52 protein-coding genes are annotated in these 54,143 nt (G+C 73.5%); 32 read left to right on the top strand and 20 right to left on the bottom strand.

Annotation, left to right across the window (positions count from 1 at the left end; genetic code table 11):
* Positions 1-506: 506 nt before the first annotated feature.
* Positions 507-911 carry a PLD nuclease N-terminal domain-containing protein gene (locus ACZ5WK_RS34250; RefSeq protein WP_465553454.1) on the bottom strand — a complete coding sequence of 135 codons (405 nt, stop codon included), beginning with the start codon at positions 909-911 and terminating at the stop codon, positions 507-509.
* Positions 912-1,022: 111 nt separating this feature from the next.
* Here ACZ5WK_RS34250 and ACZ5WK_RS34245 point away from each other — a divergent pair, with 111 nt between their 5' ends.
* Complete coding sequence (locus ACZ5WK_RS34245; RefSeq protein ID WP_396326121.1) at positions 1,023-2,480, top strand: menaquinone biosynthesis decarboxylase; 1,458 nt, start codon at positions 1,023-1,025, stop codon at positions 2,478-2,480.
* The gene (gene mqnP, locus ACZ5WK_RS34240; RefSeq protein ID WP_396326120.1) at positions 2,477-3,382 is read left to right on the top strand and encodes a menaquinone biosynthesis prenyltransferase MqnP; all 906 of its coding nucleotides are present in this window, start codon (positions 2,477-2,479) and stop codon (positions 3,380-3,382) included. Before ACZ5WK_RS34245 ends, mqnP begins: the two co-directional genes overlap by 4 nt.
* 2 nt (positions 3,383-3,384) lie before the next feature.
* On the opposite strand, the gene ACZ5WK_RS34235 is transcribed toward mqnP, so the two are convergent.
* Together ACZ5WK_RS34235 and ACZ5WK_RS34230 are read right to left on the bottom strand one after the other, a co-directional pair.
* Positions 3,385-3,600 (bottom strand): DUF4287 domain-containing protein, encoded by a 216-nt coding sequence (locus tag ACZ5WK_RS34235; RefSeq protein WP_405360209.1) that lies wholly within the window; start codon positions 3,598-3,600, stop codon positions 3,385-3,387.
* A 44-nt stretch (positions 3,601-3,644) separates the two neighbouring features.
* Positions 3,645-4,283, bottom strand: coding sequence for a DUF998 domain-containing protein (locus ACZ5WK_RS34230; protein ID WP_465553451.1), 639 nt, complete (start codon positions 4,281-4,283; stop codon positions 3,645-3,647).
* 157 nt (positions 4,284-4,440) lie between these two features.
* On the opposite strand from ACZ5WK_RS34230, the gene ACZ5WK_RS34225 reads away from it, so the two are divergent.
* Entirely contained in the window at positions 4,441-4,923 is a 483-nt protein-coding gene (locus ACZ5WK_RS34225) for an HIT family protein (RefSeq protein ID WP_465553449.1), read from the top strand.
* Between the two features lie 148 nt (positions 4,924-5,071).
* Positions 5,072-5,692 carry a DJ-1/PfpI family protein gene (locus ACZ5WK_RS34220; protein WP_465553447.1) on the top strand — a complete coding sequence of 207 codons (621 nt, stop codon included), beginning with the start codon at positions 5,072-5,074 and terminating at the stop codon, positions 5,690-5,692.
* 5 nt (positions 5,693-5,697) lie between these two features.
* On the opposite strand, the gene ACZ5WK_RS34215 is transcribed toward ACZ5WK_RS34220, so the two are convergent.
* Positions 5,698-6,195: a GNAT family N-acetyltransferase gene (locus ACZ5WK_RS34215; protein WP_465553445.1), complete on the bottom strand. Its 498-nt coding sequence runs from the start codon at positions 6,193-6,195 to the stop codon at positions 5,698-5,700.
* 20 nt (positions 6,196-6,215) lie between these two features.
* Complete coding sequence (locus tag ACZ5WK_RS34210) at positions 6,216-6,527, bottom strand: hypothetical protein (protein ID WP_465553443.1); 312 nt, start codon at positions 6,525-6,527, stop codon at positions 6,216-6,218.
* Between ACZ5WK_RS34210 and ACZ5WK_RS34205 the strand changes: the two genes are divergently transcribed.
* Positions 6,513-6,800, top strand: a complete 288-nt coding sequence (locus ACZ5WK_RS34205) for a hypothetical protein (protein ID WP_465553441.1) — start codon at positions 6,513-6,515, stop codon at positions 6,798-6,800. The two genes, ACZ5WK_RS34210 and ACZ5WK_RS34205, sit on opposite strands and share 15 nt — an antisense overlap.
* On the opposite strand, the gene ACZ5WK_RS34200 is transcribed toward ACZ5WK_RS34205, so the two are convergent.
* Positions 6,797-7,438 carry an LbetaH domain-containing protein gene (locus ACZ5WK_RS34200; protein ID WP_465553439.1) on the bottom strand — a complete coding sequence of 214 codons (642 nt, stop codon included), beginning with the start codon at positions 7,436-7,438 and terminating at the stop codon, positions 6,797-6,799. The two genes, ACZ5WK_RS34205 and ACZ5WK_RS34200, sit on opposite strands and share 4 nt — an antisense overlap.
* A gap of 93 nt (positions 7,439-7,531) precedes the next feature.
* On the opposite strand from ACZ5WK_RS34200, the gene ACZ5WK_RS34195 reads away from it, so the two are divergent.
* Positions 7,532-7,903 (top strand): VOC family protein, encoded by a 372-nt coding sequence (locus tag ACZ5WK_RS34195; protein WP_465553437.1) that lies wholly within the window; start codon positions 7,532-7,534, stop codon positions 7,901-7,903.
* Between the two features lie 79 nt (positions 7,904-7,982).
* On the opposite strand, the gene ACZ5WK_RS34190 is transcribed toward ACZ5WK_RS34195, so the two are convergent.
* The 4 genes from ACZ5WK_RS34190 to ACZ5WK_RS34175 form a co-directional block, all read right to left on the bottom strand.
* On the bottom strand, positions 7,983-8,501 hold the full coding sequence (locus tag ACZ5WK_RS34190; protein WP_465553435.1) for an RICIN domain-containing protein: 519 nt from the start codon (positions 8,499-8,501) through the stop codon (positions 7,983-7,985).
* Between the two features lie 40 nt (positions 8,502-8,541).
* Positions 8,542-9,582, bottom strand: a complete 1,041-nt coding sequence (locus tag ACZ5WK_RS34185; RefSeq protein WP_465553433.1) for an AraC-like ligand-binding domain-containing protein — start codon at positions 9,580-9,582, stop codon at positions 8,542-8,544.
* A gap of 170 nt (positions 9,583-9,752) precedes the next feature.
* Positions 9,753-10,469 (bottom strand): MOSC domain-containing protein, encoded by a 717-nt coding sequence (locus ACZ5WK_RS34180; protein ID WP_465553431.1) that lies wholly within the window; start codon positions 10,467-10,469, stop codon positions 9,753-9,755.
* Positions 10,470-10,595: 126 nt separating this feature from the next.
* Complete coding sequence (locus ACZ5WK_RS34175; protein ID WP_465553429.1) at positions 10,596-11,339, bottom strand: cyclase family protein; 744 nt, start codon at positions 11,337-11,339, stop codon at positions 10,596-10,598.
* 68 nt (positions 11,340-11,407) lie between these two features.
* Between ACZ5WK_RS34175 and ACZ5WK_RS34170 the strand changes: the two genes are divergently transcribed.
* From ACZ5WK_RS34170 to ACZ5WK_RS34145, 6 genes are all read left to right on the top strand, one after another.
* A complete protein-coding gene (locus ACZ5WK_RS34170; RefSeq protein WP_465553427.1) occupies positions 11,408-12,079 on the top strand; it encodes a UbiX family flavin prenyltransferase in 672 nt (223 codons plus the stop codon).
* Between the two features lie 129 nt (positions 12,080-12,208).
* Entirely contained in the window at positions 12,209-12,670 is a 462-nt protein-coding gene (locus ACZ5WK_RS34165) for an Lrp/AsnC family transcriptional regulator (protein ID WP_209417486.1), read from the top strand.
* 4 nt (positions 12,671-12,674) lie between these two features.
* Positions 12,675-13,637, top strand: a complete 963-nt coding sequence (locus tag ACZ5WK_RS34160; protein ID WP_465553424.1) for a threonine ammonia-lyase — start codon at positions 12,675-12,677, stop codon at positions 13,635-13,637.
* A gap of 93 nt (positions 13,638-13,730) precedes the next feature.
* The gene (gene mqnE, locus ACZ5WK_RS34155; protein ID WP_465548801.1) at positions 13,731-14,894 is read left to right on the top strand and encodes an aminofutalosine synthase MqnE; all 1,164 of its coding nucleotides are present in this window, start codon (positions 13,731-13,733) and stop codon (positions 14,892-14,894) included.
* 168 nt (positions 14,895-15,062) lie between these two features.
* On the top strand, positions 15,063-16,406 hold the full coding sequence (locus tag ACZ5WK_RS34150; protein WP_465553422.1) for a L,D-transpeptidase family protein: 1,344 nt from the start codon (positions 15,063-15,065) through the stop codon (positions 16,404-16,406).
* Positions 16,407-16,536: 130 nt separating this feature from the next.
* On the top strand, positions 16,537-17,481 hold the full coding sequence (locus tag ACZ5WK_RS34145) for a beta-ketoacyl-ACP synthase III (RefSeq protein WP_465553420.1): 945 nt from the start codon (positions 16,537-16,539) through the stop codon (positions 17,479-17,481).
* 357 nt (positions 17,482-17,838) lie between these two features.
* Here ACZ5WK_RS34145 and ACZ5WK_RS34140 read toward each other — a convergent pair whose 3' ends face one another.
* Positions 17,839-18,486 carry a TetR family transcriptional regulator gene (locus ACZ5WK_RS34140; RefSeq protein WP_380313970.1) on the bottom strand — a complete coding sequence of 216 codons (648 nt, stop codon included), beginning with the start codon at positions 18,484-18,486 and terminating at the stop codon, positions 17,839-17,841.
* 425 nt (positions 18,487-18,911) lie between these two features.
* Here ACZ5WK_RS34140 and ACZ5WK_RS34135 point away from each other — a divergent pair, with 425 nt between their 5' ends.
* Positions 18,912-21,341: an outer membrane protein assembly factor BamB family protein gene (locus tag ACZ5WK_RS34135; protein WP_465553418.1), complete on the top strand. Its 2,430-nt coding sequence runs from the start codon at positions 18,912-18,914 to the stop codon at positions 21,339-21,341.
* A gap of 61 nt (positions 21,342-21,402) precedes the next feature.
* On the opposite strand, the gene galE is transcribed toward ACZ5WK_RS34135, so the two are convergent.
* The gene (gene galE / locus ACZ5WK_RS34130; RefSeq protein WP_465553416.1) at positions 21,403-22,389 is read right to left on the bottom strand and encodes a UDP-glucose 4-epimerase GalE; all 987 of its coding nucleotides are present in this window, start codon (positions 22,387-22,389) and stop codon (positions 21,403-21,405) included.
* A 225-nt stretch (positions 22,390-22,614) separates the two neighbouring features.
* Between galE and ACZ5WK_RS34125 the strand changes: the two genes are divergently transcribed.
* Complete coding sequence (locus ACZ5WK_RS34125) at positions 22,615-23,658, top strand: S1C family serine protease (protein ID WP_465553464.1); 1,044 nt, start codon at positions 22,615-22,617, stop codon at positions 23,656-23,658.
* Between the two features lie 138 nt (positions 23,659-23,796).
* Here ACZ5WK_RS34125 and ACZ5WK_RS34120 read toward each other — a convergent pair whose 3' ends face one another.
* Entirely contained in the window at positions 23,797-24,966 is a 1,170-nt protein-coding gene (locus ACZ5WK_RS34120) for a sensor histidine kinase (protein WP_465553462.1), read from the bottom strand.
* Between the two features lie 387 nt (positions 24,967-25,353).
* On the opposite strand from ACZ5WK_RS34120, the gene ACZ5WK_RS34115 reads away from it, so the two are divergent.
* From ACZ5WK_RS34115 to htpX, 11 genes are all read left to right on the top strand, one after another.
* Positions 25,354-25,770, top strand: a complete 417-nt coding sequence (locus ACZ5WK_RS34115; protein ID WP_396321532.1) for an NADH-quinone oxidoreductase subunit A — start codon at positions 25,354-25,356, stop codon at positions 25,768-25,770.
* Entirely contained in the window at positions 25,761-26,405 is a 645-nt protein-coding gene (locus ACZ5WK_RS34110) for an NADH-quinone oxidoreductase subunit B (protein WP_465553413.1), read from the top strand. Before ACZ5WK_RS34115 ends, ACZ5WK_RS34110 begins: the two co-directional genes overlap by 10 nt.
* The gene (locus ACZ5WK_RS34105) at positions 26,402-27,562 is read left to right on the top strand and encodes an NADH-quinone oxidoreductase subunit C (protein ID WP_465553411.1); all 1,161 of its coding nucleotides are present in this window, start codon (positions 26,402-26,404) and stop codon (positions 27,560-27,562) included. The genes ACZ5WK_RS34110 and ACZ5WK_RS34105 overlap by 4 nt, the downstream gene beginning before the upstream one ends.
* Positions 27,563-27,564: 2 nt before the next feature.
* Positions 27,565-28,518 (top strand): NADH-quinone oxidoreductase subunit NuoH, encoded by a 954-nt coding sequence (gene nuoH / locus ACZ5WK_RS34100; protein WP_465553460.1) that lies wholly within the window; start codon positions 27,565-27,567, stop codon positions 28,516-28,518.
* Positions 28,515-29,078 carry a NuoI/complex I 23 kDa subunit family protein gene (locus ACZ5WK_RS34095; protein WP_396321529.1) on the top strand — a complete coding sequence of 188 codons (564 nt, stop codon included), beginning with the start codon at positions 28,515-28,517 and terminating at the stop codon, positions 29,076-29,078. Before nuoH ends, ACZ5WK_RS34095 begins: the two co-directional genes overlap by 4 nt.
* Positions 29,075-29,809, top strand: coding sequence for an NADH-quinone oxidoreductase subunit J family protein (locus ACZ5WK_RS34090; protein ID WP_465553409.1), 735 nt, complete (start codon positions 29,075-29,077; stop codon positions 29,807-29,809). The genes ACZ5WK_RS34095 and ACZ5WK_RS34090 overlap by 4 nt, the downstream gene beginning before the upstream one ends.
* Positions 29,809-30,180 (top strand): NADH-quinone oxidoreductase subunit NuoK, encoded by a 372-nt coding sequence (gene nuoK / locus ACZ5WK_RS34085; RefSeq protein ID WP_465553407.1) that lies wholly within the window; start codon positions 29,809-29,811, stop codon positions 30,178-30,180. Before ACZ5WK_RS34090 ends, nuoK begins: the two co-directional genes overlap by 1 nt.
* Positions 30,177-32,216, top strand: a complete 2,040-nt coding sequence (locus ACZ5WK_RS34080; RefSeq protein ID WP_465553405.1) for an NADH-quinone oxidoreductase subunit 5 family protein — start codon at positions 30,177-30,179, stop codon at positions 32,214-32,216. Before nuoK ends, ACZ5WK_RS34080 begins: the two co-directional genes overlap by 4 nt.
* 84 nt (positions 32,217-32,300) lie before the next feature.
* Positions 32,301-33,854: a complex I subunit 4 family protein gene (locus ACZ5WK_RS34075; protein ID WP_465553403.1), complete on the top strand. Its 1,554-nt coding sequence runs from the start codon at positions 32,301-32,303 to the stop codon at positions 33,852-33,854.
* A 2-nt stretch (positions 33,855-33,856) separates the two neighbouring features.
* The gene (locus ACZ5WK_RS34070) at positions 33,857-35,533 is read left to right on the top strand and encodes an NADH-quinone oxidoreductase subunit N (protein ID WP_465553401.1); all 1,677 of its coding nucleotides are present in this window, start codon (positions 33,857-33,859) and stop codon (positions 35,531-35,533) included.
* Positions 35,534-35,741: 208 nt separating this feature from the next.
* A complete protein-coding gene (gene htpX / locus ACZ5WK_RS34065) occupies positions 35,742-36,605 on the top strand; it encodes a zinc metalloprotease HtpX (RefSeq protein ID WP_396321523.1) in 864 nt (287 codons plus the stop codon).
* 62 nt (positions 36,606-36,667) lie between these two features.
* Here htpX and ACZ5WK_RS34060 read toward each other — a convergent pair whose 3' ends face one another.
* Positions 36,668-38,128 (bottom strand): aminotransferase-like domain-containing protein, encoded by a 1,461-nt coding sequence (locus tag ACZ5WK_RS34060; protein WP_465553399.1) that lies wholly within the window; start codon positions 38,126-38,128, stop codon positions 36,668-36,670.
* Between ACZ5WK_RS34060 and ACZ5WK_RS34055 the strand changes: the two genes are divergently transcribed.
* The gene (locus ACZ5WK_RS34055; RefSeq protein ID WP_465553397.1) at positions 38,127-39,101 is read left to right on the top strand and encodes a DMT family transporter; all 975 of its coding nucleotides are present in this window, start codon (positions 38,127-38,129) and stop codon (positions 39,099-39,101) included. The two genes, ACZ5WK_RS34060 and ACZ5WK_RS34055, sit on opposite strands and share 2 nt — an antisense overlap.
* Positions 39,102-39,288: 187 nt before the next feature.
* Here ACZ5WK_RS34055 and ACZ5WK_RS34050 read toward each other — a convergent pair whose 3' ends face one another.
* Entirely contained in the window at positions 39,289-39,762 is a 474-nt protein-coding gene (locus tag ACZ5WK_RS34050) for a DUF7144 family membrane protein (RefSeq protein ID WP_465553395.1), read from the bottom strand.
* Between the two features lie 296 nt (positions 39,763-40,058).
* Between ACZ5WK_RS34050 and ctaD the strand changes: the two genes are divergently transcribed.
* From ctaD to ACZ5WK_RS34035, 3 genes are all read left to right on the top strand, one after another.
* Positions 40,059-41,717 (top strand): aa3-type cytochrome oxidase subunit I, encoded by a 1,659-nt coding sequence (gene ctaD / locus ACZ5WK_RS34045; protein ID WP_465553458.1) that lies wholly within the window; start codon positions 40,059-40,061, stop codon positions 41,715-41,717.
* Between the two features lie 223 nt (positions 41,718-41,940).
* On the top strand, positions 41,941-42,408 hold the full coding sequence (locus ACZ5WK_RS34040; RefSeq protein WP_465553393.1) for a BlaI/MecI/CopY family transcriptional regulator: 468 nt from the start codon (positions 41,941-41,943) through the stop codon (positions 42,406-42,408).
* Positions 42,409-42,411: 3 nt separating this feature from the next.
* On the top strand, positions 42,412-43,362 hold the full coding sequence (locus tag ACZ5WK_RS34035; protein ID WP_396321518.1) for a M56 family metallopeptidase: 951 nt from the start codon (positions 42,412-42,414) through the stop codon (positions 43,360-43,362).
* A gap of 32 nt (positions 43,363-43,394) precedes the next feature.
* On the opposite strand, the gene ACZ5WK_RS34030 is transcribed toward ACZ5WK_RS34035, so the two are convergent.
* The 3 genes from ACZ5WK_RS34030 to fxsT all read right to left on the bottom strand — a co-directional run bounded on the left by ACZ5WK_RS34030 (position 43,395) and on the right by fxsT (position 48,616).
* On the bottom strand, positions 43,395-44,630 hold the full coding sequence (locus tag ACZ5WK_RS34030) for a cytochrome P450 (RefSeq protein WP_465553391.1): 1,236 nt from the start codon (positions 44,628-44,630) through the stop codon (positions 43,395-43,397).
* A 94-nt stretch (positions 44,631-44,724) separates the two neighbouring features.
* Positions 44,725-45,645, bottom strand: a complete 921-nt coding sequence (locus tag ACZ5WK_RS34025; RefSeq protein ID WP_465553389.1) for an ATP-grasp domain-containing protein — start codon at positions 45,643-45,645, stop codon at positions 44,725-44,727.
* 202 nt (positions 45,646-45,847) lie between these two features.
* Positions 45,848-48,616: an FxSxx-COOH system tetratricopeptide repeat protein gene (fxsT, locus tag ACZ5WK_RS34020; protein ID WP_465553387.1), complete on the bottom strand. Its 2,769-nt coding sequence runs from the start codon at positions 48,614-48,616 to the stop codon at positions 45,848-45,850.
* A 479-nt stretch (positions 48,617-49,095) separates the two neighbouring features.
* Here fxsT and ACZ5WK_RS34015 point away from each other — a divergent pair, with 479 nt between their 5' ends.
* Together ACZ5WK_RS34015 and ACZ5WK_RS34010 are read left to right on the top strand one after the other, a co-directional pair.
* Positions 49,096-49,386 (top strand): hypothetical protein, encoded by a 291-nt coding sequence (locus ACZ5WK_RS34015; protein ID WP_465553385.1) that lies wholly within the window; start codon positions 49,096-49,098, stop codon positions 49,384-49,386.
* Between the two features lie 180 nt (positions 49,387-49,566).
* On the top strand, positions 49,567-49,968 hold the full coding sequence (locus ACZ5WK_RS34010; RefSeq protein WP_396321517.1) for a YccF domain-containing protein: 402 nt from the start codon (positions 49,567-49,569) through the stop codon (positions 49,966-49,968).
* A gap of 4 nt (positions 49,969-49,972) precedes the next feature.
* On the opposite strand, the gene ACZ5WK_RS34005 is transcribed toward ACZ5WK_RS34010, so the two are convergent.
* Positions 49,973-50,983, bottom strand: a complete 1,011-nt coding sequence (locus ACZ5WK_RS34005; RefSeq protein ID WP_465553382.1) for an NADP-dependent oxidoreductase — start codon at positions 50,981-50,983, stop codon at positions 49,973-49,975.
* Positions 50,984-51,130: 147 nt separating this feature from the next.
* Here ACZ5WK_RS34005 and ACZ5WK_RS34000 point away from each other — a divergent pair, with 147 nt between their 5' ends.
* Positions 51,131-52,036 carry a LysR family transcriptional regulator gene (locus ACZ5WK_RS34000; RefSeq protein WP_465553380.1) on the top strand — a complete coding sequence of 302 codons (906 nt, stop codon included), beginning with the start codon at positions 51,131-51,133 and terminating at the stop codon, positions 52,034-52,036.
* Between the two features lie 21 nt (positions 52,037-52,057).
* Here ACZ5WK_RS34000 and ACZ5WK_RS33995 read toward each other — a convergent pair whose 3' ends face one another.
* Positions 52,058-53,959, bottom strand: a complete 1,902-nt coding sequence (locus ACZ5WK_RS33995; protein ID WP_465553378.1) for an FtsX-like permease family protein — start codon at positions 53,957-53,959, stop codon at positions 52,058-52,060.
* Positions 53,960-54,143 lie beyond the last annotated feature (184 nt).

Below are 54,143 nucleotides of genomic sequence, written 5' to 3'. Positions count from 1 at the left end.
CGCCCGTGGGCGTCGGCCGGGACCTCGGGGATCTCGTCGCCGACCGGCGCCTCATGCACAACCGTCATCTCGAACCACTCCAAGGGTGAGGGAACTGTCCGACAGCCAACGTCTGCATTGCCCCCGGCTGCGAATCACTTCTTCACTTATGACTGTACGAGGGGCCCCGCGCTGGTTTCGGCGTCGATTCTGTACAAGGTCGCGTCCGTTTAGATGTCAGGGCTGCACAGAAACCGGCCCCGGATGCCGTGTGCGGACAGTGGCCGTTCGATTACCCGATGCTGTCCGCCGGGTCCCGTTCGGATGATCTGGACATGAGGAAACGTGCAGGTCAGGCCGGTTGCCCGGGGTCGTCGGCGGGCCGCCCGCGGAGCCGCTGCGGGCAGGCTCCGGCGGGGTCGGCCGGGCGGGAAGGGGTGGCTTCGGCGGCCGATCAGTCGTAGGGATACGCCAAAAACACCGAAGCCCACCCGGATGGTCCCGGGTGGGCTGTCCGAGGGACTGCGTCAGCTCTTGCGGCCGTCCTCCGGCTCGTCCTTGCCCCGCAGCTCCTCCTCGCGGCGGCGCAGGTCCGCCTCCCACTGCCTGAGCATGTCCTCGTGCCGGTTGTCGTCCTTCTTCAACGAGGCCAGGAACTCCGGGTCGTCGTCCGGCGCGAGCGGCCGGCCGCCACGCGGGCGCTCGTACCCGGGCCCGCCGGCGATGCGGCCCGCCGGCCGGGTCTCCAGGGCGCCGCGCTGCTTGCCGGCCACCAGCCAGGCGATCGAGCCGACCAGCGGGAAGAGCAGCACGATGATCACCCAGATCACCTTGGGCAGGTGCTTCACCTCCTCCTCGGGCGTGGTCAGGCAGTCGATGAACGCCCACACCCAGAGGGCGAGCGGAAGGACGAAGGTCAGGATCCTCAGCACGGCGGCGATCTCCCCCGGCGACGGCGGTGGTGGCGGGCGGCCTCGAAGCGGCGGCGGCTTCACGGGGGCCCTTGACCGAGCCAGGCTATCGGGTGGCGGATACTGACTGGCATGGCATACGACGATCTCCGCTCCTTTCTGCGGGCCCTCGACCGGGAGGGCGACCTCAAGCGCATCAAGGCCGAGGTGGACCCCCATCTGGAGATCGGCGAGATCGTCGACCGGGTCCAGAAGGCCAAGGGCCCTGCCCTGCTGTTCGAGAACGTCAAGGGCTCGTCGATGCCGCTGGCGATGAACGTCTTCGGCACCGAGCGCCGGCTCGCCAAGGCGCTCGGCCTCAAGGGTCCGGACGACATCTCCGAGAAGATCGCCGGCCTGCTGAAGCCGGAGCTGCCGCAGGGCTTCACCGGCTTCCGGGACGCCTTCGGCAAGCTCGCCTCGATGGCCCACGTGCCGCCCCGCAAGGTCAAGCAGGGCGAGGCCGCCGTCCAGGAGGTCGTGCTCACCGGTGACGACGTCAACCTGGACGAGCTGCCCGCCCTCTTCACCTGGCCGCTGGACGGCGGCTCCTTCTTCAACCTGGGCCTGACCCACACCAAGGACCCGGACACCGGCATCCGCAACCTCGGCCTCTACCGGCTCCAGCGGCACGACCGGCGCACCATCGGCATGCACTGGCAGATCCACAAGGACAGCCGCAACCACTACGCGGTGGCCGCCCGTCGCGGGGAGCGGCTGCCGGTCGCGATCGCCTTCGGCTGCCCGCCGGCTGTCACCTACGCCGCCACCGCGCCGCTGCCGGGTGACATCGACGAGTACCTGTTCGCCGGCTTCGTCGCCGGGGAGCGGGTCAAGATGGTCGACTGCAAGACCGTCCCGCTCCAGGTCCCGGCCGACGCCGAGGTCGTGCTGGAGGGCTGGCTGGAGCCCGGCGAGATGCTGCCCGAGGGCCCGTTCGGCGACCACACCGGCTTCTACACGCCGCAGGAGCCGTTCCCGGCACTGAAGATCGACTGCGTGACGATGCGCCGCCGCCCGATCCTGCAGTCCATCGTGGTCGGCCGCCCGCCGACGGAGGACGGCCCGCTGGGCAAGTTCACCGAGCGATTCTTCCTGCCGCTGCTGAAGATCATCATCCCGGACATCGTCGACTACGACCTGCCCGAGGCCGGCGGCTTCCACAACTGCGTGATCGTCTCGATCGACAAGAAGTACCCCAAGCACGCCCAGAAGACGATGCACGCCATCTGGGGCGCCCACATGATGTCGCTGACCAAGCTGATCATCGTGGTGGACTCCGACTGCGATGTGCACGACTACCAGGAAGTCGCCTGGCGCGCCTTCGGCAACGTGGACTACAGCCGCGACCTGACGGTGGTGGAGGGCCCGGTCGACCACCTCGACCACGCCTCCTACCAGCAGTTCTGGGGCGGCAAGGCGGGTATCGACGCGACCCGCAAGCTGCCCGAGGAGGGCTACACCCGGGACGGCGGCTGGCCCGAGATGGTCTCCTCCGACCCGGCCACGGCCGAGCTGGTGGACCGCCGCTGGAAGGAGTACGGGCTGTGAGCACCGCTGCGGCGCTTCCGGAGGTCCCGCCGGGCAAGGTGAAGGCGTTCCTGCGGCTGGTGATGATCGAGCACTCGGTCTTCGCCCTGCCCTTCGCCTACATCGCCGCGCTGACGGCGATGTTCCTCGCCGACGAGCGGGTGCACTGGGGCGAGCTGTTCATCGTCACGGTCTGCATGGTCGGCCTGCGCACCTTCGCCATGGCCGCCAACCGGATCATCGACCGCGAGATCGACGCCCGGAACCCGCGCACCGCCGGGCGTGAACTGGTCACCGGCGCCGTGTCGGTGAAGACCGCGTACACCGGCTCCGCGATCGCGCTGGTGGTCTTCCTCGGCGCGGCCGCGCTGCTGAACCCGCTCTGCCTCGCGCTGGCGCCGGTCGCCGTCGTCCCGATGGTGGTCTACCCGTACGGCAAGCGGTTCACGGACTTCCCGCAGGCGATCCTGGGCCTCGCCCAGGCCATGGGCCCGGTCGGCGCCTGGCTGGCCGTCACGGGCTCGTGGTCCTGGGACGCGGTCGTCCTGGGCGCGGCGGTGGGCATCTGGATCGGCGGCTTCGACCTGATCTACGCCTGCCAGGACGTCGCCTCCGACCGGGCGGGCGGCGTGCGCTCGGTGCCGGCCCGCTTCGGCATCCCGGCGGCGATCCGGGGCGCCCGCGTCTGCCACGTGCTCACCACGCTGCTGCTCGGCTGGTACGCGGTGCTGACCGACGCCGGGCCCGCGTTCTGGATCGGGCTGGCGGTCGTGGCCGGCGCCTTCGTCTACGAGCACACCATCGTGAAGCCGAACGACCTGTCGAAGCTGAACCGGGCGTTCTTCCAGACGAACGGGTTCGTCGGGATCTCGCTGTTCTTCTTCGCACTGGTCGACCTGGTCGTGCGCGGCCTCGGGATCTGACGTCAGCTCTTCCCGCCCTCGTCGAGCGTGTGCTTGACGAGGGCGTTGGCGTGTCCGTGGCCGAGACCGTGCTCGCTCTTGAGCCAGGCGACCAGCTCCATGTGCCTGGTCAGCGGGGAGGAGCGGATCAGTTCCTGCCAGTGCGAGACCGGCTCGCCGTACTTCTTCTCGATCGACGGGAAGTAGCTTGCGGGGCCCTTGGCGGGTTCGGTGCTCATGGTGGGGGTCTCCTGGTCGTGTGGTGATCCGGATCCGGTGGTTGTCACGCAGTCAGCTTGGCGGTGGTTGCAGTCAGCCAGCCCAGACCGAGGGCGGCCCCGGCGGTGAAGGCCAGGACGGTGGCTCCGGAGCCGGCGAATCCGGCCAGCACGCCGACCGGCACGATGCGGGAGGCGACGGCCCACGTGCGCTCGCCGGCGGCGGCGAAGTGCCGGGCGAGCACCAGGAAGGCGGCGCAGAGGGCGAGGAAGCCGACCGAGCCGCCGATCATGTGGACGGTGCCGTGCGGGCTGAGCTCGGCGACCCGGCCCTCCGGGGCGCCGACCGGGAACCCGGCGCCGGGGTCGGCCTTGAACACGGCGCTGACGAGGAGCGACGCGCCGAACACGCCGACCAGGCGAGGGGCCCAGGTGCCGCCGGGGCTGTTGCGCAGGGTCCGGCGGAGGCCGACGGCGCCCGCGATCGTCAGCACGCCGGTGACCAGGAAGCTCGCCACCTGGATGAAGCCGAGACCGCCGAGCGCGAGCTGACTGATGGCGTTGCGGCCGAAGCCGAAGCCCTCACGGGTGAGGCCCTGGGTGATGCCCACGGCCAGGAACAGCGGGCCCGCGGCGGCGCCGGCGGTCAGCAGGGTGCGGGTGCGGGTGGCGGGGGCGCTCAGCACTGCGGTGGTGTTCGTCATGCCCGGTAAGACCGGGAGCGTGAGCGGAACTCATCGGCATGCCCGGTGTGATCCGGATCACGGGGGGTGAAGTGGTGGTGCAGAGGGACGAACGTCCCGCCGGGACGGTCGTGCGGGCCGGGGGACGGTCGTGCGGGCCGGGACGTAGCATCTGCGCATGATCGACGAGACCACTCCAGGCTGGCGGGCCGACCGGATCGGCAGCGCGCTGCGCGGTGAGAACCCCACCGTCATAAGGCGGTTGGACGCCGGGTTCGCCGTCGTCGGCGACGTCCAGTTCCTGCCCGGATACTCGATCCTGCTCACCGACGAACCGGGTGTCGAGCGCCTCTCCGACCTGCCGCGCCCGCGCCGGCTCGCCTACCTCGCCGACATGGACCGCCTCGGCGAGGCCGTCGAACGGGCCTGCCGGGCAGCAGATCCGGCGTTCCGGCGCGTCAACCTGGAGATCCTCGGCAACAAGGACGCCTTCCTGCACGCCCACGTCTGGCCCCGCTTCGACTGGGAGCCCGACCACCTCGTCCGGATGCCGGTCTGGCTCTACCCGCAGGACCACTGGCGCGACCCGCAGTACGCCCTCGGCCCGCAGCACGACGCGATCCGCGCCGCTGTCGGGGCCGCGCTCGACGCGCTGCAGTAGGCCGGAGCGGGTTCCGGCTGCGGCGGTCGGCGCTATCTCGGGTTGTCCCGCCGACTGGTATTCCCGCGGGAGCGGGCGGCCACTCGATGGCGTGAAGTTCGCCGCCGGGCATGGAAGGCCGGTCCAACCCGTGCCTACGCTGCGGGACATGGACATCGTGATCCCGCTCTTCGATCGCTTCGAGCCGCTCGACGCGATCGGCCCGTACGAGATCCTCGCGTACGTGCCGGGCGCGAGGGTGCGCTTCGTCGCGCCGCAACCGGGCCGGGTCGGCGACGCGTTGGGCGCCCTCACGGTGGACGTTCCCACCCGTTATTCGGAGGTCGACGCCTGCGACGTGCTGCTCGTCCCCGGTGGCAGCGGCACCCGGCCGCTCGCCGGTGATCCGGAGTTCCTCGACTGGATCCGCCGCATGCACGAGACGACCCGGTTCACGACGTCCGTCTGCACCGGCTCCCTCGTCCTCGGCGCCGCGGGGCTGCTCAAGGGGCTCACCGCCACCACCCACTGGGGCGCCGTCGCCGATCTGGAGAGCCACGGCGCCACCTACACCGCCGAGCGGGTCGTCCGGAACGGACGGATCATCACCTCGGCGGGTGTCTCGTCCGGTATCGACATGGCCCTCCGACTGGCTGCCCTGCTCACCGACGACGTCACCGCCCAGGCCATCCAGCTCTGCACCGAGTACGACCCCCAACCACCGTTCGACACCGGCTCCCCGGCCAAGGCGCCGGCTGCCGTCCGGGAGCGCATCCGCACGCTGGGCTGAGGCGTTCAGCCCAGCAGACGGCGCCGGTACCGGACGGCGGGGCGGTCGTCGATGGTGAGGTCCCCGACCGCCGTGAAGCCGGTGCGACGGAGCACCGCCAGGGACGCCGGATTGTCCAGCGTGGCCACGGCCGTGAGTGTCGAGAGCCCGTAGTCGGCCGCGGCGAGCCGGAAGACCTCCAGTACCGCCGCCGTCGCCACACCCCGGCCCGCGGCCTGTTCGCTGACCCGATAGCCGAGTTCGGCGCCGCCGTCCTCGACGTCCACCAGGTTGACGCGGCCGAGCAGCTCCCCGCGTTCGTCCACGACGAGGTGGAAGTGGCAGGCCCCGGCGTCCTGTTCGGCGAGCAGGGCGCGGTGCCGCTCGGCGAATCCTTCGAAGTACGCGTCACCGCGGTCCGGCACCGACCGGGCGAAGTACTCCCGGTGCTCCAGCTCGAACGCCAGCAGGGCCGGCGCGTGGTCGTTCCGGAGCCGCTCCAACCTGATCACGCCCGCCAGCATAGGCAGTTCGGCCGGGGAGCTCAGCGGAACAGCTCCGCGTGGTCGGCGGCCCAGGCATCCAGCCCGCGGGCCGGCCGGCCGGTGACGTCCCGGACGGCGGAGGTGACCGGCTCCGGGGCGCCGCTGCCAGCCCCGATGAAGTCGAGCGCGTCCTCCACGATTCCGGCCGGCCGGCCGCTGCCGGGCATCCGGCGGCGCGCCTCCTCCCGGGGGATCTCCTCCCACCGGACGGGCCGGTCGGCGGCCTCCCCGAGGATCCGCAGGTGCTCGGCCTGGGTCGGCGAGGCGGGGCCGGTCAGGTGGTACCGGGCGCCGTCGTGCCCGTCGTCCACGAGCGCGCGGACGGCGACGGCGGCGATCTGCGGCGCCTACCAGCTCGACCCGGCGCGTGCCCACCCCGCGCCCGGGACACCGCGCGCTACGAGCCGGGCCGGTCCGCGGACGCCCTGGCCCATGCCCGCCTGCTGCTCGACCAGGTCATGGAGCTGGAGCTGATCGAGCCGAACCTGTTCCTCCGGGACTGCCCGCAGGGGCTGGAGCGCCTCGCCGCGGCCGTGGCCGCCGAGAGCCGGCGCGAGGCCTGGGGGCGGACGGGGCCGGCCTAGCCGAGCCGCGGCGCCTCCGGGTGGTAGGCACGCTGCCGTTCGACCGGTGCGTCGCCGAAGTCGCCCTTGCCGTTGACGACCTGGCCCACCCCGACCCGCACGCCCCGGGCCCGGCCGAAGCCCTTGAGTACCCCGCCCCTCCCGTCCGGGTCCGGGTAGCCGTACGGATGGCCGGCGGCCAGGACCACCGAACGGGCCGAGATCTGCCCGAGCACCTGGGCGCCGGAGCCGATCCGGCTGGAGCCCGTCACCTCGGCGCCGCCCGCGAGTCTGGTGCCGTCGCCGACCTCGATGGTGTCGGTGCCGGCCGCCTTGATCCGTGCGCCGCCCTCGCCGATCTCCGATCGAGCGCCGATCACGATGGTCCCGCCCCCGGCGGCGACGATCCGGGTGCCGCCGTGCAGGACGTTCCCCCGCCGGACCAGGCAGCCGCTGCGCTCGTCGCACTCGATGACCACGCCGGGGTAGAGCACGTTCTCGGGGTGCAGCCGGACCCGCCGCGAGACGATCACCGAGAACGGGTCGAGTACGACCACGCCCCGGTCGGCGAGGTCCATCAGCTCCGCGGGCGTGAGCAGCCCGCGCTCCCGCCGCAGCCGATCCAACCGTTCGCCCAGCGAGCCCTGTCCCGTGATCATCGGATCATGGTTCAGGCGCCCCGGGGCCGTTGTCCAGTGGCCGCCCCCACGCGCGGGAGAATCGGGCGGAAGACGACCCGTCAGAGGAGAACCGTGATCGGCAAGCTGCAGTGCATCGTCCTCGACTGCCCGGAGCCGGCCGTGCTGGCCCGGTTCTACGCGGCACTGCTGGGCGGCGAGGTCGACCGGCCGGACCGGCGGTGGTCGCTCGGCGAGGCGTGGTCGACGCTGCACACCGAGGGCGGCCCGGTGCTCTGCTTCCAGGGCGTCGCTGACCACCGGCCGCCGCAGTGGCCCGACGCGGCACACCCGCAACAGGTTCACCTGGACATCGACGTGGCGGACCTCGAAGCCGCCGAGCGCGAGGTGCTCGCGCTCGGCGCCACCCGGCTGTCCGACGCCGGCGGCTGGCGGATCTACGCCGACCCGGCCGGGCACCCGCTGTGCCTGATCCAGGCCGGCTGACCGGCCGCCGCCCCGGTTGCCCGCGACCCCCGTACGTAGGCAACCGGGGCCGGGGTCAGCGGCGCGCGGCATGTGAGCGTCAGGTCAGGTACCAGGTGCCTCCGTCCTGGCCCAGGTCCTGCCAGCCCTGCACGCGGGCGCCATTGAAGCTGGTCGAGTTCTCCACCTCCATCAGGAGGCCGGTGGCGTTGCGGATCTTGAACCGGGGGTCGGTGACACCGCCCTTGGTCCATGCGAACTCCCACAGGGCGCCCTTCTGCCCCAGGCAGTCCCACTGCTGGACGCGGGCGCCGTTCCAGTCGGCGGAGTTCTCGATCTCCAGGCACATGCCACTGTTGTCGTTGACGATGTGGTAGTAACCGGGCCACTCGCGGACCGCTTCGGCGTGCCAGTACGAGCCCGGCTGGTTCCTGCAGTCCCAGATCTGTACGGTTGCGCCCCTGGCCTTCGAGGAGTTCTCGACCTCCAGGCATCCTCCGGTGAAAGCGGGGATGTGGACCCAGTATTCGTCGGGCCAGGCGGCCTGGGCGGGAGTCGCGACAGCGGCGAACGACAGCGCGAGGCCGGCGGTTGCGGCGGCGGTGATGAGCTTCTTCATGCGGATTTCCCCGTGGGCCGAGCTGGCGGGTGACGGCATGTCATCCGGTCAGCCAGGTTAGGAGCGAACCGTCCGGCGGGGTTTGCCCGGAGCGCAGGTTTTCTTGCAGTCCCGCGCAACGGGCGGCCCGCACCGTCCGGTGCCGGAACTCGCGGGGCGTCAGCCCGTACGCCTCACGGAAGGCCCGGCTGAAGACGGCCGCGCTGCCGAAGCCCCACCGGGCGGCGACGGTGTGGATCGGGCGGTGGGCGAGGTCCGGCCGGGCCAGGTCGGCGCGGCAGCGTTCGAGGCGGCGCCGGCGGATCAGCCTGCCGACGCTCTCCTCCTCGCTCTGGAACAGCAGGTGCAGCGACCGGACGGAGATGTGGTGGCGTTCGGCGACCACGCCGGGTGCCAGGTCGGGATCGTCGAGGTTGTGCTCGATGAACACCTTGATCCGCTCCAGCAGGGCCCGTGAGCGGGCCCCGGCGTCGAGCTCCTGCAGGGCATCGGCCTGCTGGGCCAGGCAGACGGCGGCCAGGTCCCGGGTGACCTCGCCCAGCCGTTCCAGCTCCTCCGGCCCACACTCGGCGCCGTGATGTTCCAGGGAGGTGAGGAAGCGGGCCAGGATCGCGCCGGTCCCGCTGTGCGCGGGGATCCTCCGGGCCAGTAGCCGGTCGACCTTGTCGGCGTGGATCGGCAGCACGGCCCGGGGGATGTGCAGGACGAGGACGCGAGTGAGCCCGGCCTCGTCCCGTGTTCCGGCCTCGAACGGCCGGGAGGTGTCCCAGAGCACCAGCTCGCGGCTGACCGGTCCGGAGTCGTTGCCGTGCTGGGAGAGCCACATCGGGTTCCCGCCGTCGACCAGGGCCAGCTGGTACTGCTCCGGGTCGCTGCGCCGGGTCAGGGCCGGCGGCCGACGCGAGCGCAGTGGTGCGTGGGCGTGGGCCGAGACCCGCACCGGGCCGAGGTCCAGCACCGCGGCCTCCGCGCGGAAGTCGGAGGCCTGCGGACTGGTGATCGCCACGGGCACCAGGTCGCGGGCGACCATGTCGGCGAACCAGCCGAACCGCTCTGCCGCCGGCACATCGGCGTTGGACATGGTCGACCACATGCTTCATGAACCCCCGTCAGCCCGGCCGCTCGGGCCGGCCGAGCCGCAGTTTAGTTCTTCTCCGTTCCGGCCCGCTTCGGCCTCGGAGGCTTCGGTCCCGGGTGGTCCGGGCTCAGGCGATCCGCCGGATTCCCGGCGGGGTGCGGGTCCGCGTGCGCTCAGTCCAGCGACAGGACGTCACCGACGCTCAGGCGGCCGGGAGTTGCCACCTCGGCGAGGGCGTCGAGGCGGTTGTCGTGCGCCTGGGCGACGGCCTTGAGGATCTCGGGGGCGTGCGGGAGGCCGGGCTGGGCGGCGGTGGTCATCACACACCGCTCGCTGGAACGGACGAAGGCCAGCCGGGCGCCGGCGCTGGAGCCGCTGCGGGCCTCGTGGCCGAACCAGTCGTCCTCGACGAACGGCCGGGCGCCGGGCGGGGTGCGCAGCAGGATGTTGGGGCGGAAGCGGCGCTCGTCCACGACGGTGGACGGGCAGGCCGCGCGGACCCAGTCCAGGGTGGCGGTGGTGAGCACGCTGACCGGGAGCTGGTCGAGGTGGGAGACGGCGTCCTCGCGGGCGAGTGCGACGTCCGGGCGCTGGAGGTAGGCGCGCAGGAAGGCGGTCGGGTCGGCGACCGGCCGGCCGAGCGGGTCGAACAGCTCGGGGCCGTCGAGCCGGTGGCCGAGCCGGGAGGAGAGGCGGAGCAGGCCGTCCATCCGGCGGAAGCGCCGGGTGTTCTTGCCGGAGCCGAACTTGCCCGCGCCGTCGCGCACGGCGTACAGGCGGTCGCCGGCCAGGCCGCGTTCGTCCACCTCGACGGAGTCGAGCCGCTCGCCGCCGGTGGACTTCACGGGGTAGCGCCAGAGCTGCTCGATCACTCCGATGATCTCTGCCATGGCGGGAAAGCCTAGCGGCGCCCGCCGGGGATGGTCTAGACCAAGTCCCCCTTTGGCCAAACCGGTCCGGCCAAACCGGTCCGGTCGAGCCGGTGCGGTCGAGCCCGCCAGGTCGAGCCCGCCCGCTCACCCCAGCCGGGCGACGGCCCGCACCGGCGCGCCGTCGGCCGCGACCAGCCGCAGCGGGAACAGCGAGACCTCCACCGGCCGCCCGGCCTGCTGGGCCATGAGCAGCGTCCGCAGGTCGGTCAGGTTCTCGGCGATCACACCGCCGCCGGGCGCGCCGAGCAGCACCCGGTGGGCGGCCAGAGTGGGCTCCGCGGCGGCCGGCTGGTCGTGCTCGTCGGTCAGGTCGGCCAGCAGCGCGGCCACCGCCGGGTCGCCCGGGCCCGGGTCCGGGGTGGGGTCGACGCTCAGCGCGTCCACGCCGACCGTCCGCACCCCGGCGGCGACGATCGCCTCGGCCGCCCCGGCGGTCAGGCTGGGGTGGGCGAGGTAGGCGTCGGTGCCCCAGTGCCGGGCCCAGCCGGTGGCCAGCAGCAGGACGGTGCCCTCCGCGGACCGCTCCAGCGCCGGGGCGAGCAGCTCCGGCGTCACCTCCGCACGCGGCTCCAGACCGCGCAGGTCGGCGACGACGGCCGGGCCGGTGAACCGCTCCAGCGGCAGGCCGTCCAGCGTCGGCCAGGTGACGTCCACGTGGTACGGCGCGTCCACATGGGTGCCGGACTGCGAGCCGAGGTGCAGGGCCAGCACGTTCACCCCGGCGGTGGCGGTGGTGAGCGCGGGCTCCAGGACGACGGCCGGATCGCCGGGGTAGACCGGCATCGCGGTGGTCACCTGATGGGTGAGGTCGACGAGGGTCGCTGCCATGCCGCCCATCCTCCCAGGGGTGACGGCGGATGGGGCCGTTGCGGTGGCCTCCGTATAGAAAGGGAGCCATGGGAACAGACAAGCGTCAGCCGTGGGTGGTCGGGGTCTCGGGCGCGTCCGGTACGCCGTACGCGGCCTCCGTGCTCCGGGCGCTGATCGCCGCCGGGGAGCCGGTGGACCTGATCGTCAGCCGGGCCGCCCGGCTCACCATCCTGGACGAGACCGGCATCTCGTTCCGTGACGCGCACTGGCGCAGCGACCTCGCCGCCTGGCTGGCCACCGACGACGCCCGCTTCGGCCCGGAGCAGCTCGACGACGTCCGCTACTGGCCCGCCGGGGACTTCGCGGCGGGCCCGTCCAGCGGCTCCTACCCGGCCAAGGGCATGCTGGTGGTCCCGGCGACCACCGGCGCGGTGGCCGGGATCGCGCTCGGCCTGAGCAAGGACCTGCTCCAGCGGGTCGCCAGCGTGACCCTCAAGGAGCGCCGCCCGCTGGTGGTCTGCGTCCGCGAGGCGCCGCTCAACGGGGTGACGCTGAAGCACCTGGTGGAGCTGGACGCGCAGGGCGCCGTCGTGCTCCCCGCCTCGCCCGGTTTCTACGCGGGCGGCTCCACCGTCCGGGAGCTGGTCGACTTCGTGGCCGGACGGGTGCTGGACGCGGCCGGTGTACCGCACACGCTGTACCGGCGCTGGGAGGGTGAGTTGGGCGCGGCCGCGCGCCACACCGCGCAGCCGGAGTGAGGGGGAGTGAGGAGCCCGGGAGCGGGAGAGTATGTTCTCTGCGATACCCGGGTTGTTCCGCGCATGGCGCCTTTGAATCCGGATAATGATCTGTGGGTCTGGTGAGGTTCGGAAGGACGCGGACGGTATATGGACACGGTGGACAGACAGCTCATCCAGGCGCTCCGGGAGAACGGCCGTGCGTCCTACGCCGAGCTGGGCCGACTGGTGGGCCTCTCCGGCCCGAGCGTCACGGACCGGATCAACCGCCTGGAGCAGGCCGGGGTCATCACCGGCTACCGGGCGACGGTCAACCCGGCCTCGCTCGGCTTCGGTGTCACGGCCCTGATCGGCCTTCAGCTCACCGACGCGGCCGACCACGAGGACGTCGCGCACCGGCTGAAGGACCTCGGCGAGGTCGAGGACTGCTGGTTCATCGCCGGTGACGACTCGTACATGCTCAAGGTCCGGGTCTCCGACGTGGAGGGCCTGGAGTCGGTGGTCAAGCGGATCTCCGGGACGAAAGGCGTGGCCCGGACCCGTACGACCGTCGTACTCTCCACGAAGTGGGAGAACCGGGTGAGCGAACTCCCTCTGGCCGAAGGGGAGTAAAACGATGGCACTGGTCGGTCTGGAGGAGCTGCGCGCGGCCCGGCAGCGGATCGCCGGGGTGGCGGTACGGACCCCGCTGGTCCCCGCCCCGTGGGCGGCCCACGGCGAGCGCCGGCTCTGGCTCAAGCCGGAGAACCTCCAGCCGACCGGCGCCTTCAAGACCCGCGGGGCCTACAACCGGCTCGCCGCGCTCACCGGGCAGGAGCGGGCCCGCGGCGTGGTCGCCCAGTCCAGCGGCAACCACGCGCAGGCGGTGGCGTACGCGGCCGGGCTGCTCGGCATCAAGGCCGTGATCGTGATGCCGGACACCTCTCCGGCGGTCAAGGTCGACGCCACCCGCGCGTTCGGCGCCGAGGTGGTCCTGGTCTCGCCGGAGGAGCGCGACATCCTGCCCGGCGAGCTGGCCGAGCGGCACGGCTACGTCTGGGTGCCGCCGTACGACGACCCGTTCATCATCGCGGGCCAGGGCACGGTGGGCCTGGAGATCGCCGAGGACGCCCCGGCCGAGCTGGACACCGTGCTGGTGCCGGTCAGCGGCGGCGGCCTGATCTCCGGCACGGCGGCCGCGCTCAAGCTCACCCGCCCGGGCATCCGGGTGGTCGGCGTCGAGCCCGAGCTGGCGGCCGACGCCCAGGCCAGCCTCCGGGCCGGCGAGCGGCTCTCCTGGCCGGTCGCCGACACCTACCGGACGATCGCGGACGGGCTGCGCACCCCCTCGGTCGGCGAGCTGCCCTTCGAGCACCTCACCGCCTACGTGGACGACATCGTCACCGTCACCGAGGACGAGATCCGCGCCACCGTGGCCCTGCTGGCCCGCCGTGGCCGGCTGGTGGCCGAGCCCTCCGGCGCGGTCGCCCCGGCCGCGTACTTCCACCGCGCGGCCGAGACCGGCGGTCAGGCGGTGGCGGCCGTGGTCAGCGGCGGCAACATCGAGCCGGCGCTGCTCGCGGAGCTGCTGGCCGGCTGAGGGCGCCGCGCCCGGGTCGCGACCGGGCCGCGGGCAGCAGGGGCGTACGCTCGTTCCGGCAACGATTCGAAGTCGGAGGAGGCGGGGCACCGCATGGACGCAGGGCTGAAGCGCGAGCTGGAGGCGAAGGTCTACGCGGGTGAGCGGCTGACCCGGGAGGACGGGATCGCGCTCTACGAGAGCGATGACCTGGCCTGGCTGGGTGGTCTGGCCCACCATGTGCGGACGCGGAAGAACGGCGATGTCGTCCACTTCAACGTGAACCGTCACCTCAACATGACGAACGTGTGCAACGCGTCCTGTGCGTACTGCTCGTTCCAGCGCAAGCCGGGCGAGAAGGACGCGTACACGATGCGCATCGAGGAGGCCGTGCGGCTGGCCAAGGCGATGGAGGTGGACTCCCTTACGGAGCTGCACATCGTCAACGGTCTGCACCCGACCCTGCCGTGGCGTTACTACCCGCGGTCGCTGCGGGAGCTGAAGGCGGCGCTGCCGAACGTCTCGCTGAAGGCGTTCACCGCCACCGAGATCCACTGGTTCGAGAAGATCAGCGGCATGCCGGCCGACGAGATCCTGGACGAGCTGATCGACGCCGGGCTGGAGTCGCTGACCGGTGGCGGGGCGGAGATCTTCGACTGGGAGGTCCGCCAGCACATCGTCGACCACGACACCCACTGGGAGGACTGGTCGCGGATCCACCGGCTCGCGCACGGCAAGGGCCTCAGGACGCCGTCGACGATGCTCTACGGCCACATCGAGGAGCCCCGCCACCGGGTGGACCACGTGCTGCGGCTGCGGGAGCTGCAGGACGAGACCGGCGGGTTCCAGGTCTTCATCCCGCTGCGCTACCAGCACGACTTCCACGACTCCAAGGACGGCGTCGTGCGGAACAGGCTGATGGCGCGCACCGAGATGGCCACCGGTGCCGAGGCGCTGAAGACCTTCGCGGTCTCCCGGCTGCTCTTCGACAACGTGCCGCACGTCAAGGTCTTCTGGGTGATGCACGGTGTCACGACCGCGCAGCTGGCGCTCAGCCATGGTGCGGACGACATGGACGGCTCGGTGGTCGAGTACAAGATCACCCATGACGCGGACAACTTCGGCACCCCGAACAAGCTCGGCCGGGACGACCTGCTGGGCCTGATCCGGGACGCCGGCTTCCGTCCGGTGGAGCGCAACACCCGCTACGAGGTCATCCGCGAGTACGACGGCCCGGACCTGACGCGCCGGGAGACCCCGCAGGCCATGCGCCTCTGACCGGGCACCGACCGGCGCGGCCCCGCGCCGACCAGTGATTTCCCCCGTCTCCCGGGCCGCCAGCCGGCCCGGGAGACGGGCGTTTCCAGCCGGGCCGGCCCAGTCTTCACCGGCCCCGCACAGCCCCCGGGTTTCCCAACGGGCTGTTGGTTTGGCAGGATCGGCCGCATGTCCGGTTCCCATCGCGCCACCACGTACCCGCCGTACGAGCCGATGCACGAACCGGCGTACCAGCCGGGGTACGAGGTGCCGCAGCAGTCCTACGGGGTCTACGAGCAGCCGTCGTACCCGGAGTACGGCACGGCGCAGCCGTACACGGCAGACGGGAACCAGCCGCCCTACGGGTACGAGAACCAGCAGGCCCCGCAGAGCTACCAGGGCCAGGCCGCCTACGAGGGCTACGGCAGCCAGGGCGGCTACGACGCCTATGACGCCTACGACCAGCCCTTCCAGTCGTACCCCGCCGAGACCGCCGACCCCGCCGAGACCGAGCGGGCGTACTGGTCGGAGCCCGGACCGTCGTATGCCGCCGAGCCGGCGCCGGACCTCGCGCCCGGGCTCGACCCCGAGCCGGTGGTCGTGGCCTCGGCCGCGGCGCCCGCGGAAGCGGCTCCGGTCGGCGGCCGGGCGGCCGCCCGCGGCCACCGCCGCAAGCCCAAGCCGAAGAAGCGCACCGGCAAGGCCGTGACGGCCGGCACCGCGCTGCTGCTCGCGGCAGCCGCCGGCTGGTACACCGTCGGCCAGGACTCCGCCAAGCCCGGCGTCACCACCGCCGACGGCCCCGGCCCGGATGGCGTCTCCACCCCGGACCAGCCGTCCCCGGCCGCCGGTGCCCAGGCCGCCCCCGCGGCCCAGGCCGTCAACGACCGGCACACCGAGGAGCCCGCCGCCGGTCGCAGCGAGGCCCGGCCGGACGGTTCGGTGGCCTCGATACCGGGCCTCGGCGCCGCCTTCACCGCCCGGATACCCGCCGAGACCACCCAGGTGGTGCTCGCCTCCGGCCAGGACAAGAACGCCAACAAGAACACCGTCACCCTCTGGACCCGCACCCCCGAGGGCCGGTGGCTGGCCGGCGAGACCTGGCAGGGCCACAACGGCAACAACGGCTGGACCACCGACCACAACGAGGGCGACCTGCGCAGCCCGATCGGGGTCTTCTCGCTCACCGACGCCGGCGGCCGCAAGGCCGACCCGGGCAGCAAGCTCCCGTACGACAAGGACCCGAGCTTCGTGGTCTCCGGGACGGGCTTCTTCGGGGACCAGCTGGCCGGCTCCTTCGACTACGTGGTCGCGATCAACTACAACCGGGTGCCCGGCAACTCGCCGCTCGACCCGCGCCGCCCCAACGGCTCCTCCAAGGGCGGCGGGATCTGGATCCACGTCGACCACGACGGCCCGACGCACGGCTGCGTCTCCGTCCCCGAGGACAAGATGGCCCTGCTGATCCGGACCCTCGATCCGGCCGCCCACCCGGTGATCGTGATGGGCGACGCGGCCTCACTGGCCGCCTGAGGGCGCACCCGCCCGGGGTGGTGGGCCCAGGCGCCGCAACGGCCCTTGTGGGCCTCCTACAGCTTCCGGGCGCGGATCCTGTAGCCGGTCGCGCCCCGCAGACCAGTGGGTAACCGGGTTGAGTGGCTGTATGAGCGGTTCGCGCATTGTGGCACTCGGCCACTACCAGCCCCCGAAGGTCCTCACCAACGACGACCTGGCGGTGCTGGTCGACACCGACGACGAGTGGATCCGCAGCCGGGTGGGGATCCGGACCCGCCACATCGCGGAGGGCGAGACCCTGGTGGACCTCGCCACCGAGGCGGCCCAGAAGGCGCTGGCGAAGAGCGGCCGCACGGCCGCCGACATCGACCTCGTCGTGGTCGCCACCTGCACCGCGGTCGAGCGCAGCCCCAACACGGCCGCCGCCGTCGCCGCCCGCCTCGGCGTGACGGCGCCCGCCGCCTACGACATCAACACGGTCTGCTCGGGCTTCTCGTACGCGCTGGCCACCGCGGACCACGCGATCCGGGCCGGTGCGGCCCGCACCGCCCTGGTGATCGGCGCGGAGCGGATGTCGGACACCCTCGACTGGACCGACCGGACCACCTGCGTGATCTTCGGCGACGGTGCCGGCGCCGCGGTGGTGGAGGCCCAGGAGGACGGCGCCGAGCCGGGCATCGGCCCGGTGGTCTGGGGCTCGGAGCCGGAGAAGAGCGACGCCGTGGTGATCACCGGCTGGGACCCGGTGATCAGCCAGCAGGGCCAGTCGGTGTTCCGCTGGGCCACCACCCAGATCGCCCCGCTGGCCCGGCAGGCCTGCGAGAAGGCCGGGATCGACCCGTCGGAGCTCAAGGGCTTCGTGCCGCACCAGGCCAACCTGCGGATCATCGACTCGATCGCGGCCAAGCTGGGTGCCCCCGACGCGGTGGTCGCCCGGGACGTGGTGGAGTCCGGCAACACCTCGGCCGCGTCCATCCCGCTGGCCTTCTCCAAGCTGGTCGAGCGCGGCGAGCTGTCGCCCGGCGACCCGGTGCTGCTGTTCGGTTTCGGCGGCGGCCTGGCGTACGCCGGTCAGGTCGTCCGCTGCCCCTGAGCGGCCTCTCGGCCCAAAGCGGCGCCCCAAGCCCCGGGTGGGCCTTCAGCGGCCCCCGAGGGGCCCCTGGGCGGCGCCTGAGCGGTCCCTGGGCGTCGCCTGGGCGTCACCGGTCGTCCTCAACCCGTCCTGAGCTGCCCTGAACCCGTCCTGAATCCGTCCCGAGCCGTCCGGAAGCGACCGGAAAAGAACAATGCCGGTGGGCGGGCACCCCGCAGTGGGTGCCCGCCCACCGGCATGTCTGGCGCGCTGCGGACCGCCGGCAGACCTCCCCCGAGGACACGGCCGCCGTCCGTCGTTCCCCGGACAGGAGGCCGGGGTTGCGCGCGGAGCGGATGGGTGGGTTGGCGGATCGGTCTACTTGGGCGGCTTCTTGCCGGTGACACCCAGGTACACCAGGGGAGCGAGGTTGGGCTTGAGGTCCTTGACCTTGACGCCCCAGGAGGTGAAGGCCTTCTGGTGCTCGGCCGCCGAAGCGAGCAGCGAGACCAGAGAGCCGGCGACGGCTGCCGGGTCGAGCGACTTGTCGGCCTGGCCCTTCGCCTGGAGTTCCTTGACGGCATCCGTGAGTGGCTTGGCGACCGCGTTGAGGACCGTCATGCGGATCTTGAAGAACCGCTTGTCCCCTTCGGCAGCACCGAGCGTGACCACTCGGAGAATGGCGTCGTTCTTGCGCCAGAAGGCGAGGAATCCGTCGACCAGTTCTTCCGAAGTGGCCGTGCCGGACTTCCCTGCCCAGGACTTTCCGGCCACCAGCTCTTTGAGCGTGTCGGAGTCCTTGGCCATTTCCTCGGCGATTTCGAGGACAGCGCCCTCGACATCCGGGAAGTACTGGTAGAAGGTCGCGGGGGAGGTACCCGCCATACGGGCGACGTCGATGACCTTGACGTCCCGATAGGGCGACGTGCTGAGCATCTCGCGGAGGCAGTCGAGCAGCTTCTGCCGCGTCTCCTGTCCGCGTCGCCCGGCGACGCGACCGTCGACGGTGCGAACTTGTCCTGTCATGCCGTCAGCTTACCGTGGCTCGATCTTGGCGCGATTCGGTGATGTGACAATTACTCCGCCCGGGGGTTGGTATAGGGGTGTGAACCAGTTCGGACGGATATTCACCGTGCTCCGGTCAAGCCCCCCCGTGTGCTTATGACCTCACAGCGTGACGACCCCTCCGCTGAGGGGTGGTCCGGTGACAGAACGTGACGGTCGCCGGTTGGGTGTGGACCCGGCCGCGGGGGGTCCGGGCGGGCCGGATGCAAGCCGCCGCCGGAGCGGACGTCAGAATCCGGCCGTTCCGGCGGCACTGACCGGACGGCGACCGCGGCGGGCCCCCGGGGAGCCTCTGGGCGGGGGAGGTTGGAGATGGGCCGGGCGGCATTGGAGAATCGGGTCCGGCACCCCGTGGTGGGTGCGGAAAACGGGGAGGTGGCAGCGGAGTGGACCAGCTGACGGCGCACGATCCGAGGCGGATCGGGCCCTTCGAGGTGCTGGGGCGGCTCGGCGCGGGCGGGATGGGCCTGGTCTACCTGGCGCGTTCCGCGTCCGGCCGGCGAGTGGCCATCAAGACCGTCCGGGGGGAGCTGGCCGAGGACGAGCTGTTCCGGGTCCGTTTCGCCCGGGAGATCGCGGCCGCCAAGACGGTCGGCGGTTTCTACACCGCGGCCGTGGTGGACGCCGACGCCGACGCCCGGGTGCCCTGGCTGGCCACCGCGTACGTCCCGGCGCCGTCCCTGGAGGACCTGGTCACCGAGTGCGGGCCGCTGCCGGCGGGGGCGGTGCGCTGGCTGGTGGCGGGCATCGCCGAGGCGCTGCAGTCGATCCACGCCGCCGGGCTGGTCCACCGCGACCTCAAGCCCTCCAACGTGCTGGTGGTCGAGGACGGCCCGCGGGTGATCGACTTCGGCATCGCGGCCGGGGTCTCCAGCACCCGGCTCACCATGACCAACGTCGCGGTCGGCACCCCGGCGTACATGTCTCCCGAGCAGGCCCGTGACAGCCGCAGCGTCTCCGGTGCCAGCGACGTCTTCTCGCTCGGCTCGCTGCTGGTCTTCTGCGCCACCGGCCACCCGCCGTACCGGGGTGCCAACCCGGTCGAGACGGTGTTCCAGCTGCTGCGCGAGCAGCCCGACCTCTCCGGCCTGCCGGCCGAGCTGGTGGACCTGGTCCGCGCCTGCATGCGGCCGTCCCCCGAGCACCGGCCGTCGCCGGCGCAGATCCAGGCCGAGCTGGCCCCGCACCTGTTCTCCCGGGACGACGCCTCCGGCGAGGCCGGGGACTGGCTGCCGCCCAACGCGCTGGAGCTGATCGAGCGCAAGCGCGGCCGCCGTCAGCCCCCTCCGGCCGCGGCCGCCCCTGCGCCGCCGCAGCCGGTGCCCCCGCAGCCGGTGCCGCCCCAGCCGGTTCAGCCCCAGCCGGTTCAGCCCCAGCCGGTTCAGCCCCAGCCGGTTCAGCAGCAGGCGCCGGTACCGCCGCAGCGGCCGAACCGGGACGACCCGCGCACCCGGCACCCCGTCGGGCACCACGCCCCGCCCAGCACCGGGCCGGTGCACGCCGCACCGGCGCTCCCGGGGCCGGACACCGAGGCCGCCACCGAGAAGCTCGCCGCCCCCCGCCGCCACCGCGCCCCGGTCGCCGGGGAGAGCGCCGCCGAGGTGCGGCTGCCCAACGCCTCGGTGCGGATAGGCCCGGGGCCCAGGGCCGAGCAGGCCGGGCCGGGCTCCGCGCCCGCCGAGACCGACTGGGTCCGCCGGGCCACGCCGCCGCCGGTGCGGGCCGCCCGCTGGCGCCCCTGGCGGTTCCGGATGTCCAACGACGTCTGGGGCACCCCGGTGATCGCCGACGGCACCCTCTTCGTCTCCAGCTTCGAGGTGCACGCCCTCGACATCGCCTCCGGCCAGCGCCGCTACAAGACCCGCGACGTCGCCTGGGCGCTCGCCGTCGACGCCGGCCGGGTGCACGCCGCCGACGGCCCGCACCTCTACACCGTCGACGTCGCGGACGGCACCGAGCGCTGGCGCAGCTCGCTGGACGGCTGGGTCTACTCGCTGGACGCCGCCGACGGCGTGCTCTGCTGCGGCGTCCGGGGCGGCGGGGTGCAGCTGCGCTCGGCGGCCGGCGGCGCCGAGCTGTGGCGCGCCGACGACGCCCAGCAGGACTACGAGAACCCGCAGTCCGGCCCGGCCCTGGTGGGCGGCGCCGCGTACTACTACGGCGGCGGGCGGCTGCGCTGCGTCGACCCGCGCGGGGCGGGCCTGCGGTGGTCCTTCCCGGTCGGCGAGGACGTGCCGTCGCGCCCGGCCGAGCGGGCCGGGGTGCTGTACGTGACGGCCGGCACCCGGGTGTACGCGCTGGACGCGGCGAGCGGTGCCGAACGCTGGCGCTTCGAGGCGCCCGTCGTGCTCTTCACCCCGCCCGCGCTGGACGCCGACGCGGTGTACGTCGCCGACTACCTCGGCACGGTGTACGCGCTGGACGCGGCCACCGGCCGGGACCGCTGGCGCGGCGTCACCGGCAACCGGCAGGGGGCCGAGCCGGTGGTGGTCGGGGACGGCATGGTGCTGGTCGGCAGCGGCGAGGTGCTGTACGCCTTCGAGTCGGCCACCGGCCGGGAGCGGTGGCGGTACACCGCGAGGGGAGAGATCGTCGGCTCCCCGGCGGTCGCCGACGGCCTGGTCCACCTGGGCAGCCGGGACCAGTCGCTGCACACCCTGGACCTGGCGACCGGTCAGCTGCGCTGGGAGCTCGGCACCAAGGGCGAGCTGACCGGCTCGCCGGTGGCGGTCGGCGGGAAGGTCTTCGTCGGCAGCAAGGACCGGTGCGTCTACGCGCTGGACGCCTACTACGGCACGGCGGTGCCCTCGCACTGACCGGGGGAGACGGCAGGGGCGGGGGTCGGCCGACGACCCCCGCCCCTGCGCGTCGGCTCCGCTACTTCCGGCGGGCCTCCGGGTGGCGGCTGCACCAGCCCTCCCACGCCGAGGCCACCATCTCCTCGACGCCGTGACGGGCGGTCCAGCCAAGCTCCTGGCGGATCAGCTCGGCGGAGGCCACCACCCGGGCGGGGTCGCCGGCGCGGCGCGGGGTGACCTCGCCGGTGGCGTCGTACCCGGTCACCTTGCCGATCACGTCCAGCATCTCCTTGACGCTGACGCCCTCGCCGCGGCCGATGTTGAGGATCAGCGCGGTCTCGCCGGCCGGATCGGCCGCCAGCCGCTTCGCGGCCGCCACGTGGGCGGAGGCGATGTCGGAGACGTGGATGAAGTCGCGCACGCAGGTGCCGTCGGGGGTCGGGTAGTCGGCGCCGAAGATCCGCGGGGCCTGGCCGGCGGTGAGCCGCTCGAAGACCATCGGGATCAGGTTGAACACGCCCGCGTCGGACAGCTCCGGCGAGGCCGCGCCGGCCACGTTGAAGTAGCGCAGCGACACGGTGGAGATGCCGTGGGCCTTGCCGGCCGCCGAGACCAGCCACTCGCCGGCCAGCTTGGTCTCGCCGTACGGGCTCATCGGGTCGCAGGGGGTGGACTCGGTGACCAGGTCGACGTCCGGCATGCCGTAGACGGCGGCGGAGGAGGAGAACAGGAAGCGCTTCACGCCACCCTCGGCGGCCGCCTCCAGCACGGTCTGCAGACCGATCATGTTCTCGCGGTAGTAGAAGAAGGGCTGCTCGACCGACTCGCCGACCTGCTTCTTCGCCGCGAAGTGCAGGATGCCCTCGACCGCGTGCTCGCGGATCGCCTCGTCCAGCACGGTGCGGTCCAGCGTGGACCCCTCGATCAGGGCCACGCCCTGCGGCAGCCGGGTGCGGTCACCGGTGCTGAAGTCGTCCAGGACGGCGACCCGCTCGCCCGCGTCGAGGAGCTGCTGCACCACGTGCCCGCCGATGTATCCGGCACCGCCGGTGATCAACCAAGTCATGGCCCGCATCCTAGGCGGTCGAGCTTTCGGGCCGGCGCCGGGCGAGTCGGTGGGGCCATTCGGGCATATCGGTGAAATGCTGACAAAGATCTCTGTCTGGTGAGGGAATCGGAGGCGGCCAACGTGAACCGCAAGAAGGAGCCCACCCGCCCCCTCCCGGCAGGGCCGCGCCCCACCGGGCCCAAGGCGTTCGGCGGGCGGCCGGCGGCGCCCGGGGCGGTCGCCGTGGTGGTCGCGCTGGCGGTGGCCGGGTGCAGCAGCGGAGGGTCCTCCTCCTCGTCGTCCACCTCCGCGACCACGGGTGCCTCCGCGTCCGCCCCCACCCAGCCGGCGAGCGGCAACCAGCTCCAGGACACGTACCAGAAGGTGATCGCCGACGTGCTGCCCTCGGTGGTGCAGATCACCACCGCGACCGGCCTCGGCTCCGGGATCGTCTACGACAACAAGGGCGACATCGTCACCAACGCCCACGTGGTCGGCACCGCCACCACCTTCACCGTGACCCTGGCCAACAGCACCAAGCCGCTGGACGCCACCCTGGTCGGCAGCTACCCGGACTCCGACCTCGCGGTGATCAAGCTGACCAGCCTGCCGGGCGGCCTCCGGCCGGCCGCCTTCGGGGACTCCACCAAGGTCCAGCTGGGCCAGATCACGCTCGCCATGGGCAGCCCGCTCGGGCTCTCCGGCAGTGTCACCGAGGGCATCGTCTCGGCCACCGGCAGGACCGTCGCCGAGCCGACGGGCGGCGGCTCGCCGGGAGCCACCATCGGCAACATGGTGCAGACCTCGGCGGCGATCAACCCGGGCAACAGCGGTGGCGCGCTCGTCAACCTGAACAGCCAGGTGATCGGCATCAACACGCTCGCCGCGACCGAGCCGGAGACCAACGGAGCCGCGGCGCCCGGCATCGGCTTCGCCATCCCGGCGTCCACCATCACCAACATCGCGGACCAGCTGATCAAGGACGGCAAGGTCACCAACTCCGGCCGGGCCGCGCTCGGGATCACCGCCCGTACGTACTTCGACCAGAACTTCCACCCGGCCGGGGCCGTCATCGTGGCCGTCAGTCCGGGCGGCGCGGCCGACGCGGCGGGGATGCAGGCCGGCGACGTGATCACCAACGTCGGTGACACCCCGGTCGACTCGCTGAACTCGCTCACCACCGCGCTGGCCTCGCTCACCCCGGGCAGCAAGGTGACCGTCGGCTACACCCGGGACGGCCAGGAGAGGACCGCCGAGGTCACCCTCGGCACCCTGGCAACCCCCTAGACCACCGGCGCGCCGGCCGCCCGCACACCGCGCAAGGGTCGGCGGGCGCCCGGCGCACGGGTGCGGCCGGGACCACGTCGACTGCCTCGACGTGGTCCCGGCCGGTTGCCGTCCCGGGTCCGGGTTCCGGGCGGACGATCAGCGGCGGGCGGCGCGGGTGTGCCAGGGGAGCTCGATCGTGACGGTGGTCGGGCCGCCGTGCGGGCTCTCCACCAGGAACACCCCGTCCACCGCCCGGATCCGCTCGGCCAGCCCGCCCAGGCCGCTGCCCGGGTAGGGGGCCGCGCCGCCCTTGCCGTCGTCCTGGACCAGCACCATCAGCTGGTCGCCGGCGCGCCAGACGTCCACCGTGGCGGAGCTTGCACCGGAGTGCTTGGAGACGTTGGTCAGCAGCTCGCTGACCGTGAAGTAGGCGATGCCCTCGACCGCCGAGTCCGGGCGCTCCACCGTGCCGTCCGCGGCCTTCAGCCCGACGTTCACCTTGACCCCGCCCGGCACGGTGCAGCGGGCGGCCACCGCGGAGAGCGCCGCGTCCAGGCCGCGGTCGGTGAGCACCGCCGGGTGGATGCCGCGGGCCAGGTCGCGCAGCTCCTGGAGGGCGAGCTTCACCTCGCCGTGCGCGTTGTCGACCATCCTGGCGGCGGCGGCCACGTCGTCCGGCGTCTCCGTCTCCCGAAGCCGCTCCTTGGCCAGGCCGAGGTCCATCGCCAGCGCCACCAGCCGGGCCTGGGCTCCGTCGTGCAGGTCGCGCTCGATCCGGCGCAGGTCGGCGGCGGCGGTGTCGACCACCGTGCCGCGGTCGTCCTCCAGCTCGCGCACCCGCTCGGAGAGCACGCCGGGGGAGAGCAGGACCTCCACCAGCATCCGGTCGACCGCCGACTCGAAGCGGACCACCCAGGGCAGCGCCGGCCAGCCGATGATCACGCAGATCAGGGTCACGGCGAAGCTCAGCAGGCCCCAGGGCAGCAACAGCACGTAGTAGAGGACCGAGCGCCAGCTCAGCGCGTCCGTGAGGTGGGCGATCGCGTAGCCGGTGATCCCCGGGCGGGGCCGGCGCACCGGCTCCGGGTCGCGCAGCTCGGAGCCGTGCACCGAGCGGGCCCGGCGGCGGGCGAAACCGCCCATGCCCCGGCAGCCGGCCAGCCCGGCGGCCAGCAGCGGCAGGCCGATCACGGTGACGGAGAGCGCGAGGCCGACGCAGAGCGTCGTGACGGTGAAGACGAACCCCGCGATGCCCAGCGGCAGGTTGAGCATCAGCTGCCCGGCCTGCCGCCACATCCGCGCGCCGTACAGCGGGGCGCGTTCCATGCGCGCGTCCTGCCCCTTGATGGCGTCCGCGGCGCGGCGGTGCAGTGGTTTCATCCGGATCTACCGTCCCTGTCGGTCGAGCTGATGATCCAAGCTTCCCCGGAAAGGGACCGCCGGGGCCATGGGGGTGATACGTCTCCCCGGGCGGGGGTTATCCCCACCCCCGTCGGCGGGCCCCGCCGGCACGCCGGGGAGGCGGTCCGGGGCCGGCGCAGGACGTCCCGGCGTCCGCGGGCCGTCCGCCGGTTGTCTTGCGGATCGGGCAGGGTGCGGTGCTCCACGGCCGTGCACTTAGACTCACGCATTGGCGATGGTTATGACCGTGTAAAGAAACGTCGTAGAACTGCCTTGTGGGGCGGTTTCACGGCCGATGTGGAGGCGAGTGGCATGGAGGGGCAGCCGGCAGCTGCCGTCGCGGCCGACCCGGCGGTCGGCGGCGGCTACTTCGACGCGTATGCCGCGATGGGCCTGCTCGCCGTCGTCGGCGTGCTCTTCGTCGCCGTGGCGTTCACCGCCAACCGGTTGCTGCGGCCGGTGGTGTACTCGCCGGAGAAACTCCTCGCCTACGAGTGCGGCGTGGACCCGGTGGGGGAGGACTGGGCGCACACCCAGGTCCGCTACTACGTCTACGCCTTCCTGTACGTGATCTTCGCGGTCGACGCGATCTACCTGTTCCCGTGGGCGACCGTCTTCGCCACCGCCGGATACGGCGCCGGAACGCTGGTCGAGATGTTCGTCTTCATCGGCTTCCTCGCGGTCGGACTGCTCTACGCCTGGAAGAAGGGCGTTCTGGAATGGACGTGACGCACAACCACGCGCACGCGCACGGTGCCTCCGGCGGCCCGGTCCCGCTGGGCCTGCCGGACCCGGCGCGCCCCGGTGCCGCCGTCGAGCGGCGGGGCATCGGCCCGCTGGCCCGGCTCGCGCCGGACCCGGTCAAGGTGGTCCTCAACTGGGGCCGCCGCTACAGCCTCTGGTGCTTCAACTTCGGCCTGGCCTGCTGTGCGATCGAGTTCATCGCCGCGTCCATGGCCAAGCACGACTTCATTCGAATGGGTGTCATTCCGTTCGCGCCGGGCCCCCGCCAGGCCGATCTGATGATCGTCTCGGGGACGGTGACCGACAAGATGGCGCCCGCCGTGAAGCGCCTCTACGAGCAGATGCCCGAGCCGAAGTACGTCATCTCCTTCGGCGCCTGCTCCAACTCCGGCGGTCCCTACTGGGACTCCTACTCGGTCACCAAGGGCGTCGACCAGATCATCCCGGTCGACGTCTACGTGCCCGGCTGCCCGCCGCGGCCCGAGGCGCTGCTCCAGGGCATCCTCAAGCTCCAGGAGAAGATCGCCGCCGAGTCGCTGCCCGGCCGGTACACCGCGCCGACCGCCGCGCTGCGCCGCCCGCTGGTGGCCGGGCCCACTGCCGAGGGAGGGGCCTCGTGACCACGGCCGAGGAGTATGCGGCGTCGCTCGGCGAGTGGGCCACCGGCGCCGAGGCGTACGGCCTGGTCACCGTCGACGTGCCCGCCGAGCACTGGATCGAGGCGCTCACCGCGGCCCGGGACGTGCTGGGCCTCTCGTTCTTCGACTGGCTGAGCGCCGTCGACGAGCTGGCCGAGGGCTTCTCGGTGGCCGCCCACCTGGCCTCCGCCGACGCCCCGGGCGTGCGCCACCTGCTGGTGCGCACCCGCGTGCCGCGGGACAGGGCCGCGCTGCCGACCGCCGTCGAGGTCTACGCCGGTGCCGCCTGGCACGAGCGCGAGACGCACGAGATGTTCGGCATCGACTTCCCCGGGCACCCCTACCTGGCCACCCTGCTGCTGCCGGACGGCTTCGAGGGGTACCCGCTGCGCAAGGAGTTCGTGCTCGCCGCCCGGGTCGCCAAGGCCTGGCCCGGTGCCAAGGAGCCGGGCGAGTCCGACCACGGCGACGGGCCGGCGCGGCGCAAGATGCAGCCGCCCGGCGTGCCGGACCCGAACGAGTGGGGGCCGCTCAAGGGCACCCTGCCGCCGGTCGCCGAGCGGCCCGCGCGCGGTGCGCGGGCGGCGGGCGCGGCGCGGACGCCCCGGGCGGCCGCGGGTGCTGCGGCCGCCGGCGCGGCGGGCGCTCCGGCCGAGGGCGGACCCGCGGTGCGGGCCGACCGGCCGCGCCGGACCAGGACGGTCGGCGATGGCTCGGTCAGCCAGGCGGCGGAGACGCCCGCGGCTGCGGACGGTGCTGCGGAGAGCGCTGCGCCGCCGGTGCGGGCCGACCGGCCGCGCCGGACCAGGTCGGTCTCGGACGGCTCCGCGAGCCAGGCGGCCCCCGGAACCGCCGCCGAGAGCGCTGCCGGGACCACTGGGAGTGTTGAGAGCGCCGAGAGTGTCGAGAGGGCCGGGAGTGCCGCCGCAGAGGTGAAGCCCGAGCGGCCGACCCGGACGCAGTCCGCGGACGCGCCCTGGCACAACCCCGTGCCCGCCCACGACGAGCCCGCGAAGGGCGAGCCGGAGCGCGGCAAGCCAGCGCACGACGAGCCGGAGCAGAAGGACGCGAAGGACGCGAAGGACGTGGAGAGTGAGGCGCCGGCGGAGTCGGCCGGCCAGGACGGAGACAGCGCGTGAACCTGCTCGACACGTTGCTGCGCTGTGCCGCCACGCTCGTCGTCTTCCTCACCTTCCCCCTGGTCATCGGCCAGACCGAGCACAAGGTGATGGCGCACATGCAGGGCCGGCTCGGCCCGATGTACGCCGGTGGCTTCCACGGCTGGGCGCAGCTGGTCGCCGATGGTGTGAAGTTCGCGCAGAAGGAGGAGATCGTCCCGGCCGGCGCCGACCGGCGGATCTTCCAGATGGCACCCGCCGTCTCGCTGCTGCCGTACCTCTTCGTGCTGCTCGCGATCCCGGTCGGCCCGGACGGCTTCGTCGGCCAGGCGATCGACGCGGGGCTGTTCTTCGTGCTCGCCGTGATGGGCGTCGGCGTGATCGGCAAGCTGATGGCCGGCTGGGCCTCGGCGAACAAGTTCTCGCTGCTCGGCGGTCTGCGGACGGCCGCCCAGCTGATGTCGTACGAGCTGCCGATGGTGCTCGCCGCCGCCTCGGTGGCGATGGCCGCCGGGACGCTCTCGCTGCCGGGGATCGTGGACGCCTGGCAGTGGTACTGGATCCCGTGGCAGATCATCGGCGCGTTCGTCTTCTTCACGGCCGGCCTGGCCGAGCTGCAGCGCCCGCCGTTCGACATGCCGGTGGCCGACTCGGAGATCATCTTCGGCGCGTACACCGAGTACTCAGGTCTGCGCTTCGCGTTCTTCCTGCTCTCCGAGTACGCGGGCATCCTGGTGGTGTCCGGGCTGACCGCGGTGCTCTTCCTGGGCGGCTGGCACGGCCCGCTGCCGGACGAGCTCGGCTGGCTCTGGACCGTCCTGAAGACCTTCGCGCTGGCCTTCGTGGTGATCTGGCTGCGGGTCACCTACCCGCGGCTGCGCGAGGACCAGCTGATGCGCTTCGCGTGGACCGTGCTGATTCCGCTCGCACTCGTCCAGCTCGCCCTCACCGGCATCATCAAGGTGGCGATCTCATGAGTTTCCCCGGTGCCGGCCTGGCCAAGGGCCTGGCCGTGACTCTGCGGACGATGACGAAGAAGAGCATCACCGCGCAGTACCCCGAGGTGCAGCCGGTGCTGCCGCCGCGCTCGCGCGGGGTCATCGCGCTGCTGGAGGAGAACTGCACGGTCTGCATGCTCTGCGCCCGTGAGTGCCCGGACTGGTGCATCTACATCGACTCCCACAAGGAGACGCTGCCGGCCGCCGACCCGAACGCGCGCGCCCGCACCCGCAACGTGCTGGACCGCTTCGCCATCGACTTCTCGCTCTGCATGTACTGCGGGATCTGCATCGAGGTGTGCCCGTTCGACGCGCTCTTCTGGTCGCCGGAGTTCGAGTACGCGGAGACCGACATCCTGGAGCTGACCCACGAGCGGGAGAAGCTCCGCGAGTGGATGTGGACCGTCCCGGCGCCGCCGGCGCTGGACCCGGGGGCCGAGGAGCCCAAGGAGATCGCCGCCGCCCGCAAGGCGGCGGACAAGCTGGCGGCCGCCGCGGCCGCCGCCCTGGAGACGCCCGAGGGAGGTGAGCCGGAGTGAGCGCCGCCACCCTGCTGGCCGCGACCGGTTCGCTGGAACCGGCCGCGCGTTCCTTCCTCTCCCCGACCGGGGTCGAGATCGTCTTCCTGCTCGTCGGCATCGTTGTGCTCGGCTCGGCCGTCGTCGCCGTCACCACCAAGCAGCTGGTGCACGCCGCGCTCTGGCTGGTCGCCGCGCTCGGCGGGCTGGCGGTGGAGTTCCTGCTGCTCACCGCCGAGTTCATCGCCTGGGTACAGGTGCTGATCTACCTCGGCTCGGTGGTCGTGCTGGTGCTGTTCGGGCTGATGCTCACCAAGGCGCCGATCGGGCGTTCACCGGACGCCGACTCGAAGAACCGCTGGGTCGCCCTGGTGGTGGCACTGGCCACGGCCGGCACCCTGGTGACGCTCGTCGTGGACGCCTTCCGCACGTCCTGGATCGACCTCGGCGCGGGCGGCGGCTCGGCGGCGGTGACCGGCGCCAGCCTGTTCCGCACCTGGGTGCTGCCGTTCGAGGCGCTCTCGGTGCTGCTGCTGGCCGCGCTGGTCGGCGCGATCGTGCTGACGCGCGGGGCCGGGCGCCGGGTGCCGGTGCCCCGGGCCGGGCGGATCCGGGCCGGGAAGCCGGTGGGCTCCAACGGGACGGTCGCCGCGACCGTGCCCAGGCCGTCGGCCCCCGCCGGGACGACATCGCCGGACTCGACGACCTCGACGACATCGCCGGATGCGGCGGCCTCGCCGGAGGAGAGCTGATGCACCTCGCCTACCCCGTTGTGCTCGCCTCGCTGCTGTTCGGCGTCGGCGTCTACGGCGTACTCGCCCGGCGCAACGTCATCCTGGTGCTGATGTCCGTCGAGCTGATGCTCAACGCCGTCAACCTCAACCTCGTCGCCTTCGACGCCTGGCTGCGGGACTCCCTGCACGCCGGCCAGGCGCTCACCCTGTTCACGATCACCATCGCCGCCGCCGAGATCGGCCTCGGGCTCGCCATCGTCCTGCTGCTGTTCCGGGCCCGGGGCACCGCGGACGTGGACAGGGTCACCGCGCTCGGCGACCCGTCCGAGTCCGTCGCCGAGGAGGCGCCGGCCGGAGCCGAGGCGCTGAAGGGCCAGGCCGCCGCATGAACCTCGCCCTGCCCGCCCTCGTCCCCGCGCTGCCCGCGCTCGGTGCGGCCGCGACCCTGGCCACCGGCCGGAAGGTGCCCGGCCTGGCCCGGCCGCTGGCGATCGTGCCGGTCGCCGTCTCGGCCGTGCTGGCCCTGGTCGTCGCGCTCCAGCTGGGCACCGGCCAGGTGCTGGAGGCCTCCACCCGGCTCACCCCGACCGGCGGCCCGGAGCTCACGCTCGGCTTCTACCTGGACGGCTACAGCTCGCTGATCTCCGTCCTGGTCGGCCTGGTCGCCACCTGCGTGCAGGTGTACTCGACCGCCTACCTCAAGGACGACCCGCGCTACCCCTCGTACGCGGCGCTGGTCTCGCTCTTCACGGCGGCGATGTTCCTGGTCGTCTACTCGGGCGACCTGATCGTGCTGCTGGTCGGCTGGGAGGTCATGGGCATCTGCTCGTACTTCCTGATCGGCCACCACTGGGAGACCGCGGACGCCCGCTCGGCCTCGCTGAAGGCCTTCCTGGTCACCAAGCTCGGCGACGTGCCGTTCCTGTTCGGCATCTTCCTGCTCGGCGCCGACGCCGGAAGCTTCCGGATCCCGGACGTGCTGGCGGCCGCCGGCGACGGGCGGATCGCCCACCCGACGCTGACCGCGCTGCTGCTGCTCGCCGGCGTGGCCGGCAAGAGCGCGCAGTTCCCGCTGCACACCTGGCTCCCGGACGCGATGGCCGGCCCGACGCCGGTCTCCGCGCTGATCCACGCCGCCACCATGGTCGCGGCCGGCATCTACCTGGTCGCCCGGCTGCTGCCGGTCTTCCTGCTCTCCGCTGCGGCGCTGGTGGTGCTGGCGGTGATGGCCGCCGTGACGATGATCGGCTCGGCGCTCTGCGCACTCGCCCAGGACGACCTGAAACGGGTGCTCGCGTACTCGACCGTCGGCCAGCTCGGCTACATGGCCGGCGCGCTGGCCAGCGGCGACCGCGAGGCCTCCGTCTTCCACCTGGTCAGCCACGGTGCGTTCAAGGCGCTGCTGTTCCTCGCGGCCGGTGTGGTGATCCACACCGCGCACACCAACTCGATCTCCGCGATGTCCCGGATGCCCGGGCTGCGCAAGCGCGTCCCGGACGCCTACTGGACGATGGGCATCGGCCTCGTCGCCCTGATCGGGCTGCCGCCGTTCTCCGGCTTCTTCAGCAAGGAGGCGGTGCTGACCGCCGCCGAGCACGCCGCCGACGGCGAGGCGCTGACCAACGGGCTCGGCCCTTCCTCGGCCGTCCCGGAGGCGGCCGGCTGGATCGTGCTGATCTCGGCCGGGCTCACCGTGCTGCTCACGGCGGCGTACGCGGCCCGGATGTTCCTGGTGGCGTTCCACAGCCCGGCTCCTGCCCCGGCCGCCGTCGCCGGCTCTTCGGCGGCGCCGGACCACGAGGCCGACGCGCCCTACTCGCCCGAGGTGGACGAGGCCGACCCGGCCACCGCCGAGCCGCCCGCGATGCGCTGGCCGCTCTGGGTGCTGGCGATCCCGACCATGTGCTTCGGCGTCGCCGGCCTGCGCTCGGACTGGCTGCCCGCGCTGCTGGACGGCGGCTCGCTGCGGCCCTCGGCCGTCACCGCCGTGATCGGTACCGGCCTCGCCGTGGCCGGCGCGCTGCTGGCGTACGGCGCCTGGCGCTCCGCCGTGGCGCGGCTCGGCGCCCGCCGGCCCGCCCCCGCGCCGGAGGGCCGGGTGCCCGAGCGGGCCGGGGCCCCGGCCGCCGAGGTGATCGTCGCCGACCCCGGGCGCACCCTGCTCGGCCCGCTGTTCGGCCCGGCCCGGCACGGCTTCGGCGTCGACCGGCTCTACAGCGCGCTGTTCGTCCGCCCGGTGGCCGCCGCCGCGCAACTGGTGCGCTTCCTCGACCGCGAGGTCGTGGAGGCGTACGTGCAGGGCAGCGGGGCGGGCGCCAACCTGCTCGGCCGGGCCGTCCGGCTCGCGCAGACCGGCAACGCGCAGACCTACCTCAGCGCGCTGCTGGCCGGCGTCGTCCTGCTGGCCGTCCTGGTGGCGGTGTAGCCGGATGCCGTACCCCGTTCCCCCGATCCAGCCGGTGACCGAGCCGACCGCAGTCCGGCCGACCGCAGTCCGTAGGAGCCCCCGATGAACGCAGTCCTCATCGCCCTCCTGGTGCTGCCGCTGGCCGGCGCCGCCCTGACCCTGGCGCCGGTGTTCGGCGCCGACGCGGCCGCCGCCGACCGGCGCGCGCTGCGGCTGAACACCGTCGTCACCGGCGTCGTGCTGCTGCTGACCGTCGCCCTGGCGGCCGGCTTCGACCACGACGAGCCCGGCCGGATGCAGGCCACCACCGATGTGTCCTGGATCCCGGCCATCGGCGTGCGGTTCCACCTCGGCGTGGACGGCATCTCGCTCCCGCTGATCGTGCTGACCTCGCTGCTGACCTTCCTCTGTGCGCTGTACTCGGAGAAGCGGCTGCCCACCGGGGAGGACGTGCCGTCGGCCCGGGCCTTCACCGGGCTGTTCCTCCTCCTCGAGGTCGGGATGCTCGCCACCTTCGCGGTGCTGGACCTCCTGCTCTTCTTCCTGGCCTTCGAGATCGTGCTGATCCCGATGTACTTCCTGATCGCCCGCTGGGGCAGCGGGGCGAAGGTGCCGGCCGCCAACCGGTTCATCCTGTACACGCTGCTCGGCTCGGCCGTGATGCTGCTCGGCTTCCTGCTGGTCGGCAGCAAGGCGGGCACCTTCGACATGCAGGCCCTGGCCGCCGCGCACGGCAACGGCCTGAGCCACACCACCCAGGTGATCGCCGCGCTGGCGATCATGGTCGGGCTCGCGGTCAAGGCCCCCGCCTGGCCGCTGCACAGCTGGCTCCCGGACGCGCACACGGCGGCCCCGACGGTCGGCTCCGTGCTGCTCGCCGGCGTGCTGCTGAAGATGGGTACGTACGGTCTGGTCCGCGTCCTCCTCCCGGTCGTCCCCGACGGCACCACCACGCTCGCCCCCTACCTGGGCGCGTTCGCCGCCGTCGGCATCGTCTACGGCTCGCTGGCCTGTCTCGCGCTGGCCCGGCCGGGGGCGAAGGGCGACCTCAAGCGCCTGATCGCGTACTCGTCCGTCGGCCACATGGGCTTCGTCCTGCTGGGCATCGCCTCCCTCACCCAGGTGGGCGTCAACGGCGCGCTGTTCGCCAACATCGCGCACGGTCTGATCACCGGTCTGCTCTTCTTCGTCGTGGGCGCGCTCAAGGACCGCTACGGCACGGCCGACCTCGACACGCTCGCGGGCGGTACCGGCGCCGCCCTCTACGGGCGGGCACCGCGGATCGGCGGACTGCTCGCCTTCGCCGCCGTCGCCAGCCTCGGACTGCCCGGGCTGGCCGGCTTCTGGGGCGAGCTGCTCGCGATGTTCGGCGCGTTCGACCCGGCCGACGGCCTCTCGCGCCCCGCCTTCGTCACCTACATGGTCCTGGCCGGCCTCGGCACCCTCCTCACCGCCGCGTACCTGCTGATCGTGGTCAAGCGCGTCTGCATGGGCGACCCGAAGCAGCCCGCCCCGGTGGAGCCGGCCGACCTGCGCCCCTACGAGGCCGTCAGCTGGACGCCGCTGGCAGCCCTCACCCTGCTCGCCGGCCTCTGGCCCGCGCTCCTGCTCGGTCTCTCCGAGCCCGCCGTCAAGCACCTCCTCGGGGGTGGCTGATCATGCCCGGCACCACGCTCGGCGCGCAGCTCCTCGGCGCGCAGCTCGGCACCAGTACGCAGCTCGGCGCCGCGACCGGCACCGCACTCGGACCTCACTCCACGGGGCAGCCCACTGTGACCTCCCTCGCCGTAGCCAACCCGGGCAGCCTGATCCAGTCCGTGGACTGGGTGGCGATCGCGCCCCCGCTGATCGCCGCCCTGGCCGCCCTCGCCGTGCTGGTCGCCGACCTCTTCCTGCCCGCGCGCCACAAGAAGCTGCTCGGCCGGCTCACCGCCGCCGGACTCGCCCTCGCGCTCATCGCACTCCTCCCGCTCACCGGAGGATCACCCCGGGCCACCTTCTGTGCGCAGAACGTAACAGGAGCCACTGACACTCCGCTGACCAGCGGCCCCGCCACGGCAGGCTGCTCGTACGTCGCCGACCACTTCGCCCTGGTCTTCCAGCTGCTCGCGCTCGGCGGCGCGCTGATCGCCGCGCTGCTCTCGGCGCACACCGTGGACGACGAGAAGCTGCCCGCCGGCGAGTACTGGTTCCTGCTGCTCTCCAGCGCCACCGGCGCCGCCCTGCTGCCCGCCTCCCGCGACCTCGCCACCCTGGTGATCGCCCTGGAGGTGGCCTCGCTGCCGGCCTTCGCGCTGGTCGCGCTGCGCCGGGACGGCCGGGGCGCCGAGGCCGCGCTGAAGTTCTTCCTCTCCTCCGTCACCGCGACCGCCGTGATGCTGCTCGGCATCGGCTTCGTCTACGCCGCGAGCGGCAGTCTGCACCTGGCCGCGGTCGCCGACGGTCTGGAGCACGCCCCCGCGCAGCTGAAGCCGCTGGCCGAGGCCGGCGCGGTGCTGACCCTGGTCGGCTTCGCCTTCAAGGTCGCCGCCGTCCCGTTCCACTTCTGGGTGCCCGACACCTACACCGGCGCCCCGCTGCCGGTGGCCGGCTACCTCTCGGTGGTCGGAAAGGCTGCGGGCCTCTCCGGCCTGGCGCTGGTCACCGCGATCGCCTTCCGCCCGTACGCGCACACCTGGGGCCTGGTGCTGGCGGTGCTGGCCGCCGCCACCATGACGGTCGGCAACGTCGGCGCGCTGCGGCAGCGGTTCGACACCCGGTACAGCGCGGTGCGGCTGCTCGCCTGGTCCTCGATCGGCCAGGCCGGCTACCTGCTGGTGCCGCTCGCCGCCGCCGGGTACGCGCCGACCGGCACCGACCCGCTCGGCGCCACCGCCGCGTACGCGCTGATCTACGGCGTGGTGAACCTGGGCGCCTTCGGCGTGGTCGCCGCGGTCGGCCGCAGGGCCGGGACCAGCGTGGACGACTTCCGCGGCCTGTTCGCCCGGAGCCGCTGGACGGCCCTGGCGCTCGCCTTCTTCCTGCTCTGCCTGGCCGGACTGCCGCCGGGCGTGATCGGCCTGTTCGGCAAGGTGGTGGTGTTCCGCGCCGCCGTCGACTCCGGGCTGGGCTGGCTGGCCGTGGTCATGGCCGTCAATGTGGTCATCGCCCTGTACTACTACCTGCTCTGGACGGCGCGGCTCTTCGCTCCGGCGGAGGGCGCCGCCACCGCCGTCGCCGAGCGCCGGCTGCCGGCCTCGCTGGCCGCCACCCTGGGGCTCACCGCCTCCGTGGCCGTGGTGCTCTCGGTGGCTCCGCAGCTGGTCCTCCAGGTGGTGGGCGGCACCCTGTTCTGAGGCGGGCGGGGCCTCGGCCGGGTGGGTCCTCCCGGTACGGCCGGGGAGCCGGCCGGCGGCGGCCCGGGGAGAGCCGGCCCGGCCCGGTGGGGGCGCCGTGCGGGTGTCACGGTGGTCGCAGGGGAACAAGGCCGACGTCGTCGCCCGTTGTCGGGGCAGAGGGACGAGGCAGAGAGGGCTTCCCCACCGCACCATTGGAGGGCCTGCCGTGCACCGCCGGCACAACGGACTGAGGACCGCAGCACTGCTCGGCGGCCTCTCGGCGCTGATCCTGGTGATCGGCAGCTTCTTCGGCCGCACCGGCTTCGTGGTGGCCCTGCTGGTCGCCCTCGGGACCAACGCCTACGCGTACTGGAACAGTGACAAGCTCGCCCTGCGCGCCATGCGGGCCCGGCCGGTCAGCGAGATCGAGGCGCCGCGGCTGTACCGGATCGTCCGCGAGCTCTCCACCTCCGCCCGCCAGCCGATGCCCCGCCTCTACATCTCGCCCACCCCGGCGCCGAACGCCTTCGCGACCGGCCGCAACCCGCGCAACGCGGCGGTCTGCTGCACCGACGGCATCCTGCAGCTGCTGGACGAGCGGGAGCTGCGGGGCGTGCTCGGGCACGAGCTGAGCCACGTCTACAACCGGGACATCCTGATCTCCTCGGTCGCCGGGGCGCTCGCCTCGGTGGTGATGTTCCTGGTGAACTTCGCCTGGCTGGTGCCGTTCGGCCGCAGTGACGACGACGACGGGCCCGGGCTCTTCGGACTGCTCGCGATCATGATCCTCGGGCCGTTGGCCGCCTCGCTGATCCAGCTGGGCGTCAGCCGCTCCCGCGAGTACCAGGCCGACGCCGACGGCGCCCGGATCACCGGCGACCCGCTGGCCCTGGCGAGCGCCCTGCGCAAGCTGGAGGCGGGCACCCGGCAGCTGCCGCTGCCGCCGGAGCCCCAGCTCCAGACGGCCAGCCACATGATGATCGCCAGCCCGTTCCGGCCCGGCGAGGCGGGGGCGAAGCTGTTCTCGACGCACCCGCCGATGGCGGAGCGGATCGCCCGCCTGGAGCGGATGGCCGGCTACCGGGTCTGAGGCCCGGTCACCGGGGCTGAAGGCCTGGCCACCTGGCGGGGTGGCCCGGTGCGCTCCGTGCGTCAGCCCGTCAGCTCCTCGTACGCCCGCCGCAGCCGGTGGACGCCCTCGGCGGCGTGGGCGGTGCTGTCCACGGCGGCGTAGCTCAGCCGCAGGTGCGGGGCCGGCGGCTCCGCGGCGTAGTAGGGCTGGCCGGGGGTGACCAGGACACCGGCGCGCAGGGCGGCGGCGGTGAGCGCGCGGTCGTCGGTGCCGCCGGGCAGACGCAGCCAGAGGTGGTAGCCGCCCGGCCGGTGCGGGCCGAGCAGGCCGGGGAGCTCGCGGCGCAGCGCGGCCACGGTGACGGTGCGGCGGTCCCGGAGTTCGGCGCCGAGGGTGCGCAGGTGCCGGGCCCAGCCCGGGTCGGCGACCAGCTCCAGGGCGGCCTCCTGGAGCGGCCGGGGCACGAAGAAGCTGTCCACCACCTGGGTGGCCCGCAGCCGTTGCAGGGCCGGGCCGCGCGCGGTGAGCGCGCCGACCCGCAGGTTGGGCGAGGTGGCCTTGGTCAGCGAGCGCAGGTGCACCACCACCCCGTCCGGGTCGTCGGCGGCGAGCGGGCGCGGCAGCGCCGGGGAGTCGGCGTGGACGAGTCGGCGGGCGAAGTCGTCCTCGACGACGAAGGCGCCGGCGGTCCGGGCGATCCGCAGCACCTCGGCGCGGCGTTCGGGGGAGAGCACGGCGCCGGTCGGGTTCTGGAACAACGGCTGGCAGACGAAGAGCCGGGCCCGGGTGGCGTCGAAGGCCGCGGCCAGCAGGTCGGTGCGGACGCCGTCCTCGTCCACCGGGACGGGGACCACCCGCAGCCCGGCCGCGCGGGCGACCGCGAGGATGCCGGGGTAGGTCGGCGACTCCACCAGGACGGGGGCGCCCGGGGCGGCCAGCGAGCGCAGGGCGATGGTGAGCGCGCTCTGCCCGCCCGCCGTGACCAGGACGTCGCCCGCGCCGAGCGGGCCGCCGTTGCCGCCGATGTCGCGGGCGAACCAGCCGCGCAGCTCGGTCAGCCCGTCCACCGGCGGCCGGTCCCAGGCGCCGGGCCGTCGTCCGGCCCGGGCGAGGGCGCCGGCCAGCAGCCGCTCCGGCAGCAGCGAGGCGTGCGGGTAGCCGCCGTTGAGGTCGATCACGTCGGGCGGCGGCACGTTGAGGGTGGCGATCAGCGGCGCGGCGCCGACGTCACGCTGGCCGGCGTCGGCGCTCAGCGCGACCTCCTGCCAGGAGAGGTCGCCGGGACGGGCCGGCGGCGGGGCGGCGGCCGGTGAGGCGGTGGTGGCCGCGAAGGCGGCGGTGCGGAAGACCCCGGCGCCGGGCCGGGAGACCACCAGGCCCTCCGCGGCCAGCACGGCCATCGCCCGGGAGACCGTCACCGGGCTGACCTGGTGACGCTCCACCAAGGCCCGGCTCGACGGCAGCTTCCGTCCTTCCGGATAGCGCTCGACCTCGCGTCGCAGTCTTTCGGCGAGATCGGCCACACTGCTACGCTCGTTCATGACGACACAAGATAGCGCTATCCGGTCCGTAGTGATAGCACCGCAGGGTCCGTCGGCCTCCCGTACCTCCAGCACCTCCGGTACGTCCGGCGGCTCGGGCGCTACTCCCGGCGCCCCGGGCGGCTCCGGCGCCGCACTGGCCGCGCTCGGTGTCCTCTCCTTCTCCTTCAGCTTCCCGGCCACCGCCTGGGCCCTGACCGGCTTCGGCCCGTGGACGTCGACCGGGCTGCGCGGCGCACTGGCCGGACTGCTCGCCGCGGTCTGCCTGGCGGCCGCCCGCGTCCCCGTCCCCGAGCGGCGGCACTGGCCCGGGCTGCTGATGGTCTCGGCCGGCTGCGTGCTCGGCTTCCCCCTGCTCACCACCCTGGCGCTGCGGACCTCCTCGACGGCGCACTCGGCGGTCGTCATCGGGGTGCTGCCGCTCGCCACCGCCGCGTTCTCGGCGCTGCGCACCGGCCGGCGGCCGTCCCGGACCTTCTGGGGGGCGGCGCTCGCCGGGGCGGTGGCGGTGCTGGCCTTCACCCTGCTGCAGAGCCACGGGCGGCCGACCGTCGCGGACCTCTACCTGTTCGCCGCGCTGCTGATCTGCGCCGCCGGGTACGCCGAGGGCGGGCGGATCTCGCGGGAGCTGCCGGGGTGGCAGGTGATCGCCTGGGCGGTGGTCGCGGCGCTGCCGGTCACCGTGGTGGCCGCCGCCCTGGCCCTGACGGCCGAGCCCGTCCACCTGGGCGCGAAGGCGCTGGCCGGGCTGGCCTACACGGCGGCGGTCTCGCAGTTCGGCGGGTTCGTGGTCTGGTACCGGGGGATGGCGCTGATCGGGGTGCCGAGGGCCAGCCAGCTCCAGCTGGCGCAGCCGCTGCTGACGCTGGTCTGGTCGGTGCTGCTGCTGGCCGAGGACCTGCCGGCGGCGGCGCCGGTCACGGCGGTGGTGGTGCTGCTCAGCATCGCGGTCACCCAGCGCGCCCGTGTGTGATCACCCGGCGTCCGCGTCCGGTGCGGGAGCGACGCCCGCGCCCCGGTGCGGGAGCGATCCGCCCGTGCGCGAGAGGGCCCGTGCGCGAGAGGGCCCGTGCGCGAGAGGGCCCGCGGACGCGGCGCCGCGCCCGCACCCCGGCACGGGGACGGGTGCGGGCGCGGCGGCCGGTTGGCCGGTCGGCAGGTCAGAAGGCGACGTCCTCGGTGCGGTAGACGCAGAGCGCCCAGATGATGAAGACGTCCAGTGCGATCACGACGATCGACCAGAGCGGGTAGTACGGCATCGCCAGGAAGCTCTCGACGGCGCTCACCGCGGTGAGGAAGATACCCGCGTAGCGGGCCCAGTCGGAGCCCTTGAGGACGAAGGCGCCGACCACCGCGACCAGCGCGCCGATGACGATGTGGATCCACCCCCACCCGGTGAGGTCGAACCGGAAGACGTAGCGCGGGGTCGTGACGAAGAGGTCGTCGTCGGCGACCGCCATGATGCCCCGCAGCGCCTCCATGAAGCCGTTGATGAGCATCAGGACACCGGCGAAGATCACCAGGCCGGGGGCCCAGTCGCTGAACCGGTTGACCGATGGCGGCGGTGGTGGTGCCCCGGTGCCGGAACGCCAGGGCGGGGGCTGGTCGGGGGCGGACGGCGACGGGCTGCTCATGGGGCTCCTCCAGGGCCGAATCGGACCGAACCGGACCGAACGGGCGTACGGGTTCGACCGTCCGTCGTGCAGGAGGCGCGGGCAACCCGGCCGCAGCTGTTCGGGTGACGCGCCCGCGCGGCCGCCGTGGCGCGCGGCCGGCAGCTGGTAGTCGTGGGGCGACCACTGTCCGGGCCCGGTCCGGCCGCCCCGGCGGCCCCGGACGCCGCCCGCCCCGACCACGGAAGGCGCGCAGCGTGACTCTTCTGCCGAAGGACGTCGTGGACCAGGCCCCGCACCCGCCGCGGACGCCCCGGCTGGACCGCTGGCTCGCGGCCGGCCGCCGCCGGCGCGGCCAGGCCCTGGTGGGCTGGCTGACCACCACCGACCACAAGCGGATCGGCACCCTCTACATCACCACCTCGTTCCTGTTCTTCCTGGCCGGCGGCCTGATGGCGATGCTGATGCGGATCGAACTGGCCCGGCCCGGGACGCAGCTGATCAGCAACGAGGAGTTCAACCAGCTCTTCACCATGCACGGCACGATCATGCTGCTGATGTTCGCAACGCCCCTGTTCGCCGGCTTCGCCAACTGGATCATGCCGCTGCAGATCGGCGCCCCCGACGTGGCCTTCCCCCGGCTCAACGCGCTCGCCTACTGGCTGTACCTGTTCGGCTCGCTGATCGCCCTCTTCGGCTTCCTCACCCCCGACGGCGCCGCCGACTTCGGCTGGTTCGCCTACGCGCCGCTGAACAGCGCCGAGCACAGCCCGGGCCTCGGCGCCGACCTGTGGATCATGGGCCTGGCCCTCTCCGGCTTCGGGACCATCCTCGGCTCGGTCAACTTCATCACCACGATCGTCTGCCTCCGCGCGCCGGGGATGACGCTGTTCCGGATGCCGATCTTCGTCTGGAACGTCCTGCTCACCGCCGTGCTGGTGCTGTTCGCGTTCCCGGTGCTGGCGGCGGCGCTGCTCTGCCTGGAGTCGGACCGCAAGTTCGGCTCGCACGTCTTCGACGCGGCCAACGGCGGGGCGCTGCTCTGGCAGCACCTGTTCTGGTTCTTCGGGCACCCCGAGGTCTACATCATCGCGTTGCCGTTCTTCGGCATCATCACCGAGATCATCCCGGTCTTCAGCCGGAAACCGGTCTTCGGCTACTCCGGCCTGATCGCGGCGACGCTCGCCATCACCGGCCTGTCGATCACGGTCTGGGCGCACCACATGTTCGTCACCGGGCAGGTGCTGCTGCCGTTCTTCTCGATCATGACGATGCTGATCGCCGTCCCGACCGGGGTGAAGTTCTTCAACTGGATCGGCACCATGTGGCAGGGCTCGCTGAGCTTCGAGGCGCCGATGCTCTGGACGATCGGCTTCCTGGTCACCTTCCTGTTCGGCGGGCTCACCGGCGTCCTGCTGGCCGCGCCGCCGATCGACTTCCAGGTCTCCGACTCGTACTTCGTGGTCGCCCACTTCCACTACGTGGTGTTCGGGACGGTGGTGTTCGCGATGTTCGCCGGATTCCACTTCTGGTGGCCCAAGTTCACCGGACGGATGCTCGACGAGCGGCTCGGGCGGATCCACTTCTGGACCCTCTTCGTCGGCTTCCACGCCACCTTCCTGGTGCAGCACTGGCTGGGCGCCGAGGGCATGCCGCGCCGGTACGCCGACTACCTGGCCTCGGACGGGTTCACCACGCTCAACACCGTCTCCAGCATCGGCTCCTTCCTGCTGGGGCTCTCCACGCTGCCGTTCCTCTACAACGTCTGGCACACCGCCCGGTACGGCGAGAAGGTGATGGAGGACGACCCGTGGGGGTACGGCCGTTCGCTGGAGTGGGCCACCTCCTGCCCGCCGCCGCGGCACAACTTCGTCACCCTGCCGCGGATCCGGTCCGAATCCCCGGCCTTCGACCTGAACCACCCCGAGATCGCCGAGCTGGACCGGCGGCAGAACGCGCGCGAGCCGCTGGGCTGAGCCGGGCCTCCGCCGCGGGCTGAGCCGGGCGTCCGCCGCGGGCCGCGCCGGGCCTGATCGCCGGGTCTGCCCAGCGGGGCTGCTCGTCGGGGCTGCTCGGCGGGGCCTACTGGCCGGGCCCGGGCCCGGGGCCTGCTCGTTGGGGCTGCCGGCCGGGCGCTCGTTAGGATGAGAACGCGCCCCGCCCGGCTGCGGGGCGCGGCATCCGGAGGGAGTGGCCGTCATGGCAGAGGAGAGGCACGCCCCGGCGGCCGGGGATCCGCGGGCTCGGCGGCGCGGCCAGGGCGAGCTGGAGGCGCAGGTGCTGGCCGTGCTCCAGCGGGCGCCCGGCCCGGCCACCGCGGGGTGGGTGCAGGAACGCCTGGAGGGCGGCCTGGCGTACACCACGGTGATGACCATCCTGTCCCGGCTGCACGCCAAGAAGGCCGTCTCGCGCAGCCGTTCGGGCCGCTCCTACCTGTGGCAGGCGGCCTCCGACGCGGCGGGGCTGGCTGCGCTGCGGATGCGGCGGATGCTCGACGGCGAGCCGGACCGGGACGCGGTGCTGGCCAGCTTCGTCACCGCGCTGCTGCCGCACGACGAGGAGCTGCTGCGGACGCTGCTGGACAGTGCGGCGCTGGACGGCGGCCTGGACGCTCCGGCCCTGGAGAGCGCCTCCGCCGATCCCGCTGTGGCCCACCCCGAGAGCTGAACCGTGGGCGTCTTCGTCTTCCTCCCGCTCATCCTGCCGCTGACCGCGGTACCGATCGCCCGCCTCGCCGAGCAGCACCTGCACCCGCGCGGCGCCACCCGGCTGCTCACCGTGATCAGCGCGGTGATGGCGCTGTGCAGCGCGGTCTGCCTGGGCCTGACCGGCGTGGTGGGCACCGCCCAGCTCCCGGGCAACCCCCTGCCGGACACCTGGTCCGACCCGGAGGTGCGGGCGGCGCTGCCGTACCACGAGACGGTCGGGACGGCGGCGATCTGCCTGCTGACGGTCGTCCTCCTCGCCCTCCTGTGGACCGCCGCCCGCCACCTGCGGATCCGGACCCGCGCCCGGCACGCGCTCGGCCGCGAACTGCCCGGGGACGGCCCCTCCGACGTGGCCCTGCTCCCCGACCCCGTCCCGTACGCCTTCGCGCTGCCCGGCTCCTCCCGCTCGCCCGGGCGCGTCGTCGTCTCCACCGGCATGCTGGCCGGCCTCCCCGACGACGAGCGCGCCGCCCTGCTCGCCCACGAGCGCGCCCACCTCGCACACCGGCACCACCGCTACCTGCTGGCCACCCAGCTCGCGGGCTGCGTGAACCCGTTCCTGCGCCCCCTGCAGCACGCGGTGGCGTACAGCGCGGAGCGCTGGGCGGACGAGGAGTCGGCCCAGGCGGTCGGCGACCGGCGGGTCACCGCCCGCGCCGTCGCCCGCGCCGCCCTCGCCTCCCGCCGGCCGCCGGCCCCCGGGTTCGCCGCGTTCGCCGCCCCCGGCCCCGTCCCCCGCCGCGTCGCCGCCCTCCTCGGCCCGGTCCCGTCCGCCCGCAACTGGCCCCCGGCCCACAGCCGGGCGGGCCTGGCCGCCATGGTCGCCGCCATCGGCACGGCGGCGTCCGCGCTCTGCGCACTCAACGCGGCGGTGGCGCTGCTCCTGGTCCTGAAGGCGGTCACCCCGCTGTAGGGGTTGCCCGACCAGTGCGCGGCCCGGCCTGGTCAGCCCCAGGTGACCGGCAGCTCCCGCAAGCCTCCTGTCACCCACTCCTCGCTGAGCCGCAGCTCCTCCGGGCGGCAGGCGAGCCGGAGCCCGGGCAGGCGCCGGGGGAGTGACTCCAGCACCATCTGGAGTTCGAGCCGGGCCAGCCCGGCGCCCAGGCAGAAGTACTTCCCGTGCCCGAAGGCCACATGCGGGTTGGGCGACCGGCCCGGATCGAATGTCCCGGCATCGGGGAAGACCCGTTCGTCCCGGTTGGCGGACTGGAACGAGAAGACCACGAGGTCGCCCGCGCTGATCCGGGCCCCGCGGTACTCCAGGTCGGTGCGGGCGTACCGGGGCATCCAGCTGCCGCCCGGCACGGCGAGCCGCATGATCTCCTCGACCGCCCCCGGCACCGCGGCGGGGTCGGCCGCCACGGCCTCGGCCGCCCCGGGGTGCGCCAGCAGATACAGCACGCCGTACGGGATGCGCGAGGCGACGGTCTCGTAGCCCGCGAGGAGGATGCCGCTGAGGGCGTCGGGGAGTTCCTCGCGGCGCAGGCTCTCCGGGCTCTCCTCGCGGACGGCGAGTGCGGAGATCAGGTCGTCTGCCGGAGACCGGCGGCGCAGGTCGAGCAGGCCGTCGAGGTAGTGGTTGAGCTCCTGCCGGCGCTCCGCCGTCCCCGAGGCCGCACCGCGTTCGCGTACCCGGTCCGACCAGGCGGCGAACTGCCGGCGGCCCGCGGCCGGAACGCCGATCAGGTCGCAGATCGCGGCGAGGGCGAAAGGTCTCGCGAGGCCCGTGCAGAGGTCGGCCGGCGGGCCCGCGGCCGCCAGTGCCCCGGCCATGCGGTCGAAGGAGGCCTGGAGCCGCGGGCGCAGCCGCTCGATCCGGCGGGGCGCGAAGCCGTCGGTGAGGGTGTGCCGCCACCGCCGGTGGTCGGCGACCGCCGTCTCGTGGTTCTCCTCAGGCCCGAGGATGGCCGCGTCCCAGAGGCGCGGGGCCCGGGCGGGATCCGGGTGTGACTTGCCGATCCGGCGGTCGGTGCCCAGCGCCTTGAAGTCCGCGTAGCCGGTGACCAGCCAGGCGAGGTCACCGGTGGAGGTGCGGACCCGGGCCAGCCCGCCCTGCTTCCGGAGCGGGCCGAGCTCCGGCGGCTCCGCCCACGGGGAGGGGCAGGCGAAGGGCAGCACTGCCCCGGGCCCGGCGGCCGGGGCGTCCCCCGGTATGCCGGATGCGTCGAATGCGGAGCTCACGGAAGTCCCCCCTGCTTCGGCCCGCGGCCGGTTCTGCCTGTGCCTCAGTCCGGCTCCCGCGTCCTGGGGCCGGGCGCCGGGTCCTGACGCCGGCTCACAACCGGTCGCTGACCGGCTGTCCCTCGTACGAGTCGCGCGGTGCGGCGGCGGCCCCGATGATCGCGTCGACCACGGTCGGCATCGAGGCCGGGTGGGCGGCCAGGAACAGGTTCGGCTCCACCAGTTCGAGCTCCATCACCAGCGGGTCGCCGTCGGCGTCGTCGACGAGGTCCACGCGGGCGTACAGCAGGTCGGCCGACCCCGGCACGGCGGCCAGGGCGCGCTCGGCGACCGCCAGGTCGGCGGGCTTCGGCGCCCACGGCCGCAGCCCCGGGTGCGCGACCTTGCGCTCGTCGTAGGGGATCCCCGGGGACAGGACGGCGTTCTTGCGGATGGCGTGCAGGAAGCGGCCTCGGACGAAGACCAGCGCACGTTCGCCGGTGGTGTCGATGCTGCTCATGTACGGCTGGAGCATCGCGGTCAGGCCCTCGGCGTGCATCCGGTTCACCTGGGTGCGCGCCTTGTCGTGCTCCTCCGGCTTGTACCGGGCCGCGTACCTGGCCCCGGCGCCCACGACGGGCTTGATCACGTACTCGTGGTCGCCCGGGAGGTCGGGGGCGTCGCCGGGGGCCAGGTAGCTGGTCCGGACGACCGGGACGCCGGCCGTGGCGAGGGCGCCGAGGTAGCTCTTGTCCGAGCTCCACTGCACGATCGACGGGGGGTTGGCCAGCCGGGTGAGGCTGCTGCAGCGGTCCACCCAGGAGAGGAATTCCGCCGTGCGCCAGGTGTAGTCCCAGGCGGACCGGATCACGGCGAGATCGAATTCCGCCCAGTCCACATTCGGATCGTCCCATTCCGTCGCACTGGCCCGCGCGCCCGCGTCGGCGAGTGACCGCAGCAGCAGGGGCATGTCATGGTCAATATTGATTCCGGGGCGCGGCTTGGTCATCACCAGTGCGATCTTAGGATCGATCATCGGCCATTTCCTTGACTCGGTGGCGACATTTGCGGCAGTAAGTTACCAGCTGAACCGGCGCACCAAATGACATGCCAGGCCGGGCCGTTGGATATTGACCAGCATCGGACAATCGTAGAATGGCGAGGTCGGCGACTTCCAGGGGTTGTCGCAGAATGGCGGAAATCCGCACACGGCGAAGCGATCGGTGTTACGCCGGTGTTCACCGGCCCGAGGCCGCGAGGATCTTCGCCAGGTGCGCCGCCGAATGCGCGGTGTCCGGGTGCTCGTCGCCGAGCACCCGCCGGTAGCGGTCCAGCACGTCGGCCTGGAGACGCCGGGCCCGCTCCAGCTGCCCGAGTTCGTACAGCGTCTCGGACAGGTTGTGGGCCGTCCGCAGCGTGTGCGGGTGGTCGTCACCGAGCACGCGCCGACAGCGGGCCACCGTGTCCTCCTGGAGGCGCTGCGCGTCGTCCAGGAGGGCCAGCTTGCGCAGCGTGATGCCGAAGGAGTCCGCCGCCTTGAGCGTGTGCGGATTGTCGTCACCGAAGACCTGCCGGCACCGGTCCAGGGTGTCCTCGTGGAGCTGACGGGCCTGTTCGAACCGGCCGAGGGCGCTGAGGTCCACCGCGAGGTGGTTGGCGGAGCGCAGGGTGTCCGGGTGGTCGTCGCCGAGGACCCGCCGGTAGCGGTCCAGGGTGTCCTCGTGGAGCTGCCGGGCCTGTTCGAACCGGCCGAGGGCGCTGAGGTCCACCGCGAGGTGGTTGGCCGAGTGCAGGGCGTGCGGGTGGTCGTCGCCGAGGACCCGCCGGTAGCGGTCCAGGGTGTCCGCCTGGAGCTGCCGGGCCTGTTCGTACCGGCCCTGCATCCGCAGGTTGATGGCACACCCGTGCGCCAGCCGCAGGGTCTGCGGGTGGTCGTCGCCCAGGACCGCCCGGCCCCGGCGCAGCGCGTCCCGGTACAGCCGGTGCGCCTCCTCGTAGCGGCCCTGCTCGCGACAGGCCCGGGCCAGACAGCGGGTGGCCCACAGGACGTGCAGGTCGTCCGGCCCCGACACGGCGGTCCACTGCCGGCACAGGTCGGCCGCGAGCCGGGCGCTCACGTCGGCGTCACCGCGCTCGATCATGTACCAGGCGGCGTTGCAGGCGAGGGCGCGCAGATCGGTGGCGGCCCCGTCCGCCGGATCGACGGCGAGCAGATGCGGTACCACCCGGGCCCACGCGGCCCAGGTGGCCGGATCCTCCGGATCGCCGGGGCCGGCCGCGACCATGACCGTGCGCGCGCGGCGGCGGACCTCCTCGGCGGCTGCTCCCAGCTGGTCCTTGATCACCACCTGGACCAGCCGGTGCAGCCGGACGCCGTCGTGGGTGCTGGTCGCCAGCCCCAGCCGGACCGCCGCGCCGACGCCGCGGCGCAGCGCCACCGGATCGGTCGCGGCCTGTGCCAGCGCACCCAGCGGCCCGGCGGCGTCCGCCTCGGTCCATCCTTCGGTGAGCAGCCAGTGGACCGGGACGGATTCGGGGGCGAGGAAGGCGCAGAGCCGCACCGCGGCCAGGCCGACCGGGTCCAGCTGCGCGAGCTGCCGGGCGCTGAGGCCGACAGCCGCCGCGAGCGGTCTCGGATAGTCGCCGGTGGCCCCCTCGCCCAGGACCGCCGTGGCATGGGCGTCCAGCAGGGCGAGGTAGTCGCTCACCCGGGTGGCGGTCTCGGCGAGGAAGCCGCCGGCCTGCGCCAGCGCGAGCGGGAGGTCCGCGAGCGCCGCCGCCAACTGGTCCGCCTCCTCCGGGCTCAGCTCGGGGCGGTGCGTACGCAGCAGGGCCACCGACTCCGTCCGCGCCATCACGTCGACCAGGACGGTGGTGGCGATCCGCTCCCAGCCGCCCGCCCGGGAGGTGATCAGTACATGGCCCGGCCCGCCCGGCAGCCACTTGGACACGCCGGCGCGGTCGTCGGCGTTGTCGAAGATCAGCAACCAGCGGTCCCGGCCGCGCAGGCACGACTTCAGCACGGCCACGGCGGTCGCCGTGTCGGTGCCGGGTTCGGTCAGATCCAGCTCCGCGGCCAGCCCGGCCACCTGCTCGCCGATCAGCGCGGGGTCCTCGGCCGCGATCCACCAGACCACGTCGTAGTCGGCGGCGAACCGGCAGGCGTACTCGATGGCGATCTGCGTCTTGCCCACCCCGCCGACCCCGCGCAGTGCCTGGACCGCGCCCGCGTCGCGCGCGTTGAGCCGCCGCCGCAGGTCGGCCAGGACGGCGTCGCGGCCGGTGAACTCGGGGTTGCGCGGCTCGACGTTCCACACCGCGGGCAGGCTTCCCGACACCCGCCCGGCGAGCGGCTGCGGGCGGGTGAGCGCGGTCCCGGCCTCGGCCGGGGCAACGGTCGCCGTGGCCGCGGTGCGGACCTCGGCCTGGGCGGGCGGCGGCGGGGGCGCCGGGAGGTGGTCCTCGGACCGTGCGGAGGCCGTCCGCCCGTACCGCTCCTCCCAGGCCGCCGCCTCGGCGGTGTCCGGCAGCAGGCTCCACAGGCCGGCGACCGCGGCCACCGCCTTCTCCGCCAGCCGCCGCTCGCCGCGCTGCTCCAGCTCGTCGGCCACCTCCGTCCAGGCCGAGGCCTGCCGGCCGAGCCCGGACCGCAGCCCCGCCAGCTGCTCCTCCAGTTCCCGTACGCGCAGCCGGGCCGCCCGCAGCTCCTGCCGCGCGTGCTCCGGGCGGGTGTCCGCCTGTCCGGTCGCGTCCTGCTCGGACGGCGTGTCCACCTTGTAGCGCACCGCCAGGCGGTTCCAGGTGCTCTCCCAGGAGTGGTCGGTCCCGGGGCCGGCACCGCAGAGCTCCACGAAGGTCAGTAGGAACGCCTTGCTGGGAAACCGCCGCCCCGCCAGCACCTCCCCCATGGTGGTCCGGGGCAGCGACCGCCCGCGGCCGAGAAGCATCGCGCGCTTCTCCATGTCCCGGTACGAGGGGCTGTCCGCGCGTGCCCGCAGCATTCTCATGAACCGGGCAAGATCTTCTTTGCTCGCGGCGGAAGAGGGATCGATGTGATCCCCGGAGTCCTGGTTCGTCGAGATCGCACAGCCCCCCATGCCTGTCCGATGGTGTCCCGAGGTGTCCGTCAGCATACGCGTCCCGCGCCATTTCGGGACACGGTCTGTCCCAACTCGTCGATGTGCTGTCCATGCGAAGACGGCAATCTGCCCGGACCTGGCGCTTTCCCGGCTCCGCTCATGGCGGGACACCCCCGCGGCTGCTCTTCTGGAGGAGCGGGCGAAGCCCGGAAGCAGCGGGACGTCACGGGATTTCCGGTCGGGCTTTGCCGCCGGGACTCCGGGCCGGGACCTCCGTTCCGGACTTTCCGCGGAAACCGTCGGGTCGTACCGCGGGAAATCGAAATGGAACTCGATATTCCACGGTGTCGGAGAACAGCGTTCCGGTTGATGCGCCGGCCCGCTGCTCCGGGAGGAGAGGGACACCCGTGACCATGTACAGGCCTTCGTCGGAGCGCGGCCCGCGTCGGCCGCCGCGGCGACCCACTGCACGACGGCGCCTCGGCGGGCCGGTCCGGCTCACCGCGCTGGCCCTGGCCGGTTCGGGGGCCGGCCTGGCCATGGCGCTCTTCGGCGCCACCACGGCGGACGCCGGGAACTTCGGTCTGGCCGTCGCCACCTCGCTCCTCGCGGCCTTCCCTTCCGCCCGCCGGGGGCACGGCGGCGCCGCGGACGACGAGCCGCCGTCCGCGGCGGAGGACGCGCCGTCGGAGGAGTAGCTTCCCGGGCCCCCGCGCCCGCGCCCGCGCCCGCGTCCGCGTCCGCGTCCGCGCCCGCGCGCGGACGCGGGGGCCCGGGGGAAGGCCGGGCGGGCGGTTCCCGTCCGTTGCGTAGACACGGCCGCGGGCGGGGACGATGGGTCATAGGGGCCGACCGTCGGCCGTGAGAGGGTGCCGGCCATGAAGGTGATCGAGTTCGTCCTGAACGCCATTTGGTTGATCTTCTGCGGCATCTGGATGGCGATCGGCTACGTGATCGCGGGAATCGTCTGTTGCGTTCTCATCATCACGATCCCCTTCGGCATCGCCGCGTTCCGCATCGCCGGCTTCGTCATCTGGCCGTTCGGGCGGACGACGGTGGAGAAGCCGGACGCCGGGGCGCCGTCCTGCGTGGGGAACGTGATCTGGCTGGTGTTCGCGGGGTGGTGGCTGGCGCTGATGCACCTGGTCACGAGCATCCCGCTGTTCATCTCGATCATCGGGATCCCGTTCGGGTGGGCCAACCTGAAGATGATCCCGATCTCGCTGATGCCGCTGGGGCGTGAGGTCGTGTTCACGGACGAGAAGTTCGGCGGGCGCTGAGCCGTCAGGGTGCGTCGGTGAGCTGGACGATCATCTTGCCGGTGTTGGTGCCGCGGAGCATGCCGAGGAAGGCGTCCACGACGTTCTCGAAGCCCCGGACGACGGTCTCGTCCGGGACGGCGGCGCCCGAGCGCAGGTGCGGGACGAGGAAGTCGTACAGCTCCTGGCGGGCGTCGAGGTGGTTGCGGACGAGGAAGCCCTCCAGGCGAAGGCTCTTGCCGACCACGTCGTACAGGTTGCGCGGTGCGGCGGGCGGGTCCTGGAGGTGGTTGTACTGGGCGACGGCGCCGCACCAGGCGATCCGGCCGTGGTCGCGCAGGGCGGTGATGGCGCCTTCGAGGTGGTCGCCGCCGACGTTGTCGAAGTAGACGTCGAGGCCCTCGGGTGCGGCCTCGCGGAGCCGGTCCGCGATCGGGCCCTCGTGGTAGTCGAAGGCGGCGTCGAAGCCGAGGTGCCCGGTGAGGTGCTTCACCTTGGCGGCCGAACCGGTGCTGCCGATGATCCGGCCGGCGCCGAGCAGCCGGGCGAGCCGGCCGGCGGCGGTGCCGACGCCGCCGGCGGCCGCCGAGATGAAGATCGTCTCGCCGGGCTGGAGGCGGGCGACCCTGGTCAGGCCGACCCAGGCGGAGAGGCCGGTGCCGCCGAGGACGCTCAGGTGGGCGCTGAGCGGGACGCCCGCGAAGTCGGGGAGGACGGTGGCCTCGCCGGAGCCGACCACCGAGTGGGTGCGCCAGGCGCGGCGGTGGTGGACCAGCGTGCCGACCGGCAGCGCCGGGGTGCGGGACTCGACGACGCGGCCGAGCGTGCGGCCCTCCAGCGGGGCGTTGAGCTGCCAGCCGCCCTCGTCCATCTCCTCGCGCATGTACGGGTCGACGGACTGGTGGATGTTCTCGACCAGCGCCTCGCCCTCGGCGAGCGCCGGGACGGTCTCCTCGACGAAGGCGAAGTTGTCGGCGGTGGGCGCGCCGGAGGGGCGGGAGACCAGGTGGACGGCGAGGGCGGTGGGGCGGGGCATGTGGACTCCGGTGCGGTGAGCGGGCGGGGCGGACGTGATCACCGTAGGGAGGGGGGTGGTGGGCCGGGCAGGGGTTCACGGCGATGGAAGGGCAGGTTCCATGAACCGGATCGATGGATCCTGCCGGCGGGCCGGTAGATTCGGATCATGACCGATCTTGCCCCGCAGGAGCTGCGCATCCTGGTCGCCGTGGAGGAGGAGAAGGGTTTCACGGCGGCCGCGGTACGCCTCGGCACCACCCAGTCCGCCGTCTCGCACGCCGTGCGCGCCTGCGAGCGGAAGCTCGGCGCGGTGCTCTTCGACCGTGGGCGCCACGGCGCGCGCCCCACCGACGCCGGCGCGCGGGCCGTCGCCTACGCCCGGCGGATCCTACGGCTGCTGGAGGCGATGGGCCCGGAGGTGCGCGGCGCCGGCGCGGGGGACGCGGCGGGCGAGGTGACCGGGCCGCTGCGGATCGCCGCCTTCCGCAGCGTCGCCGCCCACCTGCTGCCGTCCGTCCTCGCCCGGCTCACCGCCCGCCACCCCGGGCTGACCCCGCACGTGCGGATCGTCCGCGAGATCGGCCGGGGAACGGCGGGCGAGGTCGCCGACGGCCGCGCCGACCTCGGGCTCGCGACGCTCAACGCGGACGGGCCGCCGCCCGTCCCGGGGCTGATCGCGGTGCGCCTCTTCGAGGAGACGTACGCGCTGGCACACCCGGCCGGCCACCCGGCGCCGCGCGGGCTGCCGCTGGTCGACTGGGACGAGAACTGCGGCTCGTACACGCGGAACTGGTGGGACCGGCAGGACTGGATCCCGCCCGCGACCATCGACGTCGAGGACGACACCGTGGCCGTCTCGCTGGTCTCGCAGGGGCTGGGGATGGCGATCATGCCCCGGAGCGCCCTGCTCGGCGCCCCGCCCGGCCTGGCCGTCACCGACCTCGGCCCGCAGCCGCCCAGCCGCTCCGTCGGGTACGTGACCACGCCGGAGCTGGCGGGGACGGCGGCGGTGCGGGCGCTGATCCGTGAACTGAGGGCGCTGGCACTGCCGGAGGGGCTGGCGGCGGCCTGAGGGCAGCGCCGGGCGGGCCGGTCAGCGCGCGGCCGCCGTGACCGGACGGTGCCGCAGGGCCCAGGCGGCGGCCGGGGCGGCGCAGGCGGCCGCGACCAGGACGCAGCCCCCGGCCACCAGGCCCACCGGCCGCCACGGCAGCGTCCACGGCGCCGGCGCCCCGAGCAGTGCCAACCCCGCACGCATGGCGCCCAGTTGGACGGCGGCCACCGCGCAGCCGAGGAGTGAGCCGACCGCCGCCACCAGCACCGACTCGGCCGTCACCAGTCGCACCACCTGGGCGCGGGTGGCGCCCGCCAGCCGGAGCAGGGCCAGTTCGCGGCGGCGGTCGGCGGTGGCCATCAGCAGGGTGTTGGCGAGCGCGATCCCGGTGTAGACGAGGGCGAGTCCGAGCACCAGGGCGGTCCGCAGCCACGCGATCCGGGCATGGGCGGGGGCGGTGGCGGCGAGCCAGTCGTCCCGCGTGAACACCGTGGCGCCGTACGGCCGGGCGGCCTCGCGGACGCGTGCGGTGGCGGTGTCCCGCCCGGCCGGGTCCATGCCGGGGGCCAGGCGCACCTCGATCCGGTCGACCCGTGCGCCGGGGGCGTTGCGGGCGGTCACGTAGAGGCCGTTGTCGCCGAGGCCGTCGCGCAGGACGGCGGCCACCCGCAGCGTGGTGCGGCTGCCGTCGGCCCGGATCACCGGTACCGGCTCGCCGGCCGTCCGGCCCCACTCGGCGGGGAGCACGATGGTGTCGTCGCCCAGCCCGGCGGGTGAGCCGGACCGGACGGGCAGCCGGGCGAGCACGGCCAGTCCGGCCGGATCGGCCATCCGGGCCTCGGCCCTGACCGCATTGCCGTCCGGCTCGACCAGCGCGAGCGTGGTGGGCGCGGTGGGGGAGACGGCGGCGGTGCCGGGGACGGCGCGCAGGGCCTCGGCGAGCGGGCCCGGCCGGGAGGAGGGGACCACCACCAGATCGGCGGCGGTCCGGGCGGCGGCCTCGGCGGTCCGGGCGGCGCTCACCGTCTCCAGCGCCCCGGCCAGCGAGCCGGTGAGCGCCACCGACACCAGCACCGGCGCGGCCACCGCCCCGGTCCGGCGGACCGCCGCCGCGGCGTTCCCGCGCACCAACCGGCCGGCGTACGCGGTGAACCGGACCGGGAGCCAGGTGAGCAGGTGCACCAGCGGGCGGGCGAGGAGCGGGGCGAGCAGACCGCAGGCCGAGATCAGCAGCATCGGCCGGGTGGTGTAGGTCTTGCGGTGCAGCAGGTCGGCGGGGTCGCCGGCGAGCGCCGCCCCGGTCAGGGCGGCGGCCGTGAGCAGCAGCCCGAGGCCCCAGAGCAGACGGCCGGCGGTCATCGCCCCGGAGTCGAGGTCGGCGGCGCGCAGCGCGTCCAGCGGACCGGCCCGGCCGGCCCGGCGGGCCGCCACCGCGACGCCGCCGAGGGCGACCAGCAGGCCGGTCCAGAAGGCGCCGTGCAGCGGCCACGTCCCGTCGGCGAGCCCGAAGCCGGCCGGGGCCATGCCGACGTCCGCGAGCCACCGGACGAGGGCGGGTGCGCCGAGCCGGCCGAGTGCGCAGCCGGTCGCGGAGGCGGCGGTGCCGAGGACCAGCGCCTCGGCGAGCACCGTCCGCCGGACCTGTGCCCGGGTCGCGCCGGCCAGCCGGAGCAGGCCCAGTTCACGGCGGCGCTGCGCGACCGTGTACGAGAAGGTGGACGCGACGACGAACGCCGAGACGAACGCGCTCACCCCGCCGGCCGTGCCGAGCGCCGCGACGAGCGACACCAGCTCCTCCCCGCCGGGCGCACCCACGGCGGCGGCCAGCCCGAGCAGCATCACCGCCGTCATCGCGACGCCGAGGGTGAGGGCGATGAATGCGCCGAGCAGTGAAACCCACCGTGATTGCAGGGACTTGAGCGCGATCCGCACCATTCTCATGCCGTCCAGCCAACCGGCCCGCCCCGGTCCCGGTCAGCAGGCCGGGCCCTACTCCGGGAGGTGGGGCCCGCCCTACCCGTAGGGGGCGTCACGGGGTTGGGGGGGGGGAGGGGAGGGGGGGGGGGGGGAGGAGGTGTGTGGGGGGCACCTCCCCAAAAAGGAGGAAAGGGTACACAAAAAACAC

Source organism: Kitasatospora sp. NPDC032757, from assembly GCF_055579305.1.
Note: the sequence above shows the minus strand (reverse complement) of the source record. Positions and strands in the feature narration are given on the sequence as shown.

Coding starts and splice junctions, on each gene's coding strand:
- ACZ5WK_RS34000 (WP_465553380.1), top strand. CDS start 51,131: ATGACCGATCTTGCCCCGCAGGAGCTGCGCATCCTGGTCGCCGTGGAG.
- ACZ5WK_RS34055 (WP_465553397.1), top strand. CDS start 38,127: ATGACGACACAAGATAGCGCTATCCGGTCCGTAGTGATAGCACCGCAG.
- ACZ5WK_RS34180 (WP_465553431.1), bottom strand. CDS start 10,469: ATGGCAGAGATCATCGGAGTGATCGAGCAGCTCTGGCGCTACCCCGTG.
- ACZ5WK_RS34190 (WP_465553435.1), bottom strand. CDS start 8,501: ATGAAGAAGCTCATCACCGCCGCCGCAACCGCCGGCCTCGCGCTGTCG.
- fxsT (WP_465553387.1), bottom strand. CDS start 48,616: ATGAGAATGCTGCGGGCACGCGCGGACAGCCCCTCGTACCGGGACATG.
- ACZ5WK_RS33995 (WP_465553378.1), bottom strand. CDS start 53,959: ATGAGAATGGTGCGGATCGCGCTCAAGTCCCTGCAATCACGGTGGGTT.
- ACZ5WK_RS34185 (WP_465553433.1), bottom strand. CDS start 9,582: ATGTCCAACGCCGATGTGCCGGCGGCAGAGCGGTTCGGCTGGTTCGCC.
- ACZ5WK_RS34235 (WP_405360209.1), bottom strand. CDS start 3,600: ATGAGCACCGAACCCGCCAAGGGCCCCGCAAGCTACTTCCCGTCGATC.
- ACZ5WK_RS34050 (WP_465553395.1), bottom strand. CDS start 39,762: ATGAGCAGCCCGTCGCCGTCCGCCCCCGACCAGCCCCCGCCCTGGCGT.
- ACZ5WK_RS34095 (WP_396321529.1), top strand. CDS start 28,515: ATGAGTTTCCCCGGTGCCGGCCTGGCCAAGGGCCTGGCCGTGACTCTG.
- ACZ5WK_RS34215 (WP_465553445.1), bottom strand. CDS start 6,195: ATGCTGGCGGGCGTGATCAGGTTGGAGCGGCTCCGGAACGACCACGCG.
- ACZ5WK_RS34230 (WP_465553451.1), bottom strand. CDS start 4,283: ATGACGAACACCACCGCAGTGCTGAGCGCCCCCGCCACCCGCACCCGC.
- ACZ5WK_RS34145 (WP_465553420.1), top strand. CDS start 16,537: ATGAGCGGTTCGCGCATTGTGGCACTCGGCCACTACCAGCCCCCGAAG.
- ACZ5WK_RS34025 (WP_465553389.1), bottom strand. CDS start 45,645: ATGATCGATCCTAAGATCGCACTGGTGATGACCAAGCCGCGCCCCGGA.
- ACZ5WK_RS34040 (WP_465553393.1), top strand. CDS start 41,941: ATGGCAGAGGAGAGGCACGCCCCGGCGGCCGGGGATCCGCGGGCTCGG.
- ACZ5WK_RS34080 (WP_465553405.1), top strand. CDS start 30,177: ATGAACCTCGCCCTGCCCGCCCTCGTCCCCGCGCTGCCCGCGCTCGGT.
- ACZ5WK_RS34140 (WP_380313970.1), bottom strand. CDS start 18,486: ATGACAGGACAAGTTCGCACCGTCGACGGTCGCGTCGCCGGGCGACGC.
- ACZ5WK_RS34225 (WP_465553449.1), top strand. CDS start 4,441: ATGATCGACGAGACCACTCCAGGCTGGCGGGCCGACCGGATCGGCAGC.
- ACZ5WK_RS34075 (WP_465553403.1), top strand. CDS start 32,301: ATGAACGCAGTCCTCATCGCCCTCCTGGTGCTGCCGCTGGCCGGCGCC.
- ACZ5WK_RS34245 (WP_396326121.1), top strand. CDS start 1,023: ATGGCATACGACGATCTCCGCTCCTTTCTGCGGGCCCTCGACCGGGAG.
- ACZ5WK_RS34160 (WP_465553424.1), top strand. CDS start 12,675: ATGGCACTGGTCGGTCTGGAGGAGCTGCGCGCGGCCCGGCAGCGGATC.
- ACZ5WK_RS34170 (WP_465553427.1), top strand. CDS start 11,408: ATGGGAACAGACAAGCGTCAGCCGTGGGTGGTCGGGGTCTCGGGCGCG.
- mqnE (WP_465548801.1), top strand. CDS start 13,731: ATGGACGCAGGGCTGAAGCGCGAGCTGGAGGCGAAGGTCTACGCGGGT.
- ACZ5WK_RS34115 (WP_396321532.1), top strand. CDS start 25,354: ATGGAGGGGCAGCCGGCAGCTGCCGTCGCGGCCGACCCGGCGGTCGGC.
- ACZ5WK_RS34070 (WP_465553401.1), top strand. CDS start 33,857: ATGCCCGGCACCACGCTCGGCGCGCAGCTCCTCGGCGCGCAGCTCGGC.
- nuoK (WP_465553407.1), top strand. CDS start 29,809: ATGCACCTCGCCTACCCCGTTGTGCTCGCCTCGCTGCTGTTCGGCGTC.
- ACZ5WK_RS34165 (WP_209417486.1), top strand. CDS start 12,209: ATGGACACGGTGGACAGACAGCTCATCCAGGCGCTCCGGGAGAACGGC.
- galE (WP_465553416.1), bottom strand. CDS start 22,389: ATGACTTGGTTGATCACCGGCGGTGCCGGATACATCGGCGGGCACGTG.
- ACZ5WK_RS34220 (WP_465553447.1), top strand. CDS start 5,072: ATGGACATCGTGATCCCGCTCTTCGATCGCTTCGAGCCGCTCGACGCG.
- ACZ5WK_RS34060 (WP_465553399.1), bottom strand. CDS start 38,128: ATGAACGAGCGTAGCAGTGTGGCCGATCTCGCCGAAAGACTGCGACGC.
- ACZ5WK_RS34120 (WP_465553462.1), bottom strand. CDS start 24,966: ATGGAACGCGCCCCGCTGTACGGCGCGCGGATGTGGCGGCAGGCCGGG.
- ACZ5WK_RS34200 (WP_465553439.1), bottom strand. CDS start 7,438: ATGATCACGGGACAGGGCTCGCTGGGCGAACGGTTGGATCGGCTGCGG.
- ACZ5WK_RS34005 (WP_465553382.1), bottom strand. CDS start 50,983: ATGCCCCGCCCCACCGCCCTCGCCGTCCACCTGGTCTCCCGCCCCTCC.
- ACZ5WK_RS34150 (WP_465553422.1), top strand. CDS start 15,063: ATGTCCGGTTCCCATCGCGCCACCACGTACCCGCCGTACGAGCCGATG.
- ACZ5WK_RS34010 (WP_396321517.1), top strand. CDS start 49,567: ATGAAGGTGATCGAGTTCGTCCTGAACGCCATTTGGTTGATCTTCTGC.
- ACZ5WK_RS34175 (WP_465553429.1), bottom strand. CDS start 11,339: ATGGCAGCGACCCTCGTCGACCTCACCCATCAGGTGACCACCGCGATG.
- ACZ5WK_RS34110 (WP_465553413.1), top strand. CDS start 25,761: ATGGACGTGACGCACAACCACGCGCACGCGCACGGTGCCTCCGGCGGC.